The organism is Nocardia sp. bgisy118 (assembly GCF_057708605.1).
In genome coordinates this window covers 1-57,671 of the sequence record NZ_JBYISM010000042.1, presented here as the reverse complement: position 1 = coordinate 57,671, position 57,671 = coordinate 1, and the positions used below count along the sequence as shown (strand labels likewise).

49 protein-coding genes and 1 pseudogene (1 of these 50 running past the window's edge) are annotated in these 57,671 nt (G+C 64.6%); 29 read left to right on the top strand and 21 right to left on the bottom strand.

The features are described from left to right. The 5 genes from AC3EO7_RS35300 to AC3EO7_RS35280 all read left to right on the top strand — a co-directional run. Positions 1-799 carry the 3' portion of a hypothetical protein gene (locus AC3EO7_RS35300; RefSeq protein WP_435593568.1) on the top strand. 773 nt of this gene lie to the left of the window's left edge, so 799 of the gene's 1,572 nt are visible here — the last part of the coding sequence; its start codon lies off the left edge, out of view; it ends in the stop codon at positions 797-799. A 103-nt stretch (positions 800-902) separates the two neighbouring features. After that, positions 903-1,274, top strand: a complete 372-nt coding sequence (locus AC3EO7_RS35295) for a hypothetical protein (protein WP_435593567.1) — start codon at positions 903-905, stop codon at positions 1,272-1,274. A gap of 308 nt (positions 1,275-1,582) precedes the next feature. Further along, entirely contained in the window at positions 1,583-7,576 is a 5,994-nt protein-coding gene (gene mobF, locus AC3EO7_RS35290) for a MobF family relaxase (RefSeq protein WP_435593566.1), read from the top strand. A 1,948-nt stretch (positions 7,577-9,524) separates the two neighbouring features. Further along, the gene (locus AC3EO7_RS35285; RefSeq protein ID WP_435593565.1) at positions 9,525-12,521 is read left to right on the top strand and encodes a hypothetical protein; all 2,997 of its coding nucleotides are present in this window, start codon (positions 9,525-9,527) and stop codon (positions 12,519-12,521) included. A 148-nt stretch (positions 12,522-12,669) separates the two neighbouring features. Further along, positions 12,670-12,807, top strand: a complete 138-nt coding sequence (locus AC3EO7_RS35280) for a hypothetical protein (RefSeq protein WP_435593564.1) — start codon at positions 12,670-12,672, stop codon at positions 12,805-12,807. Positions 12,808-13,010: 203 nt separating this feature from the next. On the opposite strand, the gene AC3EO7_RS35275 is transcribed toward AC3EO7_RS35280, so the two are convergent. Both AC3EO7_RS35275 and AC3EO7_RS35270 read right to left on the bottom strand, forming a co-directional pair. Then, entirely contained in the window at positions 13,011-13,640 is a 630-nt protein-coding gene (locus AC3EO7_RS35275; RefSeq protein ID WP_435593563.1) for a DUF3558 family protein, read from the bottom strand. A gap of 201 nt (positions 13,641-13,841) precedes the next feature. Continuing rightward, entirely contained in the window at positions 13,842-13,988 is a 147-nt protein-coding gene (locus AC3EO7_RS35270) for a hypothetical protein (protein WP_435593562.1), read from the bottom strand. Between the two features lie 321 nt (positions 13,989-14,309). Between AC3EO7_RS35270 and AC3EO7_RS35265 the strand changes: the two genes are divergently transcribed. After that, a complete protein-coding gene (locus AC3EO7_RS35265; protein WP_435593561.1) occupies positions 14,310-15,473 on the top strand; it encodes a UDP-N-acetylglucosamine--N-acetylmuramyl-(pentapeptide) pyrophosphoryl-undecaprenol N-acetylglucosamine transferase in 1,164 nt (387 codons plus the stop codon). A 6-nt stretch (positions 15,474-15,479) separates the two neighbouring features. Here the strand turns inward: AC3EO7_RS35265 and AC3EO7_RS35260 are convergent, their stop codons facing one another. The 3 genes from AC3EO7_RS35260 to AC3EO7_RS35250 are packed head-to-tail and all read right to left on the bottom strand — an operon-like array spanning position 15,480 to position 17,336. After that, positions 15,480-16,613 carry a DegT/DnrJ/EryC1/StrS family aminotransferase gene (locus AC3EO7_RS35260; protein WP_435593560.1) on the bottom strand — a complete coding sequence of 378 codons (1,134 nt, stop codon included), beginning with the start codon at positions 16,611-16,613 and terminating at the stop codon, positions 15,480-15,482. Further along, positions 16,597-16,971, bottom strand: coding sequence for a hypothetical protein (locus AC3EO7_RS35255; RefSeq protein ID WP_435593559.1), 375 nt, complete (start codon positions 16,969-16,971; stop codon positions 16,597-16,599). Before AC3EO7_RS35255 ends, AC3EO7_RS35260 begins: the two co-directional genes overlap by 17 nt. 23 nt (positions 16,972-16,994) lie before the next feature. After that, positions 16,995-17,336: a hypothetical protein gene (locus AC3EO7_RS35250; RefSeq protein ID WP_435593558.1), complete on the bottom strand. Its 342-nt coding sequence runs from the start codon at positions 17,334-17,336 to the stop codon at positions 16,995-16,997. Positions 17,337-17,379: 43 nt separating this feature from the next. Here AC3EO7_RS35250 and AC3EO7_RS35245 point away from each other — a divergent pair, with 43 nt between their 5' ends. Both AC3EO7_RS35245 and AC3EO7_RS35240 read left to right on the top strand, forming a co-directional pair. Beyond that, positions 17,380-17,994, top strand: coding sequence for a 3'-5' exonuclease (locus AC3EO7_RS35245; RefSeq protein WP_435593557.1), 615 nt, complete (start codon positions 17,380-17,382; stop codon positions 17,992-17,994). Further along, on the top strand, positions 17,991-18,371 hold the full coding sequence (locus tag AC3EO7_RS35240) for a DEAD/DEAH box helicase family protein (protein WP_435593556.1): 381 nt from the start codon (positions 17,991-17,993) through the stop codon (positions 18,369-18,371). Before AC3EO7_RS35245 ends, AC3EO7_RS35240 begins: the two co-directional genes overlap by 4 nt. 519 nt (positions 18,372-18,890) lie before the next feature. On the opposite strand, the gene AC3EO7_RS35235 is transcribed toward AC3EO7_RS35240, so the two are convergent. The 3 genes from AC3EO7_RS35235 to AC3EO7_RS35225 are packed head-to-tail and all read right to left on the bottom strand — an operon-like array spanning position 18,891 to position 21,119. Beyond that, the gene (locus tag AC3EO7_RS35235; RefSeq protein ID WP_435593555.1) at positions 18,891-19,319 is read right to left on the bottom strand and encodes a hypothetical protein; all 429 of its coding nucleotides are present in this window, start codon (positions 19,317-19,319) and stop codon (positions 18,891-18,893) included. A gap of 60 nt (positions 19,320-19,379) precedes the next feature. After that, positions 19,380-20,195 (bottom strand): SAM-dependent methyltransferase, encoded by an 816-nt coding sequence (locus AC3EO7_RS35230; protein WP_435593554.1) that lies wholly within the window; start codon positions 20,193-20,195, stop codon positions 19,380-19,382. A 30-nt stretch (positions 20,196-20,225) separates the two neighbouring features. Beyond that, positions 20,226-21,119, bottom strand: coding sequence for a helix-turn-helix domain-containing protein (locus AC3EO7_RS35225; RefSeq protein WP_435593553.1), 894 nt, complete (start codon positions 21,117-21,119; stop codon positions 20,226-20,228). Positions 21,120-21,440: 321 nt separating this feature from the next. Here AC3EO7_RS35225 and AC3EO7_RS35220 point away from each other — a divergent pair, with 321 nt between their 5' ends. The 17 genes and pseudogenes from AC3EO7_RS35220 to AC3EO7_RS35140 all read left to right on the top strand — a co-directional run bounded on the left by AC3EO7_RS35220 (position 21,441) and on the right by AC3EO7_RS35140 (position 33,288). Then, entirely contained in the window at positions 21,441-22,931 is a 1,491-nt protein-coding gene (locus AC3EO7_RS35220) for an NsdA family TPR-like regulatory protein (RefSeq protein WP_435593552.1), read from the top strand. A gap of 4 nt (positions 22,932-22,935) precedes the next feature. Beyond that, positions 22,936-23,832 carry an aminoglycoside phosphotransferase family protein gene (locus AC3EO7_RS35215; protein ID WP_488186317.1) on the top strand — a complete coding sequence of 299 codons (897 nt, stop codon included), beginning with the start codon at positions 22,936-22,938 and terminating at the stop codon, positions 23,830-23,832. A gap of 217 nt (positions 23,833-24,049) precedes the next feature. Then, on the top strand, positions 24,050-24,319 hold the full coding sequence (locus tag AC3EO7_RS35210; protein ID WP_435593551.1) for a hypothetical protein: 270 nt from the start codon (positions 24,050-24,052) through the stop codon (positions 24,317-24,319). 13 nt (positions 24,320-24,332) lie between these two features. After that, entirely contained in the window at positions 24,333-25,250 is a 918-nt protein-coding gene (locus AC3EO7_RS35205) for a hypothetical protein (RefSeq protein WP_435593550.1), read from the top strand. Then, the gene (locus AC3EO7_RS35200) at positions 25,250-25,801 is read left to right on the top strand and encodes a hypothetical protein (protein ID WP_435593549.1); all 552 of its coding nucleotides are present in this window, start codon (positions 25,250-25,252) and stop codon (positions 25,799-25,801) included. The genes AC3EO7_RS35205 and AC3EO7_RS35200 overlap by 1 nt, the downstream gene beginning before the upstream one ends. A gap of 26 nt (positions 25,802-25,827) precedes the next feature. Next, the gene (locus tag AC3EO7_RS35195; protein WP_435593548.1) at positions 25,828-26,328 is read left to right on the top strand and encodes a hypothetical protein; all 501 of its coding nucleotides are present in this window, start codon (positions 25,828-25,830) and stop codon (positions 26,326-26,328) included. A gap of 32 nt (positions 26,329-26,360) precedes the next feature. Next, positions 26,361-26,867, top strand: a complete 507-nt coding sequence (locus AC3EO7_RS35190; protein ID WP_435593547.1) for a hypothetical protein — start codon at positions 26,361-26,363, stop codon at positions 26,865-26,867. Beyond that, positions 26,864-27,241, top strand: a complete 378-nt coding sequence (locus AC3EO7_RS35185; protein WP_435593546.1) for a hypothetical protein — start codon at positions 26,864-26,866, stop codon at positions 27,239-27,241. Before AC3EO7_RS35190 ends, AC3EO7_RS35185 begins: the two co-directional genes overlap by 4 nt. Before the next feature lie 408 nt (positions 27,242-27,649). Continuing rightward, complete coding sequence (locus AC3EO7_RS35180; RefSeq protein ID WP_435593545.1) at positions 27,650-28,054, top strand: hypothetical protein; 405 nt, start codon at positions 27,650-27,652, stop codon at positions 28,052-28,054. A 68-nt stretch (positions 28,055-28,122) separates the two neighbouring features. Further along, positions 28,123-28,323, top strand: a pseudogene (locus AC3EO7_RS35175) (cold-shock protein); the annotation flags it as partial. 990 nt (positions 28,324-29,313) lie between these two features. Next, entirely contained in the window at positions 29,314-29,460 is a 147-nt protein-coding gene (locus AC3EO7_RS35170; RefSeq protein WP_435593544.1) for a hypothetical protein, read from the top strand. A gap of 80 nt (positions 29,461-29,540) precedes the next feature. After that, positions 29,541-29,750 (top strand): cold-shock protein, encoded by a 210-nt coding sequence (locus tag AC3EO7_RS35165; protein ID WP_435593543.1) that lies wholly within the window; start codon positions 29,541-29,543, stop codon positions 29,748-29,750. Continuing rightward, positions 29,747-30,370, top strand: a complete 624-nt coding sequence (locus tag AC3EO7_RS35160; RefSeq protein WP_435593542.1) for a TetR/AcrR family transcriptional regulator — start codon at positions 29,747-29,749, stop codon at positions 30,368-30,370. Before AC3EO7_RS35165 ends, AC3EO7_RS35160 begins: the two co-directional genes overlap by 4 nt. 108 nt (positions 30,371-30,478) lie before the next feature. Next, the gene (locus tag AC3EO7_RS35155) at positions 30,479-30,685 is read left to right on the top strand and encodes a hypothetical protein (protein ID WP_435593541.1); all 207 of its coding nucleotides are present in this window, start codon (positions 30,479-30,481) and stop codon (positions 30,683-30,685) included. After that, positions 30,685-31,500, top strand: coding sequence for an SAM-dependent methyltransferase (locus AC3EO7_RS35150; protein ID WP_435593540.1), 816 nt, complete (start codon positions 30,685-30,687; stop codon positions 31,498-31,500). Before AC3EO7_RS35155 ends, AC3EO7_RS35150 begins: the two co-directional genes overlap by 1 nt. A gap of 319 nt (positions 31,501-31,819) precedes the next feature. Beyond that, the gene (locus AC3EO7_RS35145; protein ID WP_435593539.1) at positions 31,820-32,320 is read left to right on the top strand and encodes an HIT domain-containing protein; all 501 of its coding nucleotides are present in this window, start codon (positions 31,820-31,822) and stop codon (positions 32,318-32,320) included. A 239-nt stretch (positions 32,321-32,559) separates the two neighbouring features. Next, positions 32,560-33,288, top strand: coding sequence for an NYN domain-containing protein (locus AC3EO7_RS35140; protein ID WP_435593538.1), 729 nt, complete (start codon positions 32,560-32,562; stop codon positions 33,286-33,288). Positions 33,289-34,302: 1,014 nt separating this feature from the next. Here the strand turns inward: AC3EO7_RS35140 and AC3EO7_RS35135 are convergent. Next, on the bottom strand, positions 34,303-35,223 hold the full coding sequence (locus tag AC3EO7_RS35135) for an amino acid--tRNA ligase-related protein (protein WP_435593537.1): 921 nt from the start codon (positions 35,221-35,223) through the stop codon (positions 34,303-34,305). 181 nt (positions 35,224-35,404) lie between these two features. Beyond that, a complete protein-coding gene (locus AC3EO7_RS35130) occupies positions 35,405-36,586 on the bottom strand; it encodes a pyridoxal phosphate-dependent aminotransferase (protein WP_435593536.1) in 1,182 nt (393 codons plus the stop codon). 203 nt (positions 36,587-36,789) lie between these two features. On the opposite strand from AC3EO7_RS35130, the gene aspS reads away from it, so the two are divergent. Continuing rightward, a complete protein-coding gene (gene aspS / locus AC3EO7_RS35125) occupies positions 36,790-38,553 on the top strand; it encodes an aspartate--tRNA ligase (protein ID WP_435593535.1) in 1,764 nt (587 codons plus the stop codon). Between the two features lie 39 nt (positions 38,554-38,592). Here the strand turns inward: aspS and AC3EO7_RS35120 are convergent, their stop codons facing one another. From AC3EO7_RS35120 to AC3EO7_RS35080, 9 genes are all read right to left on the bottom strand, one after another. After that, positions 38,593-39,384, bottom strand: coding sequence for a sugar phosphate isomerase/epimerase family protein (locus tag AC3EO7_RS35120; protein ID WP_488186316.1), 792 nt, complete (start codon positions 39,382-39,384; stop codon positions 38,593-38,595). Positions 39,385-39,450: 66 nt separating this feature from the next. Beyond that, entirely contained in the window at positions 39,451-40,632 is a 1,182-nt protein-coding gene (locus AC3EO7_RS35115) for an acyltransferase (RefSeq protein ID WP_435593533.1), read from the bottom strand. Then, entirely contained in the window at positions 40,629-41,972 is a 1,344-nt protein-coding gene (locus tag AC3EO7_RS35110) for a nucleotide sugar dehydrogenase (protein WP_435593532.1), read from the bottom strand. The genes AC3EO7_RS35115 and AC3EO7_RS35110 overlap by 4 nt, the downstream gene beginning before the upstream one ends. 7 nt (positions 41,973-41,979) lie before the next feature. Then, positions 41,980-42,666 (bottom strand): PIG-L deacetylase family protein, encoded by a 687-nt coding sequence (locus tag AC3EO7_RS35105; protein WP_435593531.1) that lies wholly within the window; start codon positions 42,664-42,666, stop codon positions 41,980-41,982. Next, complete coding sequence (locus tag AC3EO7_RS35100; RefSeq protein WP_435593530.1) at positions 42,663-45,590, bottom strand: FAD-dependent oxidoreductase; 2,928 nt, start codon at positions 45,588-45,590, stop codon at positions 42,663-42,665. The genes AC3EO7_RS35105 and AC3EO7_RS35100 overlap by 4 nt, the downstream gene beginning before the upstream one ends. Further along, positions 45,583-46,260, bottom strand: coding sequence for an HAD family hydrolase (locus tag AC3EO7_RS35095; RefSeq protein WP_435593529.1), 678 nt, complete (start codon positions 46,258-46,260; stop codon positions 45,583-45,585). Before AC3EO7_RS35095 ends, AC3EO7_RS35100 begins: the two co-directional genes overlap by 8 nt. Then, positions 46,257-47,786 carry a class I adenylate-forming enzyme family protein gene (locus tag AC3EO7_RS35090; protein ID WP_435593528.1) on the bottom strand — a complete coding sequence of 510 codons (1,530 nt, stop codon included), beginning with the start codon at positions 47,784-47,786 and terminating at the stop codon, positions 46,257-46,259. The genes AC3EO7_RS35095 and AC3EO7_RS35090 overlap by 4 nt, the downstream gene beginning before the upstream one ends. 782 nt (positions 47,787-48,568) lie before the next feature. Then, a complete protein-coding gene (locus tag AC3EO7_RS35085) occupies positions 48,569-49,003 on the bottom strand; it encodes an NUDIX hydrolase (RefSeq protein ID WP_435593527.1) in 435 nt (144 codons plus the stop codon). Between the two features lie 131 nt (positions 49,004-49,134). Further along, complete coding sequence (locus AC3EO7_RS35080) at positions 49,135-49,752, bottom strand: HD domain-containing protein (protein WP_435593526.1); 618 nt, start codon at positions 49,750-49,752, stop codon at positions 49,135-49,137. 395 nt (positions 49,753-50,147) lie between these two features. Here AC3EO7_RS35080 and AC3EO7_RS35075 point away from each other — a divergent pair, with 395 nt between their 5' ends. Beyond that, entirely contained in the window at positions 50,148-53,288 is a 3,141-nt protein-coding gene (locus AC3EO7_RS35075; protein ID WP_435593525.1) for an orotidine 5'-phosphate decarboxylase / HUMPS family protein, read from the top strand. Continuing rightward, on the top strand, positions 53,285-53,767 hold the full coding sequence (locus AC3EO7_RS35070) for a GNAT family N-acetyltransferase (RefSeq protein ID WP_435593524.1): 483 nt from the start codon (positions 53,285-53,287) through the stop codon (positions 53,765-53,767). Before AC3EO7_RS35075 ends, AC3EO7_RS35070 begins: the two co-directional genes overlap by 4 nt. Positions 53,768-54,038: 271 nt before the next feature. On the opposite strand, the gene AC3EO7_RS35065 is transcribed toward AC3EO7_RS35070, so the two are convergent. Together AC3EO7_RS35065 and AC3EO7_RS35060 are read right to left on the bottom strand one after the other, a co-directional pair. Next, a complete protein-coding gene (locus AC3EO7_RS35065) occupies positions 54,039-55,157 on the bottom strand; it encodes an endonuclease domain-containing protein (RefSeq protein ID WP_435593523.1) in 1,119 nt (372 codons plus the stop codon). A 930-nt stretch (positions 55,158-56,087) separates the two neighbouring features. Beyond that, entirely contained in the window at positions 56,088-56,366 is a 279-nt protein-coding gene (locus tag AC3EO7_RS35060) for an NUDIX hydrolase N-terminal domain-containing protein (protein WP_435593522.1), read from the bottom strand. 533 nt (positions 56,367-56,899) lie between these two features. Here AC3EO7_RS35060 and AC3EO7_RS35055 point away from each other — a divergent pair. Next, positions 56,900-57,640, top strand: a complete 741-nt coding sequence (locus AC3EO7_RS35055; RefSeq protein ID WP_435593521.1) for a GNAT family N-acetyltransferase — start codon at positions 56,900-56,902, stop codon at positions 57,638-57,640. Positions 57,641-57,671: the final 31 nt, after the last annotated feature.

Here is a 57,671-nt window from a genome sequence, read left to right as displayed (position 1 = left end):
GCGGGGCCAGACCCGCCAGGGCCAGCACTCCGCCCTCGATCAGGCCGCCCGCGCGTTCCTGCGCGAGCGTGAGGCCGACGCCGGGATCATCGATGACCGCCGCGCACGCCGCCGCCCCACGACCACCCTGCCGAGGATCAGCACGGCCGACCAGACGCGCTTCGCGAGCAAGCGGACCGGGCTCCCGGTCCCCAGCGACTACGACCAGTTCCTGCCCTACACCGAGCTCGACGTCACCGAGAAGACCTGGCAGGGCTCGGGTCTGGACTACGACCTCGCGGCCATGACGCCCTACCTCGGGTGGCCGTGCATCGGCTGCTGGATCGACCGCCCCGCCACCGACCGGCGCGCCGTCCATACTCGGGACGGACGCCGCGTCAGCGACGACGGCCTGTGCGATGTGTGCCGCGCCGACGGTCACCCCGGCATCCCGCCGCTGCCCACTCCGTGGGGGGTGCAGGAGTTCGTCTCGTCTCGCTGCGCCTACATCGCCGCCATCCATCCCCGACAGGTGCGCGCGATCCTCGACCGAGTCCGCGCCGCCGCCGCGACCACCGGACCGACCTGGCGGATCATCACCCGCTGGATGGCGATGAACCTCGAGCAGCCCATCGAACGACTGGCGCCGCGGCGCGCTGCGCGCCGTCGGCGGCCCGCCGCGCTCGGAGCGGGGCAGCGGATCGGGCGCTGCGACGCCTGCGCCCGCCCCGGGATCGTGCACGCCGACAACTACTGCACCCAGTGCCGCATCGATCTCGGCGTCGTCACGGTGCGCGACCGCGCTACCAGCGCAGCCTGACCCACTCGCTTCACCTTCCAGCTCCGGTCCGCCGCGGTGACTCGCTCCCGCGGCGGACCGGCCCACCACGAATTCCCCAGGAGTCCGCATGCACCGTCCCCCGATGCTTCACGCACGCTTGGCTCTTCGCGTCGCCCGGCGATGGCTGACACCTGGGCCCAGGCTGACCGTCACCGTCTTGCTCAACCAGGACCCCGACGCGCTGTTCTCCGGCTACCTCCCGAGCGCGCGACTGGTCCTGGCCTACCGCTACACCCTGCCCGCCGTGACCGCCGGAGAAGATCGGATGCTGCTCGAGCGAGTCTTCGCCGCGTTCAACGACCAGCCCGTCCACCCCGAAGATCAGCTCCACGCGGACGCCTGGGCAGCCGAGCGACTGCGATCGTTGTCGGTCGGCGACGTCGTCGCTCTCGATGACCGCTACTACGCCTGCGCGTCGGTGGGCTGGATGTCGATCCCCGCTCCCGGCGTCTGACCGATCCCGACGAGGGCCGGACCGGGACCACGCAACACGGTCCCGGTCTCTCACCATCACCCTCACCCCCGAATCCCCCTTCGCATCCACGCATTCCCAGCCGCCGCATCCCTCATCGCACCTCCACATCCCAGCCCCTCCACCATCCCTCAGCCACCCTTCCCTCCCCTCTCGCCCTCTTTTTCACAAGCACACCTCTGGCATCTAGGGTAACGATTCGGTAACGACCAGCGGTTTTGTTGGATTGTCCGATATTTCGGTACGCCGCAGCCCTGGAAATATTTGCCGCGGGCGCGCTGGATGGGTTTATGACCGCGACGATTCATAAAGTCGTCGCAGGCAACGGCTTTCAGTACTACCTGCGAAACGTCGCCGCGAATGACACTACCTCCCGCGGCCGCTCAAGCCTGTCGGACTACTACTCCGTGCACGGTGAGTCACCTGGACGCTGGCACGGCAGCGGATTGAGCGCACTCGGCATCGATATCGGTGCGGAAGTAACTGAAGCGCAGATGAAGTCGCTGTTCGGATTGGGTCGCCATCCGAACGCCGAGATGATCGAAGCCGAAGTCTACGACCGGCAGATCCACCTGGGCGCCAAGCACAAAGACGCCGCCCGCGCCGCCGACAAAGCGTCACGCTTAGGGAACCCGTTTCGCGTGTATGCCGAGGTTTCCGAATTCCGGAAACGCTGCGAACAAGCCTTCCGTAAACACAATTCTGCTCACGGCCGCGACCCGACCGCAGCAATTCCCGACGTCGAACGCGCACAGATTCGCACGCATGCCGCGTTCGATATGTTCACCGACGCCTACGGGCGCGCGCCGCTGGATGCGCGGGAGTTGTCGGGGTGGATCGCGAAGAACTCGCGCCCACCCACCACCGCGGTCGCGGGTTTCGACATCACCTTCTCCCCCGTCAAGTCCGTCTCCGCGCTCTGGGCGATCGCACCACGGGCGGTGGCGGAGAAGATCGAGGCCGCCCACCACGCTGCGATCAGCGATGCGTTGCACTGGCTCGAGCAGCACGGCATCTACACCCGTTTGGGCCGCAACGGAATTCGGCAGGTCGATGTCGAGGGCATTGTCGCGGCCTGCTTCCTCCACCGCGAATCGCGCTCTGGGGACCCAGATCTGCACACTCACGTGGTCATCGCCAATCGGGTCCGCACTCTTGACGGCCGCTGGCGCACCCTCGACAGCGCCGCCCTCTACCAGCTCGTGGTGACGGTCTCGGAGATCTACAACTCGAGATTGGAACACCATCTCGAGACGACCGTCGGGGTGGAGTTCGCCGCGCGTCCCGGCACCGATCCTGCCAAGCGTCCGATCCGCGAAATCCTCGGCATCCCTGTGGCATTGATCGAGCGCTGGTCACAGCGCGAGGCCGCACTCACAGCGCGGCTAGGTGAGCTGGCCGCGGACTTCCAAACCCGGTTCGGGCGCGAGCCGGTGCCGATCGAGATGTACAACCTGGCCCAACAAGCGACGCTGGAAACCCGCCCCGCCAGACACGCCTCGCGGTCACGGGCCGAACAACGCACGGCATGGCGCACCGAAGCCGTCGACCTGCTCGGCGGCCGCAACGCGCTGGCAGAGATCGTCTCTCATGCGTTGAACCCGGCGCGCGCGGCGCGGGCGGCGGTGTCGTCGGAGTGGATCAGCGGCGTCGCGCAACGGGTGCTCGAGGTGGTCTCCGAGCAACGCTCGACCTGGCGCCACAGCAACATCCGCGCCGAAACCGAACGGCAAGTGCGCGGCCACATCACCCCGGGCGACTGGCAATGGGTCACCGAAGCGGTCACTACCGAAGCCCTCTCACCCGCCCACTCGATCGAACGCGGTGACCCCGACCTCGCCGAGCAACCCGAGCTGCGTGTCGTCCCGCAGCCGCTGGCTCGCCGCGACGGCACCAGCGTCCACACCCGCGCCAATTCCCAGCTCTACACCTCCGCCGCCGTGCTGTCGGTGGAGCAGCAGCTCATCGAGCTCTCCGTACAACCCGGTGGACGCCAACTCTCACCGCACCTGGTCACCGAGGCGGTGCACGAATACAACACCACCAACCCGGATCGCCCACTCAACGCCGGACAGACCAGCGTGATCGAGGGATTCGCCGCATCGGGGTTGCGCGTGCATACCGCCAACGCGCCAGCGGGTTCGGGCAAGACGACCGCGATGCGGGTACTCACCGACGCCTGGCACGCCAGCGGCGGCAAGGTCCTCGGTGTCGCGCCCACCGCCGCGGCCGCAGCCGTACTCGGGCGGTCGATCGGCGCGCGCGTGGAGACGGCGGACAAGGTGCTGACTGCTTTGAATCTTCACAGGCCGCGCCCGGACAACCCGGCGTTGGCACGAGAACAACCGCCGTCGCTGCCGCAGTGGGTGCTCGACATCGCCCCCGACACGCTGGTGATCGTCGACGAGCACGTCAAACTCGGCAACCTCAAACGGCTGCGACTGCTGCAATTCCTCACCCAGCGCGGGGCGACGATCCGCTGCATCGGCGACGATCACCAGCTTCCGGCGATCGAAGCCGGCGGCGCCGACGCCGACATGGCCGCCGCCGCACCCGAACACGCGATGACCCTCACCCACGTCGTGCGCTTCGCTTCCACCGGCGAAGCGACCGCCAGTTTGGGGCTACGTGAGGGCGATCCGGCCGCGCTAGGTTGGTACCTGGACAACGGCCGCGTGCACGCCGGACACCACGGCGCCACCCACGACGACACCTACACCGCACGGATGGCTGACCACCTCGCTGGGCGCGACACCATCATGCTCGCCCCGACTCACACGATCGTGACCGCGCTCAACGCCCGCGCCCGCGCCGACCGGCTCGCCCGCGAAGGTGGCAAAACGGGCCCGGAAGTGGTCCTCGCCGACGGGCTTCGCGCGTCGGTCGGTGACACGATCCGCACCCGCCACAACGACGCACGACTGCGCCTCGGCGCCCACGATTGGGTGCGCAACGGCTACGCCTGGACCGTCACCGCCGTCAACGACGACGGCAGTCTGACCGCCACACACGTGCGGTCCGGCGGTGAAACCGCTGCGAGTGTGCGGCTTCCCGCATCGTATGTGCGCGCGCATGTGCGCCTCGGCTACGCAACGACGATCGATTCCGCGCAAGGCATCACCGCCGACACCTGCCATGTCGCGCTCACCGGATACGAATCCCGCCAACAGCTCTACGTCGCACTCACCCGCGGTGCGCACGCCAACCACGCCTACGTCCCGACCGCACTGGACGGCTCAGAAGCCTCGTTCTGGAGCGAACCCGCAGTCTTTCCCCACACCGCCGTCGAGGTCTTGCTGCGCATTCTCGAACGCGACGGTGCACAGAAATCCGCGCACACCGAACTCCGCGACGCGCTCGACCCGCACCGCCGCATCGGCCGCGCCCTCGATATCTACCTCGATTCGATCGGTGCCGCCGCCGAAAACGCCCTCGGCCCACACGAACTCGACCGCATCGACACCGCCGCCGACAACATCCACACCAACCTCACCGACTCCCCCGCCTACCCCGTCCTGCGCCAACATCTGGCGATCATCGCGATGACCGGACGCGACCCCGTCACCGCGTTGCAGACCGCTGCAGCGGCGCGCGAACTCGACACCGCCGACGACCCCGCAGCCGTCCTCGACTGGCGACTGGATCCAACCGGCGCGCACTCCACCAGCTCTGGACCGCTGCCGTTCGCGCACGGACTACCCCGCGCGCTGGCAGATGATCCGCTCGCCGAGCGGCTGCGCGCCCGCCACCGCATCGTCGCCGACCTCGCTGGCCAGATTGCCGACGACACCGCCACCTGGACACCAGCGACCGCACCACACTGGGCACGGTCATTGTTCGGTGTCGACCCCGCCTTGGTGGCCGAGCTGGCGGTATGGCGCGCCAGCATGCACATCCCGCAACGCGACCTACGCCCGACCGGACCCACCCGCTACGCCGTCCTGGAACGCGACTACCAACAGGCCCTCGATGACCGCCTCACCGACGCGCTCGGGGATGTGAATCTGTCAGTGAACAAATGGGCATCCGTCGTCGAACAGCTCGACACCCGCATCACCACCGACCCGTACTGGCCCACCCTGGCCGACAAAATCGAACTCGCCGACCGCGCCGGAATCGACATCACCCGCCTCCTCACCGACGCCGCTGCCCGACATCCGCTGCCGGATGAAATGCCCGCCGCCGCGTTGTGGTCACGCCTCGAGCTCGAACCCTCCGCCCTCGACAACACCCTCGCCAGCCGCGACCTGCGCCCGGACTGGCTGCCCGAGTTGCACAGCGTTCTCGGCGCCACCACCGCTGAACGCGTGGTCGCAGATCCCGCGTGGCCGCGGGTCGTCGCCGCGATCGACCGCGCCACCGGCACCGGCACCGCTTGGACAGCACACGAGCTACTCGCCACCGCCTACGAACTGCTGATCGGCGCCCAACCCGACGACGCCCCCAGCCTCCGCCCTGACCAGCTGGTGCCCGCTCTCGCCTGGCGCATCGACGCCCTGCAACGCCACATCCCCGCCCGCACCGCACCACACCAGACACAGCCACGCGCCGCACAACCCACCACACCTCACCGCGAACCTGCCCCGGAGACCACTGTGGACACCGACCACCACAACAGCTTTGCCACCGAACCCACCCCGGCAACCGACCCAACGCCACCCAACGCGCCCGACATTCTGCCTGCCGACCTCCAAGCGGTCGCCGAACTGCTACGCACCGGGCAACTTGCCGATACAGGTACCGCGCTTCGCAACCTCACCACATCGATCACCGCCGAACAGCAAGCCATCATCACCGCAGTCGCTCAAACCCTGCACCGCAACAGCTTTCCCGTCGCTCGCGCCCGGCTGCGGTGGGCTGCCGAACGCTTCCCCCAACACGCGACTCTCATCCACGCCTGCACCCCCGACACCGACCCGCACCTCTACCGACCACCCGACAGCGAATCGCGACAACCCGCCTACCGGCGCGACCGCCGTCACGAAGCCGCCCGCGACCACCGCGAATACCGCGACCCGACCCGTCGGCGAGCACCCCGCCCCCGCGCCGAGATGGCCGGTGAAGACCTCGCCAACAACTACTTCGACCTGCACGACAACACCAACACCCCGACACCGACGGATCAGCCGCTGCACGACGGCATCTGGACGCCCCACCAAGACGAAACGAACACCGACACCGACTCACCCACCTACGCCCTCGACTACGACCTCGCTGCCCTACCCGACACCCGCGGACTGACCTGCGTCACCTGCGACCTCGAACGCCGACGCGCCGACGCCACCCCCACACCACCACGCCGCAGCGACGATGGACTATGCGGCCCATGCCGAGACGACGGCGAAACCGGCATCCCCGACCACGACCCCACCCAACACATTCAATCCCGCTGCGCCCATCTCACCGCAACCAAACCACCCTCCGCCGCCCGCGCCGTCCTCCGCCGCGACTGGCGCGCCACCCCAAACCCGGACCACCGCAGCGTGATCGAAACCTGGGTACGCGAGCACCTCACCGAAAACACCACCGCAGACCCGACCCAAACCTCACCCGTCGACCAGGCCGCGGGCAGCCCACTGATCCTGCTGACCGACGAACAACTCGCTCGAGCCATCGACCATCTCGAACTGCGTTTGGCACTCACTGACACCGAAACCGCGTTCTTCAATCCCCCCACGCCCCCACCCGATACACCAGATCCCGACGAACTCGCCCGACACCACCGCGCCGCCCAAGACGCCATCCGCCACGCCCACCAAGCCGACCAACAACTACACGACGCGATACGAGCCACCCACGCGACCGCTACCGAACTAGACCAAGCCCGCACCGAATTCGACGCCACGCCCGGCTATCGACGGAATCAACGCCGCCAGTTGCAGACCCAGATCAGCGAGCTCCTCGCCGAACACAACACCCTCGAACAAAAGCGCGACACCGCTCGAACCACTGCCCGCCGCGCCCGCCGTGAAGCCGTCATGCTCGCCGGACCCGAATCCCGATGGCAACACATCCTCACCAGCAACCCCGAACCCCCACCGCACCCAACACCGAACCAACCCCACCACTCAGCCGAGGCAGAAACCACAGCACGCGTCGCCGACATCAACGACGAACTCGACCAACTGCGGGCCGAACAACGACGCCGCCACACACTCACGCCCGATCAACTCCTCCACGAACAACAGCTCCGCGCAACCACGGCCGACCACATCACCTCGAACGCGCACAAACTCGACACCGACCCCGCGACCCTCGAACCCGAAGACAGCATCGGCCCCTGAGCGCAACAGACAACCACAGAGTTGCCGTGCTGGGCCGCACTCTTCTGCCCGAACTAAGCCAGCGTTTGCCGCCAGAACTCAAGGCATTCTCCGCGATGGGCGACCTTGCCAAAGCCGAGCGCTACCTACACATGAGCGCGATGCTCTGGAACCCCAACACACACACCGGATTCACGCAGGCGTGCGCTCGGCCCGATGCATCCCGATGTACCTCTTGCTCGCACCGAGGTCATGCAGTGGCACCCAGATTCAGCGGTGTTCGAGGGGATGCTGGAGGGTCGGACGCGGCAGCAGCGTGATCGAACCTGGCGACCAGTCAACGGCGTCAGCTGCCCGCCATGGCTACCAGTTCCGGGAAGCGCACTCGCCTCGATAGTGCTCGGTCAGCGCCGCTCGGCTGGAATTCATCGGCGACCTCAACATCGACCCAGCCCCGCTCGCAGCAGACTCGCCTCTGGGGTGAATGATCGAACCGAAGGGAGGTCCGCTTTGCCTGACCGGGATTTCGGCGGCGGTAAGTCCCACTTGCTCATCGCAATTGGTGCAGAGGCGGGCTACGCGGGACTTTCGCGTCACACCACCTGAGCTGATCAACGAAGCCATCGAGGCCGCCGACTGAAGTACTTGTCCAAAACGACCGCCGCTGCGGCCAAGCTCGGCTGCTTGCCCCCGATGCACACTGGCTCGATGACGGGATGGTCTGTCGTCTGGCCTTGTATTCGGGTGACACGTCTGGGTGGGCGTGTGCGAATGTTGAAGATATGAATCGGGCATGGGTGGCGTTGGCGGTGACCTTCGTGGTGGTGGCAGGGTTGGGCGGCTGGTTTGCTGTGGCCAGGTGGGACCAGGTAAACAAGGTCGCCACGGTCGCCTCGGCGTTGGGGGCGCTCGCTGCGGTAGGCGTGGCGGTCTGGGCTGCTCTGCGCGCTTCGTCAGGTGGGCAGAGGCGTTCAGGAAGGATCCGCGTAGCTGGCACGGGAAAGGCGAAGGCGACCGGGGCAGGTAGCAGCGCGGTTTCCGGTGTGCACGGCAAGCCTGGTGGCGCAGAACGGATCAGGGTGGGAGGTACTGGCGACGCCAACGCCAGTCGTGGCGGCAGCGCTGTTTCCGGTGTCGAGCTCAACTGACTCGACTGCTGGGAGTGACGTGTCGAGGGCAGCGACGCGGAAATAACATGGCACAAGCAGATTCCGATCTGAGCAGCGGGCCAAAGTCAAACGGCTAGCAGGGAAGTAGCGGGGTGGACGGGGCCGAGGTATCCAGGACAGGGAATGCGACCGCGACTGCGCCGGGTGCAGTCGCAATCAGCGGTGCGGGCACGATACAGCTGACCGCGACGCCTCCGGCGCGCTCGTACTACCCCGAACAGGTCAGGCAGATCGCACCGGTCCACCTTCTCGATCGGGACGCCCAGCTGGCGGAACTGACTGCGTTTTGCATCGATTCTGATGAGAACGCGCCGGTGTATGGGTGGTGGCGCGCGCCGAAATGGTCGGGCAAGACTGCGCTTATGGCAACCTTCGCCCTCAGACCGCTACCGGGGGTGCGGGTGGTGTCATTCTTTGTCACTGCCCGTTGGTACGCACACGACACTCGCGAAGCTTTCGTTGACATAATAAGCGACCAGTTGGCCGAGATCCTGGGTGAACCCAGCCCGGCCACCACCTCGCCCCCGCACACACGTGACAGCTACTTGCTGGGACTACTCACTCGCGCCGCGCAGACCTGTCAGCTGCGGGGCGAACGGCTGGTATTGCTGGTAGACGGATTGGACGAGGACCGCAGCACCCCCCACGATCGGCCAGGACTCGGTACAAGTATCGCCGCTGCATTGCCTGCACGGCCACCAGCAGGGATGCGGATCCTGGTTTCTGGTCGACCGAACCCGCAACTCCCCCTGGATGTTCCCGCCGGCCACCCACTCCGCGAATCAACCACCCTACGGTCCTTGGTCGCGTCGCCGCACGCCAAGGTGGCCGAAGACCGGATGTTGTTGGAGTTAGACCGTCTTCTTCATGGCCGCCCCGACGAGCAGAATCTCCTCGGACTTCTGACCGCCGCCCGCGGCGGCCTCACCGCTACCGACCTTGCCGAGCTGACCGACCAATCCCCCACTCACGTGCGCCGCGCGCTACGTGGGGTGGCCGCCCGGACCTTCGATACTCGCCGAGGGCATTGGCGACAGGACAGCCAGGTCTATCTGCTCGGACACGAGGACCTCCATGCCACTGCCGCCGCAGAACTGGGCGACCATCAGCTCGGGGCCTGTCGGCAACGCCTACATGACTGGGCCGAACGCTACCGGGATCTCGGCTGGCCGCCCCAGACGCCGGAGTACCTGCTGCGTGCTTACCATCGGCTGCTCGCTGACACCGACGACCTTCCCCGCATGATCGCTGTGGCCACCGATCATGCTCGCCACGAACGCATGCTCGGCGTGTCCGGAGGCGATACCACAGCGCTGTCGGAAATCATGACCACACAGGATCATCTCCTTCGCCGCCAACCGGCCGACCTGCTGGCAATGCTGCGGCTCGCCATTCATCGTGACCATCTACTCACCCGCAACAGCGGTATCCCGGAAAGTCTGCCTGCCCACTGGGTCCGGCGCGGTCATCTCGACAGGGCCATCATGCTCGCCAACTCGATCACCGACCCGGTGGACCGGTGTGCTGCGATGTGCCGAGTTGCCGAGACGGTGGCAGCCAGGGACAGTCCAGCGCACGCACGCCCCCTGATCGATCAAACCGAAACGGCTGCTCGCAACATTATCGACCCGTCCACCCAGGCCCGAGCTCTACTCCGCATCGGGAAAACTTTCGCGTCGATAGGGGACTTGGAGAGAGCGGAAGCCATTGCCTCGGACCTCGGTTTGGACGAATTCCGTGCACAAGCACTAGCGCACCTAGCCGTAGTCATGACGCGAACTGGTTACAGCGAGCGGGCTCGCAGGTTAATGGACAATGCAGAGACCATCGCTGTCCGCGCGATCACTCTTTCCGAAGACCCAGACACGTTGACTCTGCTCTGTGACTCGTTGATGCAGGTCTTCTACGCATTTGTTCAAGTCGGTGATCTGAAGCGGGCAACGACCATCATTCGCGCCATGGTTCGCGCCACATTCGATGCGCGGGATTTCTGGGAAGAGGACCAGCTAGCGGCGGCAGCTGCCGAAGCGGGCTGTTGGAAATGGGCTGACAAGTTTGCTCAGGTGACGTCGTATCCCGCAAAACGTGTCAATCTGCTCGTCCACTTGGCCATGGCTGAGGCTCGCACCGGCGTTGACGAACATGCCGGCCAACTGCTCGACCACGCCGAGGGTATCGCTCGTGCCATCACAGACTTCGCGACACGGACAGCTGCGATCGCGGATGTCGCAGCCGGGGTCGCACGAACCGGCGACGTACTACAGTCACGTTCGCTGATTGCAGACGTCGAGAACATGAGCCAGGCGATAACCGATTCGCATCAGCAGATGATGGTATTACAAAAGACCGCCGCCGCGGTCACGGAGACAGGGGATCTGGCGCGAGCAGAGGCAGTCGCCCGCAGCATCGCTTCCCGCAACCACCGGGCGTGGGCATTGACGCCGGTAGCGATAGCATTTGCACGAACTGGAGACGTGGAACGCGCCGAAGCAACCATTCGCGACTTTGTCGACGTGGGTGTAGAACCTCACCCACTTACGGTCGTTGCAAAGGCCATCGCAGAGGCAGGCGACCTGACGCGCGCGGAAGCTCTCGCTCGCCGCATCCATGCCCCGTATCAGCGAGAGCGCGCCCTCTTTAAGGTAGCCGTAGCACTTGCACAGGTCGGCGATCTGGAAAGAGCCGAACCCATCGCACGAAACGACCTCCGCCAGGGATTTCAGGTACGGGCATTATCGGAGCTTTTTGTACGGTTTGCTCGAGTTGCCGACCTGGAGCGCGCCGAAGCCATCTCGCGCAGTATGACCACCCCGCGCGATCAAGCGCAGCTGCTGGGCCGAGTAGCCGGGGGGTACGCGCGGGCCGGCGACACGGAACGAGCAGCCAGGTTATTCGATCTAGCCGAAACCTCCGCACAAACTATCGCCGATACAGCGCAGCGGGTGGAGGCGTTCGTCCAGCTTGCGAAGGTGGCCGCCAAGACGGGTGATCACGCGCGGGCCCGTCTACTGATCGAGCACGCCACAGCCATCGAACCCAAGATCAGAACCATTGGAGGTGAGCCGATCGGGATGAGTGCCGTGGAAGTGCTTGTTCAGACGGGGGACCTGGATTCGGCCGAGGCCGTTGCACGAAACACTACGCACCGTGGGCTAGCGGCCCTGCCGCGGTTAGTCAACGCCTTCATACAGGCGGGTCATGTTGTACGCGCGAATTCATTGATCGACCACGCCGAGAGCCTGGCGCGCAACCAGCGCCAGCCGGACGAGCGGGCATCGGCGCTCAGCATGGTGGCTTGGGCACTCGTCCAGGTCGACGACGTCGAACGAGCGCGCTCTGTGATCAACGATGTCGAGGCCGTCGCCTACGACACTCCGGAGGCTGAGGGTCGACAATCAGCCAACGCTCAACTCGCCGACAATCTCGTGCATATTGGCGACGTGGACTTGGCCAGGACGATGGCAAACCCTGGAGCCCACTGGTTTTTCGATGCGATGATCGGCGTCGCATCGATCGCAGCCGCGAAGCACGAACAACAGGAGGCTGCCACGGCCATCGCCCCCAGGATCACTGACCCGCAGCAACGAGCCTCCGCAATGCATGTACTCGCACGCTCAAAGTCTCCGGCTGGTGACGAGGCAAATCGTGGCGGTATCGATCCTCGGTGGTCGTGGATCGCCGAGCGCTTACGGGCAACCGCGTGGGACGACAACCTGGCAACACTAATCAAGCTGGTCCCAGACGCAGCCGCAGTCGCACTCAACGAAATCGACGACCTCGGTTGGCGCCGTTCTTGAGATGAATTGGCCAGGAATAGCGTACGAATGGGATACCGCCCTGTACCGGTCGTGCTCTACATCCGGCCCTGGGACTACCTGCGTGGCATCGCCGTCGAACCCGGCCTCCATCAAGTTATCTCGACATCCAGGGGCACAGCGGTGCTGTGTGATCCTGCGCGATGACCACCGGATCGTCACCGACCCCGGCAACGACAACCTCGCGCCCGCGGTCGGAGTCGACCTGCGTCCGTCCTCCACGATCGCGTCCGTACCCGCGGCGTGGCGCACCCAACGCCGCGATTAGGGCTAGCTTTGAAACCGCGACCGCGATCCCCGCAGTGTTGGTGATCGTGGTCGTCGTGTCCGTGCTGTCCTCCCGTCGCGGCCCATTGCGAAGCCGCTGGCTGCGAACGCCACTGACTCGACCACGCCCGCGACACTGGATCCACCGACCGCGCCGCGAGAATTCGCGGCCCGCCCACCGGTAGTGTGGCCGGTGACTGATGGTCAGGCAGTTGCGGGCAGGCTGGGCACGACCTGTTCCACCAGATTTCGTACGAGCACACAAACATCGGTGCTGCCAGGATTCACCGTTGGCGTCGCATTGCCGCCGGGATTCGCTCGCGCCTTCGGGTCATAGACTTCGATTGCGAGACTGCCGCCCTTCATATCGACATTCGCCACACACGCCACGTTGAAGAGGTAGAGGCTCGGACGTCTCGAGACCGCCCGCCGTCCAGCGATGGTGAACTCCTGCGCATCTGGAAGTTTGCTGTCGAGGCTGTGGTACCACAGGGCGATGTCGACAGTTTCTACCGTCGTGGTGATCTTCACCCAATAGCTGTCCGTTCGAAACCACCGACAGCCCCGGTACTTCATCCACCGATCCTTGACCCCATCTACAGCCAAGAGTGCCTTGCCTTCGACGGGTTCCTTGCTGTGCAACTGCCCTGCGTCCAGCACACGCTGCGGCACGTCTTGACACGGGTTGTAGCCCTGCGGCACCTCGGCTGCAAATGACACCACGGGCATACTTGGCTTGGTGTCGCTCGCAGAGGAACCGCATCCCACCATGGCAAGTAGCCCGACCAGGAAACCTGTCATCACTAGCGCGCCCACGCTCGATCGCACGGCCACCCCACTTTTCTACGCAATACCGCAGTCGTCCGGGCGAATAGAGTCAATCCGAATCCACTTGCTGTCGGAGGCAACTGGCCACCGGTGACGACAATATCCACAACGACCGCATACACGCCATCACCGACTACCCGGGCCATCCCGACCGCCGTCCCGCCGATCTCGGCTACCACGCTGTACAGCGACGCGGCCAACGCGGATTCACACGCGGCGGCTGCCGGAAGCGTTCCAGCCGACCGAGGCCCGCAGCGCCCGGTACTCGACCACCGTCGGCACGCGTCCAACAATCCGCACCGGCTCCCCCACCTCGGCGCGTGGAAGGTTGGGATCCTCGCCCAGCATCGCCACTGCTGTTGCTTCTGGATAATTATCCTTGCGATGCAGCCATTTTCGGTCGATCACCGCCTGGAGGTCGGTGCCGCGGTGGTGCGCCAACAGCAGGGCATGGCAGATCTCGTCATCGACCGCATCCTCGAGCTCGGCAGGTGATTTACCGCGCGGGCGACCTTGCCCGGACGCGGCCAGAAACCCGCATATCCTGCGCTGGCCCCAGCGGCCAACGCCCCGCTCAGCGGCGTTCGACGCCGGACGGGGCGCTCATCGGATTGATGTGGTTCGATTCCAGCCCGTCGCGTCCAATGACATGGCGATGCCCCTACGATCACGGGCGTGACTGACAAGCTTCGGGTCGTGCTCACCGGCGGCGGAACCGGTGGTCATGTGTTTCCTGCCCTGGCAGTAGCACGCCAGCTGCGTGAGCTGGCGGGTCCTGTCGAGTTGTTGTGGATCGGTCAGGCTGGGTCGCTCGAGCAGCGAACCGCCGAAGCTGAATGTATTGCGTTTGCTTCGGTGCAGGTGGGCAAGCTTCGCCGTGAACGCAATCCGCTGGCCATGCTCAACCGCGCCAACCTCACCGATCTCGGTCGTGTCCCGGTGGGTGCGGTGCAGGCCGTACGGGCGGTGGCTGGGTTCAAACCCGATGTGGTGCTGGCCACCGGCGGGTTCGTAACGCTGCCGGTGGGCCTGGCCGCACGGCTACTGCGCGTCCCGCTGGTCGTGCACGAACAGACGGTCGGCCTTGGGCTGGCGAACCGAGTATTGGCCAAGGGCGCGACTAGGATCGCGTTGACCGCCGAAGCCAGCACCGCGCTCCTGAGCCCGCGTCTACGCGCTCGCGCGATCGTCACCGGAAACCCCGTGCGCGCATCGATCCTCGGCGGGGACCCCGCACGGGCGCGAACACAGCTCGGGACCGGGTTCGATCCGTGCTTGCCGACGGTCTATGTCACCGGCGGCGCCCAAGGCTCGCAGGAGATCAACAGCGTGGTCGCCGAGTTGCTGCGGTGGATGTTGGCCAGCGCCAACGTGATTCATCAGGCCGGGCCCTCCAACGTAGAGGCACTGGAGGTGGCCGCTGCTGGCCTGCCCGCCGAGCTGACCGCCCGCTATCACCTGTGCGGGTTCGTCTCGGGTGATCTGGTGGCCGATGTACTGGCGTTGGCCGATGTGGTGATCAGCCGCAGCGGCGCGGGAACCCTCGCCGAGCTGACCGCGGTCGGCCGGGCTGCGGTGCTGTTGCCGTTGGCGTCCTCGGCCGGGGGCGAGCAGGCCAAGGCGGCCAGGCTGCTGTCGGAGGCGGGTGCAGCGGTCGCGGTGAGCGAGGGGATCACGGCGGAGTCCGTGCGCGCTGCGGTAGAGCCGCTGCTGGCTGATCCCGCTCGGCGGGAGACGATTGCGGCGCGGGCGCGCAAGCTTGGTCGCCCGGACGCCGCGGTGGCGCTGACCGATGTGGTGGTCCAGGCCGCAGGAGCGGCTCCTGCGGCGAGGCGCTGATTTCGGTCAGGACAAGATCGCAGTCAGGGTCGAGGTGACGGTGGTGACGTCGTGTTCGGTCATCGCGGGATGAAACGGCAGCGACAGCAGCTCACTGGCGGTGGCTTCGGTCGCCGGTAGTGGCCGGTGCCGGGTCCAGCGCCGAAACGCCGGTTGAGTGTGGTTGGGCGGGTAGTGCACACCGACACCGATCCCGGCTTCCTTCATCCGGGCGAACACTACGTCCCGGTCCGGCACCCGGACCACGGCGTTGAACGGGATCGTGTAGTCGATATCGACGTCGATCAGCTCGACGTTGTCGATGTCGGCGAGCGCGCGGGCGTAGGCGCGCCACAGGGACACCCGGCGCGCGGCGACGATGTGGTGATGGCGCAGCTGAACTCGCCCGACCGCGGCGTGCACAGCGGACAGATGGTACGGCAGCCCGGCTCCGTCGACCTGGTAGTCGGTGCTGCTGATCCGTTCGGCCTGTTGGGCACGGATACCGAGTAACCGCAGGGTGCGCAGCCGTTCGGCTTCGCGTCGGTCACGCGGGACGATGGCGCCGCCTTCGATGCTGGTGATGGTCTTGATGGGGCCGAAGCTGAAACAGGTCAGTGCCCCGGTCGTTCCGACGAGCCTGCCGTCGCGGTGGCGTGACCCGAAAGCGTGTGCGGCGTCTTCGACGACCGCGATTCGGTGTTCTGCCAGTTCTGGGGCGATGGCACTCAAATCGACGGCGCGGCCTCCGTAGTGCACTGGCAGCACGGCCCTGGTGTCGTCGGTGATCGCCGCGGCGACGGTGTCGGCGGTGACACATTGGGTGTGCGGGTCGACGTCGGCGAACCTGGGGACCGCGCCGACGGCGCGGATGGCGTGTACGGTGGCGCAGAACGTTTGGGCGGGCACCACCACATCATCACCACGTCCGATCCCGACCGCGATCAACGCAAGATGGAGGGCGGCGGTGCAGCGGGACACGGCCACCACGTCGGGCACGCCGAGGAAGGCGGCCAGTTCGGCCTCGAACTTCTCGGTTTCGGCGTGGTGGCCGTACTGACCAGCTATCAACGCCGCGGTCATCGCCTCGATCTCCGGGCCGTGCAGGAACGGGGCGGCGTTGCGGGCGTAGGCGGGCCCGGTGTCATTGTGCGACAGCATGATTGGCTCCATTGGTCACGGCGAGGGTGTCGATATACTTGGTGAGGGTCACACCCGGGCGGTAGGTGAGCCGGGAATGGTCGACCGCTCCAGTGAGCAGACCGGCGAGCAGCTGTCCGATCAGGTCGGCGCCCGCGGCTTCGGCGGCCAGGAACGCCCCGGCCGGGCGGGCATTGACCTCGGTGATCAGCACCCGGTCGGGCGTGTGATCGGTGCGAAAGCCTTGGACGCAGACCAGGCCGGTCGCCTCGACCGCGGTCAGAGTCGCGCGGACCGCAGACTCGGTGTGGCGGTCGGTGATGGTGCGGGTGACGAACGCGAGCCCGCCCTTGGTCAGCAACCGTTCGCGCAGAATCACCGAGGTTCCGCCGTCGCGCCCGATCAGGCAGTCCGGCGGTAGACGGTTCGAGTCGCCTCTGTTTCGCAAGACATCCCTGCGGGGTGACCTTCGCGCACAGTGTCGCCGACTACAACGGGCACTACGGCGTGCGAGAGCTGTGCGATATCTGCCCGGTCGCCCAAATCCAGCGATGCGCCGACGATTGGCTCCACCCAGACGCCGCGTCGACCGCGACGTGGGTACAGCGCCTCGGCGGCCACATGCTGGAGATCACCGAACGCGCCGTGATCGTGGAGAGTCTCCCCGAAGGCCGACGCAACTTCCTCCAGCACAATCTCGGGTACCAGGTCAACGACATCACGCGCCCGCACCACATCGGTCAAGACGCGCGGACATCGGATGGGCTCACTCCCAGGAGGCGGCACGATGATCGTTCCAAATGCACTGCACGGCAAGAACCTCGCCGTCGTCGACGTCGAAGGCAACGGACAAACCCCGCCCGAAATCATCGAAATCTCGATCCTCGCGGTCTCGCGCGAGGCCGTGGTCGTCGACGAGATGCGGTCATGGCTGATCCGCCCCACACGGCCGATCACCCCCATCGTGACCCGCAAGGTCCACGGCATCACCAACGCCGACGTGGCCGAGTGCCCCAGCTGGTCGGAGATCTCCGAGGAGATCGAGACCGCGCTGACGGATCGGGTCCTCGTGGCGCACAACGCCAATCTCGAACGGCGGGTGATCGCTGAGCACCTGCCGAGCTGGACACCGCCGCTAGTGCTCGACACGCTGCGGCTGGCCAAAGCGGTGTGGCCGGGCCTCCGGGGCTACTCGCTGGAAAAGCTGGTTACCCATGCGGAACTGGACACCAGCGCGGTCGCCAACCAGGGCCATCACCGCGCCGGGTGGGACACCTGGGCAGCCTGGCAGTTGCTGGCGCGGCTGATCGAGGAAGGCGAATTCGCCTGGGATGACCTTGTCGCAGCCGCGGCGCCTGCTGAGTTCGTGCCGCCGCGAGAGCCGCAAGGCCGGTTGTGGTGAGCACTGATTTCCCCCGCCCCGTCACCATCGCGGTGACGGGGACACATTCGACCGACAAGAGCACCTTCCTCCAGCGACTCGCTGACCGCCTGCACCGTGACCGCATCGAGGTGGCAGTCGTCGCCGACCTCGGCGCAGAAGCCATGGAGCGAGGGTTGCTGATCCTCGCAAACCACACCTGGGTATCGACCCTGTGGACCATCTCGCGCAGGATGCCGCTCGAGGTGCAGGCGTGGATGCAGGCCGACGTGATCCTCATCGACCGACCGGTTTCGGATGCGCTCGGCTACTATGAAGCGGCATTGGAATATCGAGGCCAGCAGCCGAATCCGGCTAGCATCTACCATCTCAAGGAGCTAGGCGGTGTCTCGAAGTAGGTGTCGGGTCGTAGCCATTCGTTGATGGCGGCGATCTGAATGACGGCCAGGTAGCGGGTGGCGAGCTTTTCGTATCGGGTGGCGACTGCGCGGTGTTGGCAGTTAAGGATCACAGGTCGGGCCACCTGATCAGAGTCCGGTGGGCATCCGTCTGAATGGTCTCGAGTTCGGTGCCCTTGAGCGATCCGATCACCCACAGCGAATCATCGAGCTGGTACTGATCCAGGCGAGGATCGTCTCCCTCACGATCTGGACGTTGTGGACGCACACCAGTGAGCTGCCGAGTCGGGCGGGCGGGGCACACCGCCATATCGACGACGGCAAGAGCTGCCGAGTCGCGCGGCTCTGACGGTGCGCGAACAGTTCCATCCGGAGCCGATCAACCGGCAGCGGCCGATTCTGCGGCGGATACTGCTGGCCGCCTAACTCGGACGCCCCTCGCCAGGTGGATGTGGACTGGCGACGATCATCTGCCAGGTGAGCGGGGTGGAGGGAATCTCAGAACTACGGGGCCGCCCCTCATGCAACGTTTCTGAGGCTCCGCCCCGTCGGCTGCGATAGTTGAAAGACCGATAGGTCGAACTCATGATTGCGGATTCCGGCCAGGAATGCGCTGTACTCGGCGTGATCGAAGCAGAGCTCGACAGCGTGCTCAGGTGCCGGTACTGCTGCAGTGAACACGTGAGTATTCGGCTCGCGCACTGCGATTCTCAGGCATTGGCCAGTCGCGTCCCCGGCGCGCACAGCGGCCTGGTAGGCGTCGAATTCGTCGTGGTCGAAGGTAAGGCACTGTGTTGTCGGAACGAGTGTGTCCGCGGTGGCCGACGGATCGGCGAGTTTATCGTCCCAGATCCAGGTCGACGTACTATCGCGGTAGACCCTGACACATGCCTGCTGCGGGGAACTGGCGGCGGCTTTGCGGAATTGCTTCATAGTGAGCGTCAGCATGGTGTCTCTCCTTACTTCGCGCCCGATGCGGAGCATCAGTCAAGGGCCGCGTGTAGCCCATTACAGCAGGTAGCCGAGGGCGGCAAAATTGCAGGGCCGGGAGGGATCTTCCTTGTCGGTTGGCTGGTCGGGCCGCCAGTCGATGGCGTATGCCACCCCGGGTTCGACCAGCGACCAGCCTGCGAAGAACTCTTCGAACTGCTCTCGCGTTCGCAGGGTCACCGGGTCCAATGCGTCGACGAAAAGCGCTGCGGCGGCGGATACTTGGCGTTTGATGTCCGGACCTGCGTCTTCGAGTGAGACATGCGTGATTGCGATATGGCTGCCAGGGGCCAACGCGTCTCGAAGGTGGGCGACCAATTCGGTGGGGTGGTCTGCGTCGGGGATCCAGGGCAGGACCGATACTAGTAGCACACCTACCGGCTGCGAGAAGTCGATAAGCCGCAGTGTGTCGGCGTGTTCGAGAATTCGGGCAGGATCGCGCAGGTCACCTGCCACCATCGCAGTGGTGTCGAGCGCGTCTTGCTGGATCAACAAGTCGCGTGCTCGGATGATGGCCTCTTCGTCGCTGTCGACGTAGACAACACGCACGCCGCGGGGGGCGACTTCGTGAGTATTCCCGCCGGTTGGAAGTCCTGAACCGATGTCGAGGAATTGGCGGATCCCCGCATCGGCCATGTGTCGGACGGCGCGGGTGAGGAATGCGCGGTTGTGACGCGCCCAGGTGGGATAGAAGGGGATTTCGGCGTAGAGACGTTCGATGAATGGCCGGTCGGATTCGAAGATGACTTCGCCTGTGACCATGTAGTGGTAAATGCGCGCAGAGCTCGGCTTCCTGGTGTCGAGTCCACGTGGTTGGAAGTGATCGTCGGTCATGGGGCCCCCTTGGCGTATAGCGGTTTTGGGCTATTGGCGGATCGTGGGTCGGCTCCGCAGGCTGCGGGCGATGTGTTCCATGAACTGGCGCGAGTCGGCGGCGCTGAGTGCGGTGGCGCAGAGGCGAGCGAAGATATTCTCGCGGATGGCGATGGCTGCTTTGTCGTCGATGTAGCGGAGATCGCCTTGAGCCTCGACCACCGCCATCTCGAGGTCGCCTGCCGCGCCGGGCGAGGGTACGCGGATCAGGATGTAGCGGTCTTCCATCCCTGCACCGGGTGCTTGGTGGGTGAACGGCATGACTTGCAGGATGATGTTGGGCCGCTTGGATATTTCGATCAGATGACTGATTTGGTTGAGCATGACGGCGTCGCCGCCGTAGTTTCGGCGCAGACACGATTCCGAGAGCACAGCATGGAACTGTGGCGGGTTGGGCTTGAACAGGTTCTGCTGCCTGGCACGACGTGCTTCGACGTAGTCCTCGACAGTGACTGCGTCGGGGTCACTGGTGTCGAGTTGCAAAGGTTCGTGCAACGCGCGGATGTAGCTGGGGTGCTGGAGCAGGCCGGGGACGATTTCGGCGCCCGTTTCACGCAGCCGGTCAGCTTGGTCTTCTAGGTCGACGAGCAGACGTAGCTCGTCGATGTAGGCGCGTCGGTGCCCGGTGGTCCAGAAGCCGCGCTTGTGGTTGTCGCGATGCAGCTCGAGCAGCGTGTCGATGTAGGCCGGATCGGTCACATTGAGGCCGTTCGCCAACTGCCGAAGAGCATCCGGCGAGAGGTTGCCGGTCCCAGCGATCGCCGAGGCGATCCTCGATTGGCTGACTCCGATCAGCTTGCCCGCTTCGGCCTGGGTCTTGCGGGCGCGGCGGATCATGGCGTCGATCTCGCGCCCGAGCAGCACTTTACGTGCGGTCCTCGCCATAGCTGTCCACCGTATCGGTTCGAAGTCCAACCATTCCGGTATCCCAAACCTGATTATCAGGTTAGATTATCAACTTAAGTTATCACACCGACGGTTGCACCGACGGGCATAGTCCAGCCGAGGGAGGGAGCCAGGCCGATGAACCACCGACGAAGCATGCGCTCGAACCGTCGCTCCGCGCTCACAGCAGCCCAGGCCGCGAGCCGCAGCTGCCGCGCTCGGCACACCAATTCACTGCCGCTCGTCGCCGCGAACCACGACGCGGCATCAGGCCGCACCGACAAGCTCTGAAACAGGTAGCGAACCAGGAATGGGGCAGCGATGACCGCCAAAGCAGCTGAACTTGCCCACGTGACCTCGCGCACGGCTGGTGCGGCGAGCCGAGTCGGCAGCGTGGCAGTCGACTGGGGTATGCGCCTGCGCCGGTATCGCGACAGCCACCTGAACGTCGGCCGTCGGCAGTTCGCGGAACTGCTCAATGAGGCTGGCCGTAAACGCGGAGTCAACGTTGCCTGCGACGAGCGGCACATCGCTCGCTGGGAGCACGGCGAGGTACGCAGACCTACCGAGGTCTACCTCCAACTGTTGTCCGATGTCGGCGCGCCCACACCGGACGCATCAACACCGACCCAGGGCATGTTCGATGCCCTGCCGGATGCCCGGTCGATGTCATATGCGCCAAATGCGTCTGCCGCTACCGTTGATGGCGTGGGAGGTCTGACTCTTCTCGAAGCACTCGCCACGGCAGTAGTCGGATCACCTGAGGTACTGGTGCCTTGGTTGCCGCAGCTCGACGGCCCCGTACCGGTGCCATTTCCGGGCAACGTCGGCGACACCGACCTGGAATTCGTCCGCAGTATGACGACGGGACTTCGCCAACTTGACCAACGACACGGCGGGTTCGCAGTCGTCGATCCCGCAGTGGGTCTGCTCAAGTCCGCGACCGGACTGCTCGCGGGTTGTCACGACGAAGCAACCGAGCGGGCTATGAAGGTTGCGGTCGCCGACCTCGCACGATTGGTCGGCTGGGCGAGCCACGACGTCGGCGATCAAGATCGCGCTCGGCGATACACAGCGTTGGCGCTGGTGTTCGCGCGGAAGGCCAACGCGCCGAGTCTGGTTGCGTCCACTTTGTATGTGCTCGGGCGCATCAGCCTGTTCGAGCGGGAACCCGACGTCGCGCTGCGACTGTTCCAACTCGGCCAGATGCCAGCTCAGGATGCGTCCAACTGCGGCGAGTCGGCGAGGCTGTACGCCAATGAAGCGTGGGCGCACGCGATGATGGGCAATGAGCAGAAGATGAACACCGCACTCGCCCGTGCCGAAGACGAAATCGGCCGCGTTGGAGGCGAAGTCGATCCTTGGACGCAGGTGTTCTTCACTCCTGGGGAGTTCACCGGCATGCGATCGGTGGTCTACAACGAGATCGCATTGGCAGCTCATTCGAGTCCGAAAGCTGAGCGGTACACCATCGCGGCTATCGAGGGTGCGCAAGAGTCGCTGCGCGCGGGAAGCAGCAGCCGCCCCGCGCGTAGCCGCATGTTCGACGAGACCACCATCGCCACAGGCGCATTCCGCCTACATGACACCGATACCGCAGTGGCTTCGGCAGCTCGTGCGCTGCAGATGGCGGCGCAAGTACGAAGTGCGCGGGCTGTCGACCGCCTCGGCCGGATGGTGGATGCTGCAGCGCCATCGCTACGGCAGCCGGATGTCAAAGGCGTCTGCCATCAGGTACTGCAACTGGCGCACGACATACCCGCAATCAGCGATCCGACGCGCCTGCGATTAGCAGCGCTCGACCTAGGATGATGGGGTGGCGACCGATCTTTCGCCCCGTCTCGCGGCCGAACTGCAGTCAGTCGTCGCTCGCGCCTGCGAGCGAATGAGCCTGGACCCGACTGGCTCCGAACTCATCAAATACACCGTCAACGCGGTCTATCGCCTGCGCTCGGCGCCTGTGATCGTCCGAATCGGTTCGGGCCGTGTGGGTGCGGTCCGCGGGAGTCGGACCGTGACGGTCGCGCGGTGGCTGGCCGCTCACGGCGGACCGGTCACAACGCTGCTCGACGGGACCGAGCCGATCGAGATCGACGGGCACTTCACTGTCACCTTCTGGCACGAGCTGACCAGCAACTTGCCGTGGACGGCAGCCGATTTGGCCAGCCCTCTTCGAGAACTCCATCGAATCGCTCCGGATACTTCGCTTCCAGCGTGGGATCCGTTCACCAACGCAGCCCACCGGCTCGACGAGGCCGATGCGGTCGTGCCGCACAGCGACCTCGATTGGTTGCGTGATCAGTGGTCCGAAGCCGAAACCCGATACAAAGCGTGTGAATCCTCACTTCCGATGGGACTGATTCACGGCGACCCCCATACCGGCAACCTGTTGCGAGACGCCGCCGGGAAGGTTGTGCTCTGCGACCTCGATGAAGCCGGCATCGGACCTCTCGCCTGGGACCTTGTTCCCCAAGCAGTCGGAGCCGTCCGGTTCAACCGCGCGGGCTTCTACAGCGACTTCGTCCGCGCCTACGGCACCGACGTCCGCACCCAACCCTGCTGGCCCGTGCTGGCCCGCATTCGCGAACTCATCATGGTCACCAGCGTGCTGCCCGATCTTGGTCACCGCCCCGGTGTCGCAGCCCAGCATGCCCACAGGCTTGCGTCTCTGCGGTCGGGCGACACCACAGCCACCTGGGCTCTCTACTCCTAGCTGTTGCTAGAGGAAGCTCATAGCCTGATCACGGCCCGAACAATCGCTGGTTCTCCGCAGCTGGATTCCATCAGCGCGTGCGTGCCAGGACCTGGCAGACGTAGATGTCCGGTGGACTGTCCGGTTGCGTAACCGCTGCCGGACACATCAGCGCACAGACTATCTGCCCTAGCCAATGCCATTGTGACGCGGCGTATCTCGGCGATTGACTCGATACATGACCGCAGGTGAAGCTGCCGCCGGGCCCGATCACGGAGGGGCCTGGAAATACTGCCCGCCCAACGGGATACCGCAATCGCCGCTTGCTCCCCCTGAGCAGCGCGACCGCAGCGATGTGCCCGCACCCGCGGCCATCGGTTCGGCCACCTCGGAACCAACCCTGGCTCCCGCAGGTGCTCGGGCAGTACTGACCGAGCCGACCACGGTGCCTTCGGAGTTGTGGGTGCAGGCCGCCGCCCTTTTGTCGGCCGAGCTCGACGAGGACTGAAGGGATCGCCAACATGTGGTTCGGATACGCCCGCTGGGAGTTGCTGTCTGGCCAAGAGCACGCGGCCATGTACCGAGCAGCGATGAACGAATTCGCCGCGCACTACGGCTTCGACGGGCCAGGACAGGTGATCCTGGAACCCTCCGCGCCCGAGCAGCTGCTGCAACACATGCTTCAGGAGATCGATCACCGTGATCCCGCGGTGGCGGTGATGTGGCGGCTACATCAGGTTGCCCAGTCCTGGGGCGTGGATTTGGACCGGGTCTTCGACGCCAAATCACCTCGCACACAATGGCTGTGGCAGGTCATGGACGCGATCGAGGGCTCCGCTGGCGGTCACCTGATCGTGCCGTCGCGGGCGCATTTGAGCGACCTGGGTCCGTCCGGGCGTGCGGTCATCGCGCGGCTCACGCGGATGCCGCAAGCTCACCTGTATTTCCTCGAACCTGCTGACGTGGACCTTTTCGGACCGGTCGCCGAGGCCGAGGCGCACAAGGTGGCTGGCCTTCGGCACGATGGCGAACACGTCCTGGTGGAGTCGCGGGTGGGTGCGATCCCGACCGTGACGCGCCTGGAAGTCGTCGAAGAGCTGACGCGCCGTGGATGGCCGGAGCTGATGGAACCCGTCGACAGGCTGTATCTGGCTCTGGTCGAGGACGCGACCGCCGCGGCCGAAGCAGCTGGTGTTCTCGCGTTCGGGGTTGGCGGTGGAGACGGTGTCATTCGTCTGCTGCAGCGCGAGGACGGGCTGCTGGTGGTCGAGCTCGAAGAGTCCCGCCACCGTGTCGACGAGCCCAGCGCGAAGTTGTGGGCGCGATGCGCGCACGCGCACCGCTACATCGCGCACGGCCGGACGTTCACCCGATGCACGCTGTCTTCGCAGTGCGCGCCGCCGCGGGTCGCGCGGTCGGCCGACAGTGGTGTTCGGTGATGAGCGGCGCCGTGCAGGGGGCATGGATGGGGCCGCGGCTGGCCGGTCGCGGCAGGAACGGCCCTGCGAATGCGACTGCGTTGTTGTCGCCGGAGCAGCTGCAGGCCGCGATCGCCGGGCATCTCGACAGCCCCAGCGGCGGCTCGCCGCTGATCGGTTGGGCCCGCGAGCTCGGCGACCTGCACGCGACGTTGCTGACCAGCTGTCTGGATCCGCGGCGGCGGCCCACCGATTTCGACGAGGCCGTGCTGCGCCGACGGATCCGCGGAGTGGTCGGTGAGATCGATTCGTGGGCGGTGTTCGTGCTGCCCCGCGCTACTGCGGGCGCTCGGAAGCACACGCACAGCCTCGGGGAGGTCGTCAGCCACCTCGCCGAAGCGTATGTCGATGCGTGGTGGACGGTGCTGCACACCGGCGACGAACAGCTGCGCCATGAAGCGTGGTTTCACCTCGGCCAGCTCCACGAGGGCTACGCCTGCCTGCTCGATGACCTGTTTAACCGCCGCGTCGAGCTGCCGCTGGGCTGGCGCGGCATCACCCCAACCCCCTGACTACCGGTAGAGGAGTATCGCGCACAGTGGATTCTGATGCCCTGCACCTGAGTGGGCTTCCCCAGGCCAAAGACTGGATCCTCCAGTTCGCCACCCACCAGCCGCTCCAACGCAGCCTCGGCGACGCCATCAAAGCCCTGTGGTGGTGGGCGCTGAACGTGGTTGTCGCCCGGCCACGACCGCAGCCGCGCGCGCATTTGCCGGTTTGGTTCTTCATGCTCGCCGCGCACCTGGTCGATGACCACGCGCGCCGCGCCGCCACCGACGACCCGAACCAACAGGCACCCATCGACCGGCGCATCGCGCTGGCGGTTCGTCGCATCGACATCGAATCCGCCGCGATCGTTCCCGCGCCTGCCACGGAGGTCGGGTTGGGTGGCCTGGTCTCGCAGATGGCGCGATGCTGGATCGCCTATGCCGCCTGCCCCGGCGACCAGACCGCCTTGACCGCGACGCTCGCGGCGCAGCGCGCCTATAGCGACCGCGTCGAGCAGCTGGCCCAGCTGCTGTCGGGAGGGACCTGGTGACTCCACCGGATTGGTTTGACCAGCTTCCGAGCGTGCGCACGCTGTGGCGTGCGCTGCGCACGCCGGTGTTCGACCCCAGCCACTACACCCACCCGCAGGTGGTGGCCGCCGCGGTCGGGCTGCTCGATGCCCACTACCGCCACAACGCGGCCCTGGGCCAGCTGACACGAATGTCACAGGCCAGCACAGAGTTTGGGGAAGGCGAGTGGCGGGTGGTCACCGACTTCTTCGCCGACGCCAGCCGCGACATCCGCGCCCTGATCGCCTGCGTCGATATTGTCGTGCACCACCGGGTGCTCGCCCTCGGAATCGACTGCTCGCAGGCAGCAGTACACCCGTGCGGGATCGGGACCGTGCTCTCGCGCCACATCCGCCGTTGGGCTTCGGCGACCGCGGACAACGGTGAGATGGTGCCTTCCTCGACCGCACTGGGGATCTTGGTTGACCAAGCCCGCGTCTACAACCGGCTCGTCGAGCGGGTGATCACAGGTCAGGTGCGCCTGCCCGTGCCCGCTCACCAGGCTCGGACACTGCCATGAGAGGCCTGTTGTCGCGAAAGCCGCCGCCACCTCCGTCACCGCCGATCGCCCTCGGCTACATCAACACCCGGATCCTGTCGACGGCGAACATCGCGCTGATCGGTGCCCGGATGCGTCACCGCGCCGAAGGGTGGGGATATGGCTGGGGCGGAACCTATCTCGATCACCGCCCCAGCAGCGACACCGTCGACGCACTGATCCGCCGCGCCGCCCGCGACCCCGACATCTGGGCGATCGTCATCCCCGACAATGCCCACCTGCCCGCCGGGCGAGCTCTGCTGTGCACCGGCCGCACCCTGGTGCGCGTCGTAGACGTCGGCAGCGCCGACGGCACCGACCTGTGCCCACCCACTGCAATTCCTGCCCATCCATGACACACCCACATCGTGTCGCATGCCCGTCCCCGACTCTTCGAGGAGCTTTCTGTGACCGTTGCCCTTTCGACCTGCTCGCCGATGGTCACTGACACCGCGTCGACGGTGGGTGATGGTGCGCAACTTGATCGGAATCGGTGTGGATCGAACACGATGCCCGCCTCTACTGCGACCCGCACGGACCCTCCGCGGAGGTTTCGGCCAGCGTCGACTATCCCCGCTTCCACGCCTGGTTCGCCGCGAGCGGCTCCCGAACGCGGCACGACTACACACCCTGCACGGTGCCCCCCAGCGCGTCGAAGCGTCGAACCTTCTCCTTTGACAACGGGACCGGTGATGTTCGAAAACTGCCACAGCACTGCCGATGTCGCTGACCTCTACCGCCGCCTCGGGTTCACTATCACCTGCATGGGCGGCCGCGTCGCGCTCATCGCCGCCCCCGCACTCGGTGGGATCGCTATGCCCAGCCATCTCGTCCGAGGCGTGCGCAGATGGCTGGAAGTCGACGGCGCACCGACCACGCTCCTGGTCGTCGGTCGATCTGAGTCCGGACCAGCACCCCAGGTGTTCCTCGTCGGCCCAGCTTTGCGCCGTCGATTCACCACACAAGCACTGGCCTTGCTCGATGACGCGGGCGTGCGGGTCCTCGATAGCGGCCAACGGGTTTGGTTGCCGATGACCGATTCCGGGCTCGGCTGGCAATGGGTCGGCGGTATCCAACCGTTCCTCGGCATCCGATTGCCGTCGGCGACCAGTGTGCTCACCGCCGCGTACGACCAACTCCTGGCAACGCGGCGCGGCACTCTTCTCTGACACCGCGTCGCCTGCCGCCATCGTCAATTCTCCAGTAGCTCAACCGATTTGCCCGAGGAGGTCCTTAGTTGGAGCAAGGAACTGTGAAGTGGTTCGACAACGTCAAAGGGTTCGGATACATCATCCCCGACATCGGTGGGCGTGATCTGTTCGTGCACTACTCCCACATCGACGGCCAAGGATGGCGCACCCTCACCGAGGGCCAACGCGTCCAATACACGCCCGGCGAACACCGCCAGGGCCCCGTGGCACAAAACGTCCAGAAGATCGGATCCGCCGTGACCACCAACCGCAGCACCAACTCTGCCGCCTCGGATCGCGGCGAGTACCAGCGGCTACTCGTCGCCACCGCCAGCCTGGTGCTCACCCGTGGATACGCCGGGACGTCGGTCGGGCGGATCTGCGTGCGAGCAAACACCACCCCAGCTAGGTTCGGTCGTCACCTCGGTCGCAAATACGACGCCGCCCACGAGGTCGCTGCCCATCTCACCCGCCACGCCGTGTGCCGTATCGACCAATTCACACCCCGCGACGGCGAACACCTGCTCGCGACGCTGACCATCTGGACGCGGCTGCTGATCACCCGGCCGGACTGGGTCTGGCTCGAACTCGACCTCACCGAGGTCGACACGCTCAGCCGCAGTGAAGTCTTCGCCCGCGTCGAGCGCCTGCGCCAAGCCGTCACCAAGCTGCTCGCCCGCAGCCCCGGGCCGGTCGCCTCCGAACGCAGCGGCAGCGAACTGGAACAGCTGGTGTCGCTGCTGTTCACCATCGCGTTGGGCATGGCCATCCAGCACTCCCACGGCACCACGTTCACTTCCGCGACGCTGCGCGCGCACCTCGCGCTGGCCCTCAGCACCAACCACCCCTAGCGAACGTCGCCCTCCACACCGAGACAACGTCCACCGCTCGACCAACAACCATGACCGCCCCACCATGAGCTTCACCGATCACGCCGACGACCACACCCCGACCATGTCGTGCCCCGGCACGCCCACACGCCATCAGGCCGCGGCCCCCGGGCACCCGCGTCGTTTCCGACCAGGTAGCGCCTGTCTCCCACCAACTCACCGTGGCTGCTAGCACCCCGTGGCAACCGCCGGATGCGTCGAGAAGCGGACCGCCCCAGCGAGGTCCACCCGCATCGACGACCGCACCGTCCACGCCTGGCCAGCCGAACTCCTACCCGTCACCGCCTAGCTAACCAGATCCAAAGCCCCTGAACGCAACCCGAACCCCCGAACAGAATGGCCATCACCATGTCGTTGCGCTTCGCCGTGACCGTCCTTGCCTACTCGGCATTCGCCGTCCTGATCTTCGAGCTGATCAGCACGATCACGCGCCGCCGCGCGCTGGCGGACACCGCCAACGTCCTCACCGGCTACGGCACCGACCACCGCCACTGAGCCAGCCACCGCCACCGGAACAACGCCGACCAACTCTCTCTCCCCACAGCCCGAATCCCCTTCAATTTCAAGGAAAAGCCATGGAAACGGAAACCGGCACAGTCAAATGGTTCGATGAGGCCAAGGGCTTCGGATTCATCGCCAGCGACACCGGCGGCGGTGACATCTTCGTCCACCACTCCGAAATCCAGACCGAGGGCTGGCGTTCCCTCCAGCCAGAACAACGCGTCCAGTTCGTCCGAGGCGAAGGCCCGAAAGGACCCGCCGCACAGCAGGTTGTGCCGCTGTGAACCTCGATCAGCACCCCACCGACTGCGCGCTGGGCGCCGCGGACACCAACGCTCACCGGCCCGTCACCGCGACCCGCGACCGTCTGCTGCGGGCAGCAACTGAGTTGCTGTTGACCCGCGGCTACGCCGACACCAACATCGACAGGATCTGCCGAGCTGCCGGGACCAGCTACAGCACCTTCACCAACCACTTCGGCCGCAAACGCCACATCGCTCACGAAGTCGCCGACACCCTCGCCACCCGCGCGACCCACCGCATCCTGCAGACCATTCCCCGCGACACCGACCACCTCATCACCACCCTGGCGATCTGGGCGAGCATCCTGGCGACCAGACCCGGATGGGTGTCGCTGGAACTCGCCCTCGCCACCCTCGACGACACCAGCCGCACCGAGGTCAGCGACCGAGTCGCAGTCATCGGCAACGCGGTCACCGAACTGCTCACCGCCACTATCTCTTTCGAATCTTCCGGGCCGAAGATCGATGTCGACTTGGTGGTGTCGTTCCTGTTCACCGTCGTCGTCGGCATGACCGTGCAACACAACAACGGCATCGACACAACGATCTCCGGCATCAGACCCCAGATCGAGCTCATTCTCCGCGCCGCCCAACTCCCCTGACACCACAACGACCTGCGATGCGACAGCTTCCGCGCACCGGTAGCTCGTCTTGCCAGCCTCCCGATCGGCGTGACGACGCCACCGCGACCACCCACCAGGAACACCATCATGGACACCACCACCGAACCCGACCTCACCGCCCACCAACGCGAGCATCCACACGGCACCGACGATGTGCTGAGCGAGACGGAGGCCCTCACGATCCCGACCAGCGCTGATCTCGAGCTGCTGCACGCCACACTGTCCGGCCTGCGCGCCGAACTCGACCGTGCGGCCACCCGGCCTTGCTCGAGTAGCGGACGAGCAGGCACGTAATGCCCTACAGCGATACCGACCCGCTACTGGTCCGCACCGACATCCCGCATTCGGCACGGATCTGGAACTACTGGATGGGCGGCAAGGACCACTACCCCATGGACCAGCTCACCGGTGAGGAATGCCACGAGATCTACCCCGACATCACCACCCTCGCCGTCCAATCACGCCAATTCCTCACCCGCGCCGTCGACTACCTCACCCGCACCGCCGGCATCCGGCAATTCCTCGACATCGGCGCCGGACTGTCCGCCTCGCACAACACCCACGAAATCGCCCAACACATCACCCCCGACGCGCGGATCGCCTACGTCGACAACGACCCCCTCGTCCTCACCCACGCCCGAGCGCTGATGAATAGCATCACCCCCGAAGGAGTTGTCAGCATCGTCGACGTCGACTACCACGACACCGAACAGATGCTCGCCGACGCAGCCAACATCCTCGACTTCAGCAAGCCGATCGCGGCGCTGTTCATGGGAGTCCTCGGCTACGCACGCAGCTACGCCGACGCCACGAAGATCGTGCACACCACCACTGCTGCTCTGCCGGCGGGCAGCTATCTGGGCCTCTGGGACGGCACCGACGATCACCCCGACCACACCCGAATGTGGGACCTCTACAACAACACCGGCGCGGTCAACTACACACCCCGCACCCGCGAGCAGATCTGTGGCCTCTTCAACGATTTGGAACTCGAAGAACCGGGCGTCGTGGCGATCAACCAGTGGCGGCCCCTGGTCGCCGACCTCGGCCGCGCACCCCAACCGCTGCCCGCCTACGGCGCCATCGCCCGCATCTTCCCAAACCCGTAGAGATGAAAAAGAGACGCGCACATGCCGGACCGGCGACCACCCGCCAAGCGCATCACGACCCTGCTCGCCCGTCTGGGCCGTTGGCTGATGGCCGACGCCCCCCGCTACCACGGCCCGAACGGCCAGCTCGTCGATGACGACGAGGTACACCGCCACACCCTGCCGCCTTGGCTGTGGCCCGACTCGCCCCGATAGCGACAACGCCAGCGCCACCGGGTCGAAACACCTACCGGAACCCATGAGCGACGGCCACGCTGCACTCAGTCCTCCCTCCCATCGCCAATTCCCGTGGCATACGCCACGAAAGGAGACATCAACCGTGCCGGACGTTGTCGTCGGAGCTTCCCCGGAGCAGCCATCTGATCCTGCCCGTTCGTGCCTCTTCTGTCGTCACGCCGATCCAGACCTGAACACCGTCCTGGCCCGCAGCCGCTGCTGGTATGCCCGCTGGGACAATGTCCCCGCCCAACCCGGCCACCTCGAGCTCGTCCCCTTCCGCCACATTCCGTCGTTCTTCGACCTCACCAGCCCGGAAATGCACGACCTGCGCGCCGTCGCGCGATCCGCGCGCCAACTCCTGCACGACCGATTCCGACCCGACGGCTACACCATCGGAATCAACGACGGCGAAGCCGCCGGACGCAGCATCGCCCACCTCCACATCCACATCATCCCCCGCTGGCACGGCGACCTCCCCAACCCCCGCGGCGGCATCCGCCGCCTGTTCCCCCACTGCGACGACGCGCTCGACCAAGCCGCCGCAGCAACAACCACGGCTCGGCACGAGGTGTCGGACGCTTCGATGGACCGGCGCGGGTGAGCTCGTCGAAGCGGAGCGCGCAACCTCCCCAGTGCAAGGTACCGGTCATGACCGGACGCGGGCGGTACTGTGCGGCAATGGATTCCGACGTCCGCCGAGCATCGACTCTTCGCGACAGTGTGCGGACAGTCGCCGGACGCCTGCTCGTCATGATGGGTCGGCGGTTACTGAGCGATCCGGTTCCCGGACGGGATGTCGGCACCGCGCAGATCAGTTCTGCGCTGCACGATCGTGGCGAGGTGGCGGTGTTCATCGACGCCGACAACGCGTCCCCATCGCGGATCGGCGCCGTGCTCGCAGCCGTCGACCGCTACGGCACCGCCCATCTCAAACGCGCCTACGGAGACTGGAGCCAACCACACCTGAGCGGATGGCGCGCGCCGCTGCTGGCCTACTCGATCCGGCCCATACACAATCCGAGCTGGACGACCGGCAAGAACGCCACCGACCTCGCCATGGCCGTGGACGCGATCGATCTGCTCCACACCGGTGACTACGCCGCCTTCGTCCTGGTGACCAGCGACGCCGACTTCACCGGCCTGGTGATGCGTCTCCGCGAATCCGGCTGCCGTGTGTACGGGTTCGGCGAGGCCAAAACACCGAAACCCTTCGTCACCGCATGCGATGGGTTCACCGATGTCAACACACTCACACCATTCACCAGCAACCCCACGCCAGCTGTCTCCGAACCGCTGACTGCGACCACACCAGACCCAGCTTCCCTCGACCCCACCGTGATCGCCACGCTACGCGCCGCGGTCGACCATGCCGCTGACGGCGACGGGTGGGCGCACCTTGGCGAGGTAGGAAACGTTCTCAAAATTCAGCACGGCATCGCTCCCAAGGCGTACGGCCGCAGGAAGTTCGGCAACTTCGTCAAAGCCAGCGGCCTATTCGATGCCCAAACCCGCAGCCCTGGCAACAGCAAATCCAAGGTCACCTACATCCGCAACAAAACCCGCACGTAGCGTCCGACCACTGGCGCAACGCCGCACCGGCTCGACGGATCAGATCAATCGAACACGGTGGGCAGTTCGGGTTCGACCCAATGCTGATGCATCAGCGGCCCAGACGAAGTACCTGGCCTGTTCAGCTTCAGCCCAGCCAAGCAGATGTGTCGGTGGTTGCGGTCATCGTTGAAGCGCAACGCTTTTCCTGGTGCCGCCGGATGTGCGGTGTCCGAGTCTGGGGGCTGGTTCATACCGAAGTCCAAGAGCCGCAAGCCGACCAAGAAGCAGTCGCACCGCGTGCCCCGCGCGAGGAAACCCCGGGTCTCCGGTCGCGGCTTCGACGGCGGCGGCGATCTCATCACGCGGCCCCGGTCCCGGCCGCGTATTGCCGCTGTCGAGAGCCGTGGGGCGCGATCCTCGATGCCTTCTTCAGGTCGCTGGAGGGCAGGCACGTAAGGCTGGCCACACCCGATTCCGGTGGAACACGCCGGTCGCTACCCGATCCCGACGCCGCTGCAAGCGACGAATGAGCGTCTGTATCGGAAACTCCCGCCAGGTTGACGATGGTGCGTAAATCGGCATGCGTAACAGTCTTAGGGCCGTGGACTTTCGCATTGATCTCGAACAGCCGATAGACCACGCCCCCTGACCGGTGCCGTCCACGCCGTCCAGAACCTGGCTGACAGCCGTGTATTGATTCACGAGGGCATCGGCTACATCGCGTCACCCACCAGGACAACGGCACTGCCGCCTGTAACAGGTGATCGGCTTCGATCACCAACCGGCCACCCGAAAACCGCGGGCCGTCCCCGTTCTCATGTTCGACACGACCGGCCCAGGGCACATCGAACATGGGAACGCTGGCGGCGGTCCCATGTTCGCGGCGATGCGGGTGATAGCGATGCGGGCGGCGCATTATACGGCGGCCAGCGTCATCGTGATCAACGCAGTACTCGTGATGGTCTTGGTGTCCCTAACGACGGCGGGGTTGCCGGAACGCAACGGTGCAGGGCCTCGTTGACGCGGAGAGACTCACGCTCCGAAACCATTAGGGAAGGCAGTGGCATCGGCGATTGACTCGACTCCGAGTAGCTGCATGGTTAGGCGATCCAGGCCCAATCCGAAGCCCCCGTGCGGGGGACAGTTCTCCAGGATGGCTAGCAAGTCTCCGAACGCGGCAGGGTCAAGTCCGGCGGCATGGAGCAGCTCCGATTGCGCTGCCGGGTCGTGTATTCGGAGCGCACCGCTGGCGATCTCGTAGCCATTGACAACAAGGTCGAAGGAGTGGCTGCGCAGTGTTGTGAGATTCTCCTTCGTGACCGACGTTGATTGAGGGCGTGCCATGGGATGTCGTTCCAGCTCCACAGTGCCGTGACTGCTACGGGCGACCGGAAAGTCGACCACCCACAGACAGGAGACCTCCTCACCTTCGCCCCGGAGATCCGGCCGATCCGACCCGTACTCCCGCATCGCCGTCATGGCGTCAAGGCGCGGAAACGGGAAAGAGGGTACTGGAATGCCGAGTGTCGATAGCACGCCTTGCAGCACATGCTCCACGACAGCCATGATCTCGATGGAACTTTCGGTACGCATCTCCACATCGAGCTGAACGAACTCCCGCAGATAGTCTGTCCGCCCGGGCTCGCGATGTTCGTCGCGGAAGCAGTGTGCGAACTGAAAGTAACGCTCCAGACCTGCGGCGATCAATGCCTGCTTGTACAGCTGGGGCGACTGTGCCAGCCACAGCCGGTGTCCGCTGGCTGTCTCGGCGCGAAGGTGTCCAGCGGCGTACTCGTCGATCCGAGCTCCGAGGACTGGCGTATCGACCTCCAGGAAGCCAGCCTCCGTCAAGGCAGATCGAGCGGCGCGCCGGATGCGGTCGCGAATCACTAGATTGCCTCTGACACGTTGGCTCCGGAGGTGGGCAAGATCGGCAAGCAGAGGGGTTGACATCAAGCGCTCCTCAACCAAGAGGTGTTGCACACAATTCATGGTCCGCGAAGTCGGCGCGGATCATTGCGGTCGATGTGCAGACATAGCTCCTGTCAACGAAAACTGAAGCCAGGAGCGACGTTTCGACACGAAGATCAGTGTACAGGCGAATGGTCCCGAGTACCGGAGCATCTGCCTGTGGTCACTGCGTCAGGCGCTCGAGGCGGCCAACCGCCTCGTCGAGGACATCCTTGCGCTTGCAGAAAGCGAACCGCACAAATGGCTCTCCGGCCTTCGGTTGGTCGTAGAAGACCGCGTTGGGGATGGCGACTACGCCAGCGCGTTCGGGGAGTGACCAGCAGAAGGCGGTGCCGTCTACTTCGCCGAGGGGACGTATGTCTGTGGTTACGAAGTATGTACCGGCGGGATCGAAGACCTGGAAGCCAGCTCTGCGCAGTCCTGTTGTCAGCACATCGCGCTTGGCCGACATGTCCGCGCGGAAGTCGGCGAAGTAGGAGTCCGGTAGCGCCAGAGCCTCCGCGACGGCGTACTGGAATGGCCCCGAACATACGAATGTCAGGAACTGCTTGGCCGATCGCACGGCATCGATGAGTTCTGGTGTCGCTGTAGCCCAGCCGACCTTCCAGCCGGTGAACGAGAAAGTCTTCCCAGCGGAGCCGATGGTCACTGTCCGCTCGCGCATCCCCGGCAACGCAGCGAGCGGCACATGCTCGGCTCCGTCGAAGACCAGGTGCTCGTAGACCTCGTCAGTCACAACCAGCAGGTCCCGCGCCACTGCAAGCTCCGCTATCGCCTGGAGCTCCTCTCGAGTGAGGACGGTTCCGGTCGGATTGTGCGGGGTGTTGACAAGTAATAGCCGTGTGCGGTTGGTGACCGCGGTCTGCAACTCATCGAGATCGAGGCGGAACGATCCCCCGTTGGGGCGCAACGCCACCGGCACGCGCTGTCCTCCTGCCATGGCTATGCAGGCTGCGTAGGAGTCGTAGTAGGGCTCGAGGGCGATCACCTCGTCTCCCGGCTCCAGAAGGCCCAGGAGCGAGGCCGCGAGAGCCTCGGTCGCACCGGCGGTCACCAAGACCTCGCGATCGGGGTCGAACGATAGCGCGTACCAGCGCTGCTGATGAGCGGCGATCGCCGTCCGCAGCTCCGGAACACCGAGCCCCGGCGGGTACTGGTTTCCACGCCCGTCACGTAGCGCACGTACCGCCGCTTCTCGAACGGTCTCGGGTCCGTCGGTGTCGGGGAATCCCTGACCCAGATTGATCGCTCCAGTTCGTTCGGCGAGCGCAGACATCTCGGCGAAGATCGTCGTGCCGAATTCAGCGAGTCGGCGATTGCGGCGAGGATGTGCGCTGAAAGTCATGGCTGTTATCCTCTGCCCGTATCCAGGCGGTACTCAACCCCCAAGGGGTCACGGCACAAGCTCCTCGGCCGAGCGCGAGAACCACTGCGCCTGCGGGCCGTTACGTATCGTTGCACTCCGTCGAGGGCACCGTAGGCGTGCCGTAGGCTTAGGGACTGTTGCACGCCCATGTGAGCCACGACCTTAGAAAATGTGGAAGGAACATGCACACATACCGTACCCACACCTGTGTAGAGCTGGGCCTCGCTGACGTCAACCACGACGTACGCCTGTCGGGATGGCTACACAATCGGCGAGACCTCGGTGGCGTGCTTTTCGTAGACCTTCGCGACAACTACGGCGTGGTTCAGCTTGTTGCACGGCCGAACTCCGAGGTCTTCGAGCAGCTGAGTCATCTGCAGAAAGAGACGGTTATCCGGGTCGACGGTCGGGTGCTGCGTCGCGCGGAGGAGAACATCAACCCGGAGATCCAGACCGGCGAGATCGAAGTCGAGGTAACGGCTTTGGAAGTTCTCGGCAAGTGCGATCCACTTCCCTTCCAGGTATCTCCCGAAGATCGCGTAGGCGAAGAGACACGGCTGCGGTATCGTTTTCTGGACCTCCGCCGTGAACGAATGCACCGCAATATCCTGCTCCGTTCAGCGGTCATCGCCTATCTTCGGCGGAAGATGACCGATCTGGGTTTCATCGATATCCAGACTCCCATCCTCTCCGCCACGAGCCCCGAGGGAGCCCGCGACTTCCTCGTGCCGTCACGGCTACACCCGGGCAAGTTCTATGCCCTCCCACAAGCTCCGCAGCAATTCAAACAGCTGTTGATGATCAGCGGTTTCGATCGATACTTCCAGATCGCACCATGCTTCCGCGACGAAGACGCCCGTGCCGATCGCTCTCCGGGTGAGTTCTACCAACTCGATATCGAGATGAGTTTCGTTGAGCAGGAAGATGTTTTCGGCATCGTCGAGAACGTACTGCTCGACATGTTCACGGAATTCGCGCCAGGTCGGAACATCGTCGCGCCTTTTCCTCGAATTCCATACCGGGATTCGATGGCCCGTTATGGTTCGGATAAACCTGATCTGCGCTCGCCGTATGAACTCATCGATGTTTCCCACCTGTTTCAGGGCAGCGACTTCAGGGCTTTCGCGAACAAGCATGTCCGAGCACTGCCGGTACACGACGTTGCCGACAAGCCTCGTTCGTTCTACGACCAGTTGGGTGAATACGCAGTCGAGTTGGGGGCAACTGGGCTCGCCTGGGTCAAGGTCGGCGAAGACGGCACACTGAGCGGACCGATCGCCAAGTTCCTCACAACCGATGTCGCTACGAAGCTGATCGATCTCGTCGATGGAAAGCCCGGTACGGCGATCTTCTTCGGCGCCGGGAACGAGGCGGATGTCGCCAAGATCATGGGCGAGATCCGAGTAGAGGCAGCCAAGCGCACCAGTGTCTTCGAGGAGAATGTTTTCCGATTCGCCTGGGTAGTCGATTTCCCCATGTACGAAAAGGCGGACGACGGTTCGATCGAGTTCAGTCACAACCCGTTCTCTATGCCGCAGGGCGGGCTGGAAACGTTGCGGACCCGCGATCCTCTCGACATTCTCGCCTGGCAGTACGACATCGTGTGTAACGGCATCGAGTTGTCCTCTGGTGCGGTGCGAAATCACGATCCGGAGATCATGTACGAGGCATTCCGAATCGCGGGTTACTCGAAGGAACACGTCGACGAGCAGTTCGGCGGCATGGTGCGAGCTCTGCATTTCGGAGCCCCGCCGCATGCTGGAATCGCCCCCGGGGTAGACCGGATGGTCATGCTGCTGGCAGATGAGCCGAACATTCGTGAGACGATCGCGTTCCCGTTGAATCAGAACGCTCAGGACCTCCTCATGGGTGCACCTACCGACGTGGAGCCGCAGCGGTTGCGAGAACTCAACATCGATGCGCGTGCCCAGCCGAAGACTGGGTAGATCCCGTTCGGTTCGGATGCCCAAGAAGGGGCTGACTCTTCACGAAGCCAGCCCCTTCCGGACGGCCGCCAAAGAGTCGGCCACCTGATCCACGGCAGTTGCCTCTATCTCCAGCACATGCGGCACCGCGACCTGCAATGCGATATAGATATCCGCATCCTCGACGGCGGCAGTCGGGCTACTCGCGCCCAGGCCGTACCGTCCGTCGTCACGAAAACTGACCTGTGTGTGATGAACATCCGGAATCAGCTCCGATGTCAGGAAGTCGACCGGCCGAAATCCGGCCTTCCAGGCGGACTTGAAGTCGACGACGAATCCCAGATCCGATATCAGGTCCCGGTGGGCGTGGAAATCATCGGGAGCGCGGACCAGGCCGTAACTGACGTTCTCCAGGCAGTATCGGACGCTGTGCGCTGTCGCCTCGGAGACAAGATCACGCATGATGTCGATGTATCGACGGGACGGCATACCGTCGGAATCCACAGCATGGTGCCGGGGCGGTCCGTGGCTGACGTAGGCATCGGCGCCGGTTGCCGCACAGATCTCGAGGTACTGCACGAATCTCCGCTGCGCCCAGGCACGCTGCCGTGAGTAGTTACTGAACAGCAGATGTTCCCAGCCGAATACGTAGGGATGGACCGATATCACGTCGAGTCCGGTGGTTCGGCAACGGTCGGCGAGAACAGTGACCATTTCGGGGTGGAGCTCGGGTTCCCCCTGAATGTAGATCTCGACCGTGTCGGAACCTAGGTGGGCCGCCAGGTTGACGGCGTCCTCCGTCACGATATCGAGACCGTAGTAGCACCCTGTCGACAGTCCTACTGGATTCATTACTCCTCTGACCTAGGGTCCCGTTGCTGGACGTCGTCGCTGATTGGTAGCGAGCGGTAAAGGACGCTACCCGATGGCGGTACCTGGATTGATCAGACGGGCGAACGGTGCGCTCGGCAGACCTCGAAAGGTCTCCTCGTCTCCGCACGGCAGGGCGTGCCGTCGCAGGAAGTCTCGGAGGTCGTGGGCGATGAGTGACAGTGAGCCGAGAAGGTGGCCGGTGCGCAGCTGGAACACCACCGTCCCCTCGTCGGTTCGCGGAGCCTCGAGCCGATCGTCGAGACTAAGGAGAACGAGCTCATCAAAGTCCTTCTCCCCCAAAAAATCCGACGGTTCATACTCGGCGTCGCGGACCTGTACCCGGGTAGTTCTGACGGAAATCTCGCCCGGTCCGGTTCTGTGGTACTCGACGCCTTTCCATGTGAGCTCGTCGCACCACGAATCGAGCAGGTCCATGACGAGCTCCCGAAGTTCGCGATCGTCGAGGCGTCGGGCGACTATCGGCCTCAAAGGTCTGGCCGGCACGCCCCCGGCGAGTACGTCTGCAGGCAGATCACGTGCGGCGACAGCCCCTGCGGCGAGAATTGTGTTCGCGCCGATCGTGACACCCGGGAGCACCGAAACGTGAAAGCCCAGCCAGACATTCGGCTCGATTCGGACGCCTTCGAAGGTCGCCTGGAAGCCGTCGGACAGCCGGTGGCCGAAATGGAAACCGTGCGTCCACACCGATAGATAGCACCCGGAACCGACCTGATCGCCGAGTTCGATCGGCAGGTTGGCGTTGAGGATGTTGTGGGGACCCAGCGCAACGCGGTCTCCAATGCGGACATGGGCTGAGGAGGCAGTGGTGCCGCCATATCCGACCGACGAATCGTGGCCGAAGTAGAAGAGCTTGCCAGCTCGAAAGCTGCGACACACGATCGAGACCCGGCCCTCGATCCTGCTCGCAGCACCGAGCACAAAGGAATCCGCTGCCAGTACGGACACGCTGGGCAGCAACTCGCACCGGTCGCCGATCTCGACACGGGCCGAGCGGATGTCGGTGGCCGTACCTATTCGCGCGCCGTCGCCGAGGTGGAGTTGGTCCGCCACAAGGGTCACATCGTCCTCGAGACGAACGTCGTTGCCGACGTGGACGTCGGCGCCCAGCCAGGCCCGAACGCCGGCACCCACTTCTGCGCCAGCCGCAGCCAATAGTTTTGCACCGCGGGTTCCATCATCGGCGGGACTATGTTGTGCTCCAGTCATATGTCAGCATCCTCCTCAGTGTCGAGCCATCGTTTGTTCCCCGCCCGCTTGTAGATGACGTGGTCAGCCCAGGCCACGTCTGCAAGCACCCCATGGTTGTCGAGCACGATGAGGGTTTCCTCGCGTGGATAGTTGATGTTGTTCACGTATTCGGGACCCGTGAATTCGGAATGATCTGGAATCACGAGAACAGATCGGGCGGATCGAAGGGCACCGGGCAGATCGTCCGTCGTCAAGCCTGGCCCGAGCAATCCATCGATCTCGGCGTTGTCATACAGCGGGTCGTGGACTACCACCGGTACACTCCGGTCGCGAAGGCTTCGCGCGATCGATTTCGCTGGGCTCAAGATGTCGACCTTTATACCGCCCTTGTAAGCGACTCCAAGAATGACGACGGGCGGTCGCGCTCGGACGGCATCGGCGACCAGAAGTCGCATCTGATCATCCGTCTCGACGGTCCTGCGCAGTAGCCCGAGATACTCCGGATGTTCAGCTCCCCGAATGAGATAGCGGCTCGCCAGCGGAATACAGTAGCCACCCGTGCCGAAGCTGGGGTGATACGTACCGATATTCCACTTGGTGCCGGCCAACCGGAGCACCTCGACCATGTCTACGTCTGGGTAGGCCAACGTCAACTCGTTAGCCAGTGTGATGTCCATGTGCCGGAACGCATTCTCAACGCACTTGACCAACTCACATGTATGGTGTGTCCGAGCCTGATGCAGGATGTTGTTGACGAGCCCCAGGACAGCCCGCGTCGCCGCGGCGGATCTGGCCTCGACTCCGCCGTAGACGCGATCGAGCTCGCGCAGGCTGTAGCCCTCGGCGAGAAACCAGTCCCGGCGGGGAGCGAGACCGACGAGCAAGTCGCGGCCAACCTTGAGGCCATGCTCGGCCAAGATCGGCAGCAGCAGCTCGTCAGTGGTTCCAGGGGTCAGGGTGGATTCGATTATCACCAGCGGGCAGGTTCCGCGTAGATCCCCCTTAGTGAGCGATGCGGCGATATCAGCGATCACCGATGACAGCGCACCGTCGAACGGCTCGCCTTCTCTTTCGGTCGGTACCGCGATCATGTGCACGCAACAGTCCGCGGCCAGCACATCGGTAGCCTCGGACGAAACTGCGATCCGGCTGTTGATGCCGGTCAGGGACCGTACACGTTGTTCGGCGGGGTCGAAGCCCACGACCTGGACACCGACGTCGGCGAAGGCAGTCGCGGTGGAAAGCCCGATATAGCCGAGACCCCAGACGGCCAGCCGACCGCGACCATCGCTCAAGCGGGTGCGGTGGCAGTCCGACCCGGACTCTGGTTCCCTGGTTCGGGGTACCGACATGCTCATGAAACTCCTAGAGATCAGTGAGAAGGCGTGCGAGGCCACGCGCCCCGCGGGTGCCGGCGACCACACGCACCAGTCGCAAGCCCTCGCACGCTTCAACACCGCATTGGGTGCCCAACGCGCGGTTGCGCAGGGCAACCCCGGCAGTGTCGAGCGGACGGTAACCCTGGCCTTCGTAGGAGTACGCCGCCAGAGCCGTTGTCTTCCGGTCGATGTACTCCGACATGGGAACGAACACGGTGGAGGTGAATTGGCCGTATGACGGAGCGCGATGCTCGTTGGGGCCGAACTGGAGCAGTGCCACATCTGGCCAGGTCCGCGCCGAAGCCGCGATCGCGTACGCCACTCGGCGATGGTCGCCGTGTGAGTCACCGTCCCAATGACTGATCACAAGGTCGGGCCGGACTTCGCGTACCAGCTTGTCGAACAGTCCAACCAGGTGGTATTCAGGTATGTTCTCGACCTGCCGCTCGTCTCCGGGGACCACCCAGAGCAATTCATAGCCCAGGATCACAGCGGCGTCCTGCGCTGCCTGTCGCCGTCGTGCCGCCAGTTCGGGTGATCCTTCCGACACCGAGCAGCAGGCCACGGTCACTCGTAGGCCGGCCTTGACCCATGCCGCTATACCACCCCCGAGGGCGAGCTCGGCATCGTCGGGATGTGCCGCAACCACCAGAATGTCGATCGAATCGCTCACGTGGATCCCTTTCGCGCGGTAGCCAGCGTTTCGCTGAATGATTCCAGGAATCCAACCATCTCGTCTCGTGAAGATCCTGCCGTCTTCTCGACCGCAGCCACTAAGCCACCGCATCGGTCGCTGAATACCGGTGGCCTGATGCCGGCGAGCGATGCATCGGTGAACGAAGCCTTCACCCAAGCGGACTGGAACATGTTGGCTCCGTCGAGGATCGCGCGTTCCAGGCAGGACTGACTGAACCTGCTGTAGGCGGCGTTGACATTGGTCAGGTCCGCATCAGACAGATCGGCAGCGACATACGCCTGCACCAGTACGGCATTCTGCATTCGTGCACCGCGCAGGCTCATCGCATTCGGTGGATCGCCGGTGAGCATCGATCGGTATAGGTTCGCCTGTGACAGATCGGCACGGCCGAGATTCACGTCGCGCGCGGTGAGGCATCGAGCCGCAATCCCAGTGAGATCGCACTCGAACAGGTCGGACTCCACGATGTTGAGATTCTCAGCACGGAGGCCAATCAGTTTGCCGCCACGCAGAGTACAGCCCGTCAGTTTCGCGTCGATGAGCGACGCCCCCGCCATCACGACCCCTGGCATCGATACCGATCGCCACATCGATCTGCCCAGATCTGCGCCGGTGAAGTCCGCGTCGGTCACAGCAACATCAACCAGGTCAGCATCCGGAGCGGCGAGATCCGCGCACGACCAGTGCGCACCACGGATGGTATCCAGCCGTAGGTGGGGAAACTGTCCGCCCGTGAGCACCAACCCATCTGTGTCCGTGGGGCGGGTGATTGTCAACCCGTGTCCGGTGGCCCGCGCCAGCGAAGTGGTACGCAGGCCGACCTTCACCATCATGGCCTGGTCCAGCAGCGCGCCAGCCATCGTTGCCTGGTGCAATAGACATTCGTTGATGAGGGCACCCTGCAGGTTCGCCCGATCGAGCGATGCCTCTGAGAGATCGCACTGGTAGAAGGCCGAACCTGCGAGCTGGCTTCCCGTCAGGACGCATCGCCGCATACTGCATCCATGAAAGAGCGTGCCGGTGGCGTCACGCAGATCCGACAGCTTTGCGGCATCGAACACGCAGGTCTGCGCCGCCAAAGCATGAACGTAGGCCCCGGTCAGATCTGCTCCGGTGAGGTCGGTGCGCTCCATACCGGGGCACACCATCACCGCTTCCCGCATATTGGTTCGCACGAGCTTAGTGCCGTGCAGGAGTGCGCGATTCAGCGTTGCACGGCGCAGATCGACATCCGTGAGGTCGAGCCCGGCTAGGTTCTCCTCGTTGAGGTCGATCCCACGGCCGGTGGTCTCGATGGCATGACTCGTCGCGGAAGACAACTCGGCCAGCAATCGATCTCGATCTTGGCCGACCGGGGTTCTTCCGATGAGCTGGACGAGGTCAACATAATCTGGCACAGGTAGCACGCTCTCTGTTCGATGCGAATTGTTGTCGGTGCTATTGATGGTCAGTTGAGGTCGGCTGTGTGCCGTCCGCAGCAGATCGTCCTTAGTCGGGCCAGCCATGGGATGGGATCCGTGACGGTCGTTGCGGGAGTAATGCAATTCCGATGCCCGGGTCAGCATTTCGTGGTCCGACATCAGGATCAACGGATCGTCCAGCAGGTGGATGCGCCGCTGTGCCGCTCGGTAGAGCCCGACGTCCTCGCTGCCGAGTTGATATACGACTTTTCGGCAGAAGAGCGCGCTGTGAACATCGGTGACGTCGATGTCTTCGCCGGATGCTTCTCGGTTGCGATCGCGGTCTTCCATCGCTGCAGCTGTGTAGAACGGTTCGACGAAGGTGGCGAGCTCTGCGGTGAGCGCCAGGGTCACAGCCCGGCTCGGTTCCGTTCCCGAGCGCACTATCGTGTCGGCGACGACACCGGCTTGGTGCAGAGCGATCGAAACGCCCCAGCCCTGCGTAGGATTGGTCTGGCAGAGCGCGTCGCCGATGGCCACCAAACCCGTCACCGTACTATCCGCGCAATGTGCGGCGAAGACATTGCCGCGCCCCGCGTAGGAGCAGACGCCGGAGATCGGGCGCGCTACGTCGGGTCCGATCCAGTCGGTCAATCCGGGTAGTGCTGCGGCGACTCGGCTCCATCGTTGCGCATCCTGCAGTATTCGCATTTCACGCTCACTGCTGCGAGTGTTGAGGGTGACTACGAAGCTGGCGGAGTCCTCCTCCAGGACCGAATAGCGGAGGAAACCGAGGTCACCAGACGGTCCGAAGCGGAACTCCTCCGGTTCCGGGCCTCCGTGCGATATGCGGCGGAAGTGCCGCGCATAGTACGACGTGCCGGAATGCTCGGAGCGGACGACAGGTGTTCGGGCTCCGAGGTCCGGCAGGAAATGCCGCAAGGCCGCGCGGTGTCCGGTTGCGTCTACAACCCATGGAGCATTGATTCGGCAACCGTCGCCGAGCACGACTCCACCAATGCGACGGCCGCCTGAATCCGAGAGCAGGTCGGCCACCGAGCATCCCGTGCGGAGCTCGATGTCCGGTTCGCGCGCGACAGCCTTCCGAAGCACCCATTCGAACAGCGGGCGGCTACATCGGAGCGCGACGAGATCGGCGTCTTCGGACTGCCGATCTGCTGCCGGAATCGCTGAGTCGAACCGTCGTACACTCGCGCCGACGTCCAAAAGAACGGTCAGGATGTCTGGAGCGCGCTTCCTGATAGTTCGGTAGCCAAGACCGTGAAAGGCGTGGCCGTTGCGAAAGTGTGGGACGCCCGGGCGGTTCCAGTTGGCCAAGGCATCGGCGGGGTCTGCCGGTGGCGGGACGGCGTCTTTTTCGACGATCAGTACCTCCACACCGGCGCGGGCGAGGAAGAGCGCGGTCGTCAGACCGGAAACTCCTGCTCCGACGACTACCGTGCCGAAGCGCCTGGAGCCCTCCGGGCGCACGCTACTCACCGCGGGCTCCCATCAGCATGTCGACGACTTCGTTTATTCCTGCGACATGCTGGTGGTCACAACGTACGCAGTTGCCCAGTGGAGCAACATGAATCGGTTGGATTCCACACGCCCGTGCACCATCGATATCGCAACGGAGGCTGTCGCCCACCATGACCACCTCATCGGGACTGGCACGCGCGAGCATCAGCGCTGATTCGAACATTCGGGCATGCGGCTTCCGCACACCCACATGACTGGAGTCGCAGATGCCGATAAGCGAAACACCAGGACCTTGCCCGATTTGGGCTAATCGGGCCTCTCGGAGCTGTTGTTCGACTGTGCCGTCGGAGTCAGATACCACCACCATACGAAGGTCGGCAACAGCGAGACGCTGTAGCGCTTCAGCAGCCCGCGGGACAACCGAACGCCACGGCCCGCTGAAGGCACCCGATTCCGCCGCGACCGCGCACAAGTCTTCCCGGACTCCGACCAACCGCGCATAGTGCCGCCGGTAGTCGGCCATGAATCCCGATTCATCGAACGCTGCGACAGCTCGGTAGTGCACTGCGGCATCGTCGTGGCCGGAGGGTACAGCACCCCACTGGGCCAATCGGGCGGCGATTACATTGGCTTGAGGAAGCAGCAGCACGCCGCCGACGTCGAGCAGCAGCGCTACCGGTCGACTCATCGGTTCACGCTCAGGCGTTCGCGGACGAGTTCCGATACCGCAAGACGGTCGGTCTTGCCAGTAACCCCGGTCGGCAGCACGTCGATCACATGCACCACATCGGGCAGCTTGTACGACTCTATCCTCGCCCGCCCCCAGTCCCTTATTTGATTGGGGTCAACGATCCGACCTGGGTGCGGTGTGACCACCAAATGGATTCGCTCACCGAGTATCGTGTCGGCGACGCCGGTCGCGATCACTCCTGAGCAGTCCGGATGGGCCGAGAAAACATTCTCGACCTCGAGCGGCGAGATCTTCATTCCGCCGCGCACTATGAGGTTCTTCGCCCGACCTGCGAGTTCGAACATGCCGTCTCGGCGCCTCCGTGCGAGATCTCCTGTCTTGAGCCAGTTTCCGACTATGGCCTCTATCGTCGCTGCTTGATCGCCGAGGTAACCAGTCATCAGATGCGGGGTGCGCAGCCACAGCTCGCCGACAACGTCGAAAGGTGCTTCGGCGGTCTGCCCATCCATCGGAACGACGCGTGCTTCGACACCGGGTGACGGATGACCGATCGTTCCAGCCAGCGCGTCGTACTCGTCGGGCGGAACGATGAAATCCGAAGTTGCGCTTTCGCTTAGCCCGAATACATCGGCCAGTCCGCTGCGGGGAAGCAGCGATCGGAACTGCTGTCCGAGACCTGCGGCGAGTGGTTCACCGCCAGCGATCCACAACCCTGGCGAACCCGACGCACGCATGGCGGCGAGCAGCCGCTCGCATCCCGGATCGGTGAGCCTGCTTGCAATCATGCGCATCATGGTCGGCACCACCGCTATGCGGTCGTAGTAGGCATCAGCGAGACGACGGAGTACCAAATCGGTCTCGTAGCGTCGAACGAGCTCCAACTGTCCGCCCGAACCAAGGGTCAGCAGGCTCGTCCATTGGCCGAAGCTGAAGTGGAGATGCAGAACCTGCAGCATCGTTGCCGCCTCAGCGAAGTACAGCACGGAGTCGATCGCGCAGAGTTTCGTTGCAAACGCTCGGTGCGAGATAACAACGCCTTTAGGTTTGCCGGTCGAGCCCGAGGTGAAAACGATTAGCGCCTGATCACGGTCCAATTCCTGAGGACGGCTGGCTGGGCCTGCGTCGGAGCTTTGGAGGGTGTGGACAACATCGCGGGAAGCGGTGACGAGCCCGGTCCACGCCGATGGAACAGGGCCGACAAGATACCGCGCTGCGCACCGCTGCATGATGTCGGAAACGACTGCGACCGGATGTCGGCGATATACGGGTACAACCACGCAATCGGCCTGCCATATCGCAAGCTGGCACACCAGATCGGACGGATGATTATCCACCGCAACGAGTACCGCTTCCCCTGGGGTCAGCCCTGCTGTTCGCAACATCGCGGTCAGCCGCGCCACCTCGTCTGCAGTTTCCCGGCCGGACAGTGCCGTCCCCGAACCTATGAGAGCGAGGTCTTTGCCGCGAGCGGCGAGACCGCCGAGCACCAGCTCGTCGAGCCGATGTGAACGTCGGTGGATCATCTGAGCCCTCCCTTCGCGCACGTCGAAGCCTGTGCTCTACACCCCTGTGTGGCATCGACTTCGTGCGCTAATTCTACTGCACCACAACGCTATTGGACGGCCATCGGGCAAGTTGCTGAACGCCTAAACGCGCCAAGGTACTGCACCTCTAGCCCGGAGAACTAATGCTGGTTCACCGCCCCCGAGCGCTCTGACTCAAGCTCGACGGCACGCCGATAGCGACGAAGCCCATGATCGGCATGTGTGACTCAGCGCGCTGCCCGCAGGCCACCCACCACCAGGTCCACCGCGACGTCTGGGCCGAACACGCCCACGCACCAGGATCTTCCGGGGCCAGCTCGGCAAGACTCGCACCACCGAACGCGAACGGCTCACCGCCGACTACACCCGCGCCCAGCGCATCACCGCCGTCGCCACCGCCACAACACCCAAGACAGGCGACGAGGCGAACCATGAGAACCACTGTCGCCCAACATCTCCATGAAGTTGAGCCGCTCACCACAGCGATCTGTGGGAGGACGCCCGGCCCGAGAAGCCGCAGCCGGACGCCCGCAGTGCTGCCGGAGATGCGTTCGACGACATCGAGCGCATCGGGTCGCTCTCGGCACGCAGCCAGCTGCGACGCGCCGTTCCCATCCTCCAGCGATGGCATGGCCATGATCACGTGCCCCACCGTGCTGAACACGCCTTCCGCGACCGGTTTGCGTCATCGTCAAGTACGGACTGCCGTTGTCCCCGTTCACAGGGCTCACTCCCAACCGGAATCGGTGGCTTGGTCTGGCTCAGTCGGCGAGGCGGCCGAGCAGAGCGCCCTGTCCCGATTGCAGGACGTGGGCGGCTTCGAGCGGAATCCAGAAGCATTCGAACCGTGTCGGCTCCCCCTCGCCGTCGTGGTCTTCCTGGCTTGCCCACCGGTCCGGCGCGTCCTGACACAACTCCAGCTCGAAAAAGTGCCGTTGCTGGATCTCGAACCGATAGGGGCTGATGTCGTACTCGGCTTCTCCGAGCTTGCGTACGACCTTGAAGTCCGACAGCCCGGTCTCCTCCCGCGCTTCGCGCAGCGCCGCATCCTCGGGCGTTTCACCGGCGCGAACGCTCCCGGCGGGCACCTGGATCCCGACTTCCTCCCACGAGTAGTCGGTGTGCCGGAACACCAACAGCTTGCCGTCGCGAACGACGTAGACCAGTACCTTCTCCTTGACGACCTTCTCGGACATCAGGCGCAATCCTTCCTACGAATCATGGAATCAAGGTGGCGCGGAATGAACGAGCTGCCAGACCGAGCGCAGCCCCCGACGGCACGTACGGCCGTCTCCAGCCAGGCAGTCTAGTAGCGGACCCAACGTGTTCACCCTGGCGCCGCGCCGCCACTGCTGCCGTCAAATGGACTGCGTTCCAGGCCTTTTCGCGATTGCGCGGCCACTGGACCGGCGTGTTGCGGCCTGCTGGCCTCGGCGCGAGTGATCAGGGCGTCCAGCAGATCCGCGAGGCTGTCAGGCACAGTATCTGCGGCACTGGAATGGAAACGACGACACTCGCTCACCAGCGCGGACAACTCCGGATGGTCATCCCAGTACGACGCCTCATCACCGCTGGTGGCCGCTCGATCGAGAACCACAGTCAGGGTCACCGACTTCTCCGCGGCCGCAATCACGTTGGTCATCGTCCCGGCCGTGCCCAGCATGGTCATCAGGCATGCGACATCGCGCGAAGAGCATCCGGTTGCCAGCTCGTCGAGGTCGCCGCCATCGGCCGGCGGATCGATCTCACCGGCTCGGTGCAGCAGGGCCGCGGCGATCCACTCCGGCTCCGCCCCGGGGGCGTGATCGCCGATCGTATTGGCCACAGCGACCGCGTGCGCGAGGGCGGTAGTCCCGGTCACCTGGTTGTGGCCTGCGTACCTAGCACGCGCCATTCGCAGCGCCGCAACGACAAGCGGGTTGTGATGCATCGGCAGCATAGGCATTGCGTTCCAGCACCTTTCGGGCATGCGAGCGGTCTGAGGAGTGCAGCGCTGGCAGCCTCTACCTGCTGCGGGGATGCGGTGTCGAACCGCCCGACCGTCCGCCCGCAAGAACGGGCCGGCGAAGATCACCGCCGCAGCCGGCAGACGAGCAATCGCATTCACCATGAGCGGAACTCCCTTCGATCCAGGTCGCACCCCAGCGCTATTCACACCATCCAGGGGTCTGCGCTCTTCACGGATTGATGTGCCCGCTGGTCGGAGCGAACACATTCACGCTGTCATGGGCGAAGCGCCGCGAACATGCGCCGTCGTCCTAGTTCTGCCCTAGTTCTGTGGTCGAACGGCTACCGTAGGTGCGCGAGAACGACGAATACGGATGGGGGATGATTCGGCGTATGGGTTCGGTGGTGGCTCGGTGGACAGGGCGGGAGGCACGGGCCCTGCGCGAGGCCAAACGGATGAGCGTCCGGGAGTTCGCAGCCCACCTCGGAGTCAATGACGCCGCCGTATCGAACTGGGAGCGTCGGGGCGCCGACGCAAGACTGCGATACGAGACCCAGCAGATCCTCGACATGGACCTCACCCGGTCCGGGCCCGAAGTGGGCGATCGATTCGAACTCCTCTTGCGAACCGAGACCGGCGACGAGCCGACGACGCCTGTGGAGGCACACGTTGAGCGACCACCGGCGCGAACGTACCTCGGTGATCGCTCCGGGCAGCGGACAACAGTCCTTCTCGATGCAGTCGGATCGGACCTCACAGAAGCGAACTATCGGCCGGATGCAGCCGCCGTCGAGCGTTTCGAACAGTTCCTTGATTCCCCGGCCAGGGCCTTCGTACTAGCCGGACGCGCCGGGAGCGGGAAGACCCGATTCACCCAGCACGTGGCACACAAAATGTCGACCCGGGCCGATTTCCAATTGCACACCTGCTCAACGTGGACTCCGGCGGGCACAGACCTCGCTACCGAGATACTCCGATACGCCTCGTTGAGCAGCGGAGACGACGCCTTGCTGAGTCTTGAACAGGCGTCTGGCCCGCTCGACCATCCATGTGTCGTCGTCATCGACGGAGTCGACTCCGACAATCAGCTCGTCATTGTCGGCCGCCAGGTTGACAGCATTCTGCGACAGGCGAATTCGAAGAATCTGCGCTTCGTCATCGTCGCCCGCACGCCTCCGGAACTCGACCTTTCGGCCTACCCGGTCCTGGCAGCAGCTACCTTTGGCCCCCCGGGTACCGCAGGCGCGGTGTCGTACTCACTGACTGCGTGGACCCCGGCCGAGGCCCGGCAGGTGTGGGAACAACTGCGCCACGACGATCATGTGCCGTTCACGGCCCTACCGGAATCGGTGCAATCGCTCGCGAGAACCCCCCTGTACATGCAGATGCTCCGTAGTGCAGGAGATTCCGCCGAGGAAAGCCCTGAAATCAACGGGGCGTTTCATCTGGTCGATCATTGCGTACGAACACTTCTCGCCCGCGGCGGACACCCTGTCGAGGTTGTCATCGAACAACTGACGCAGAGCGCGTGCGAACTCATGCCCGACGTCATACCCGAGTCGCTGACCGATGCGGTATTGGTGCCGAACGCCCCCTCTCGCATAGATCTCCGACGAGCTGCAGCGCTGGTCGTCGAGCAGGCGCCCGGCGGAGGAATTCGGTTCAGCCATGACGTATTCCGCGAGTATTTCCTGGCGACCCGGATCGTCGACGAAATGACCGCGCGTGGCCGATCCCCGGCGACGGTCACCGCCTTCAACGAACTCGCCGCTCACGCCACCCGGTCCGCGGTGGTACAAGGCGTATTCGATTTCGTCGTCTGCGCTCTGACCACATCTGCGCCCAACCTCGTTGAAATGATCACTGTGGCACCATCGACCGCTCTGGATGCCGCGCTGCCTATGTTGATCGAATCAGCCGCGACACAGGGCATATCCATCTCCGATGATGTTCTCCGCGCCTGTGCACACCGCTGCACCCAGGCCCCGGCACGCCAGCTCGCCCGTGCACTCCTTGCCACACCGAATCTTCCTGCAGCACTTGCTGATCTGCATGCCCAATGGGTGATCAACCAACTGCAGATCCACGGCTCGCAGATGTGGGAAGACATCGCCCGCCATATCGAACACGCTCTCGATATTCGGATCAGCACCCGCATACTCGACGGCATCAACCTCGACCATGTGGGGGAAGCCGCCTTCCTCGCCCGCCACTTCGACCTGTTCACCACAGCCGGCAACGACGCCGGAGACCTCCTCGAACAGCTTCTGACGCACCTGGATTGGCGAGTACGCGCCGCACTCGCCGAAGCGCTACACGGACACCGCACCATCACCCCAGTGCACATCGGCCGGATCGTCGACCGTCTCGTTCGCGACGACGACTACAAGGTCCGAGCAGCCCTCGCCCGTGTAGTCGGAACGGTCGACACTGCCTCAGCGCTGACTTGCCTGCGAACTCTGCTCACCGACCGCAACTGGCACGTCCGCGAACGCGCCCTGCAGGGAGTCCTGTCCGGAACACGAACGCCGCTGCCGGATCCCACCCTTACCAGCACCGCTATCGCCACTGCTGCCAGCGGGACGGACTGGGCTACGCCCCCAGCGTCGGCAATGAAGCTCCTGACACGAATTCGTCTGCTGGGCAACGACAGCAGCCTCGAGGCGTCGGCAGCGGTGGACGATGCCCTCTTCGGGTTGCTCAGGGAAATGCGGACCGGCTGGATCGCGCTTCCGTCCGATCTCGAACGATCCCTCGTCGCTCGAGGCGAATCATCCACGCACTGGCTCACCACCCGTGAGGCCCACGCGACTCGACGACGGTATGCCCTTCAGTCGGACACAGAAAGCGTCCGCGAACAGTACCGGCGGCGGCGCGGCCGCAGGTCTCTCCAGGTCGCTCTCGACGTGCATTCGCTCGACCGTGCTATCACGATCGCCCGAGCCGCCGTCGACGCCGGAACCGATTTCATCGAGGTCGGCGACCCTTTGATCAAACGATCTGGCGTCGAAGCGATCGCCGCGATCAAGCGCGCCGCACCCGATACGACGGTCGTGGCCGAAATGATGTCCGCCGACTGGGGCCGCGACCAAGTCGAACTCGCCGCCGAAGCCGGCGCGGACGTCGTGCTCCTCATCGGCCCAGCATCCACCGCCAGCGTCGCCGCCGCAGTGACGGCCGCACGCCGCCTCGGCGTCGCACTCGTCCTCGACACACCTCGTGACCACGTCAATGCCGCGTGGCTGCGCGAGATGGAACGCACTGGAATCGACGGCTTCGTCGTCACCACCAACATCGACCTCGGCGTAGGCAGCGACCACCCGCTCGCGACGGCCAGAACGATCCGCAGCTGCAGCCAGCTCCCCGTCGCAGTGTCCGGCGGATTCAGCACAGCCGACGACGAACTCACCGACAGCAACCACTGGGACATCGCCATCATCGGCCGCAGCATCGCCGACGCCGTCGCCCCCTCCGACCTCGCACACCAGTTGACCAGCATTGTCCGAAAAATCCATGCACAGGAGCGCCCATGATCATCACCCCTCTGCAGGTCCAGCACATCAACGACATCCACGACCTCATGGAGCTCGGCGAGCCCTACATCCACGCCCGCGGCCTGTCCGACTACTGGCTCTACGCCGAGCTGTTCTCCTCGACGTGCCCCGTCATGACCGACGAGGACAACAACATCACCGGCGCCGTGATCGCGTTCCGAAGCCAGGACAACCCAGCGGATGTCTATGTTCAGGACGTCATGATCCATCCTGAGCACCGGCAACGCGGCATCGCCCGAGCGCTCCTGAACAGCATCCGCACCCAAGCCGAAAAATGGGACTGCACGCGGATATACCTGACCTCAGAGCCGGAAAACCGCGCAGCACACGCCACATGGACCACCCTTGGATTCGTCAACGTACCCGGCGACCACCAGTTCGACGGTGTCTCGGTCATCACCGACTACAAAGGACCCGGCCGCAGCCGGGCCGTCTACGAATTGCTCTTGAGCCAATAAAACCGGGCTGCATGGTGATTCGCAGCCGACACACAGCCACGTGATGCGGGTAGAGGACCCACTAGTGGGATGATGGCCTTTCCACTGTCCAAACAACGGTCTCGGCAGCGAGTATCGACTTGTTGGACCGATATGGGGAGATCACCGGTCTGACACATGACTTGGCGCCGGGAGCTGGCCAGGATCCCTTGCCCCGGTCCAAGTTCCGAGGCTGCCGCGCGCGGACAGCTGCAGGCCAATATGGCGCTGCCGACCGCAGATCCGCTGCTGGTCATGTGGACGACTGATTCTGGTAGCGCCAGCCGAACGGCAGCGCGGGGGGATTCGCCTCATAGGCAAGGACGACGTCGTCACCCGCAGTGGCACCGGACGGCTCACGCACGGTATTGCACGAAACGCAAAGCAGTCCACGGACAAGGCCGGTGGCGTGGTCATGGTCGACGTGGTCAGGCTCGGGTCGTCGTGCGGGGGTGCTGGCGAATGTCTCACGCCAGTAGAAGGTCCGGATCGAACACAGTGCACATATGCCGTGCTGCCGGCGCATGAGCACGTCCCAAACGACTGCACGGGGCGGGGTAGAGCCGGGCGGCCATCGCTCCGCCACTGTTGCATCAATTTCATCGACACCACCGGACGACGTGGCGTGGTGCACCCACACCCACGGCTCGGCGATCCCACCCTCATGATCCCCACACGACGGGGCTGTCTGCAGTACATACGGATTCACGAGTTTTGCCCAGGTCGTCACGGCGGCCGTAGGCGTCGGATCTCCGGTCCACGATTCGCGCAGTGAAGGCATCGACAGATCACCGGCAAGATGTCGGCCCGCATAGCAGCGGCCGCCGCCGGGGTGCGGTGCAGCAAGCCCGTAGCTGCAGCCCACTACGCTCGGTTCGGTGGAATGTTTGCGGGGGTACAAACTCACACCTGCCTCGAGGCACAGCCGGATGAACTGTGCCTCGTTGTTGGCCGCCACCGCGGCTTGGCGTACACGCCGGTAGATGGTGTGCCGTTCGGTCTCCGGCCAACCCAGCCGCTTCGCCATCTCGATTTCACCCCTGCTGCTGCCCCGGCAAGGACGATTCGGGTCGAGTGGGATGACATCCACGGGCCGCTGTCCCCGACTGCGAGCAAGAAAGCTGGCGATCACCCGGCGGGCCAGAGCTACGGCCTCAAGCCCGGGGTTGTCTGGGAACGGGATTGTCGCTACCAGTGCCTCAGCGATATACCCCATCAGATCGAACCCGGAATCGACCTCCTGTAAGGCGATGAGAAATTCCGGGGGCGGTGCCAACGTGCCGAACACATCGGCCATCACCCGGGCCCACATATCGGCAGTCGCCCTGTCGCCTTCTTCGAATGCGATTGCGGTGCCTGCGATCAGCTCCACGGCCAGCAGAACCTCCGCAGAACAGTCGGCGCAAAGTAGTGGATCGGCCGGTCCACGGTGAACACACGCCCGGCGGGCTGCCTCGTCGACCAGCGCCGCCAGTAGGTCATCGACACACTCGATATAGGCCGGAGAACATCCATCACACGTACACGCCCACTGAGATGCCGTACGCCACCATCCCGAACCGCCGCCGATGACAGCAACCCTCCGCATATCCCGCGATCCACTAGTCATTCCGCCACCGTCGCATACACCACCGACACGCACACGCGACAGTGGTTGGCCGGGGTAGGGATTCGCTGCCGCACTGGACGGTGCAGCCCATCGGGAATTCGCGCCGGTTCATCCCCCTGTCGAAACATACTGCCGCGCAAGCCATCAGAGGCAACCGGCAACGACCGCCAGCATCCAGATCGACGAACCCCACCCAGCACTAATCGCTACCGGTAACGGCGACGACAGCACCCAGGACCCGGACCCCGAACGGCAATCGGGCGGAACGATTCGTGTCGGCTAGTGGCAGAAGCCCCGCACTTGTGCCAGAACGTGCCGAAGCGCCGCACCTGCCCGACGGATCAGATCAATCGAATACGTTGGGTAGGTCGGGATCGACCCAATGCTGACGCATCAGCCTGATCTGGCTCTCCAAGATACGGGTCGTCGACAGCACAGGCAGCTGGTCAGTGGGGAACCAGCCGATATCAAGCGTTTCCAGCGGGTCTGGGGTACCGGAGTCGTCGACGACGTCGCACAGGTAGTACAGCTTGAGGACGCTGAACAGGAGCTGCGGCTGGTGCCCTTGGGTGTCGCGGGCCAGCGCCGCGACGAGCTTGCGGCGCGCACGACAAGGCCCGCTTCTTCTCGCGCTTCATTCTCGACGGCTTGGGCGGTGGATTCGCCTGCGTCGCACCACCCCCCAGGTGGCGACTACCGCCCATCTTGGCTGTCCTGGATCAGCAGGATGCGGCCCTGATCATCGAACACACCCGCTCGGACATCGACCTTCGGCGTGCTGTAGCCATTTTCGGCCGCGAGGCTCGCCGCCAGCTGCTGCGGTGACCGGCCGCTGACAGTCGCCAGCAGCTCCGCGGCGAGCTTCTGGGTTTCGGTGTAGCGCTGGTGATCGAATTCGTCGCGGCCATAGGTGAGACCGTTCTGAGCGATGTCAGCGAGGCGTTGGCCGATGCGCAGGATGTTGGCTTCCACCGAGTTGCCGGTGGTGTCCTCCAGGAGTGCCGCTGTGGGATCAAGGGTGCGGAGTGAGCCGGTAGGCTGTGGTGTCGCGAACAGTGAAACCCAGTTGCAGGCAGCCGCTGAGCACTACCGCAGGCCAGTGCCATCCGGATGCCAGTACAGGCTGCCGTCCGTTGATGCGGTCCGAACCGATGCCGCCTGGCCCTCGCCCCGATCCTCGATCCGACCTACGCCGACATCCTTGCCGCCCGCTTGAGACGATAATGCGTTGCGCTGCTGACCCTCGCTGGCCAGGCTCGGGCGATGAGCGTATACAGGGTGGCTGCCGACGATTGGCAGCTCGTGCGGGCTGTGCGTCTGGAAGCGTTGCGGGAAGCCCGGTTCGGTGTTTTCGGTTCGGGGTTCGAGGTCGCCTCGGCGTGGAGTGAAGGGCAGTGGCGGGGCTGGATGGACCGGCAGGCTCTGTTCGTCGCCCAGCACGACGATGCGCTGGTCGGTTCGGCCGGCGAGCTCCTCGACAACGGGCAGCCCTGGCTGGTGTCGGTGTGGTCCATCCGAGCGCCCGCGGCACCGGCGTCGCGGATGCACTCGTCGGCGCCGTCGTGGACTGGGCGCGCGGAGGCGCGCACCGCCAGCTGCACCTGTGGGTCGTCGAGGACAACGACCTTGCTCGTGCGCTGTACACGCGGTTTGGATTCGCCGAGACCGGCCGCTGTAAACCGGCGTTGGACAATCCTGATGTCACCGAGATCGAGATGTCGCTGCCGCTGGACTCGGGTACCAGAAGCCGGGTTGACGTCCGGCTGCGGTTGCTCGGGCCGGGCGATGAGCAGCAGTTCCTGTCGGTCCGTCGTCGTCTGCACGCCGATGGCTTCACCTTCGCTAAGGACTACAGCGGAGCGTGGGCTGCCTATCTCGATCGGCTCGACAGGGCTCGCCGCGGCATCGACCTCGAGCCCGATGCGGTGCCGAGCACGTTCTTGATGGCCGAGGACACCACCGGGCAGATCATCGGCAGCAGCGACATCCGCCATATGCTCACCGACAAATTGATGCACTGGGGCGGCCATATCGGCTATGTCGTCGTCCCAGACCGACGTAGGCAAGGTGTCGCAACCCAAATTCTGCGCGAAACGCTGCCGCTGGCAAAGGATCTCGGCATCGTCCACGCCAGGATGACCTGCCGCACCGACAACCTGGCCTCGCGCCGGGTTATCACCGCCTGTGGCGGCGAACTTGACACCATCACCAGCGACGGTATCTGCCAGTATTGGCTTCCAACCTGAAGCTGGGTGGGCGGCGGATCACCGGGATGCT

Bases quoted from the DNA above. Each gene is read 5' to 3' on its own strand.
- AC3EO7_RS35070 (WP_435593524.1), top strand. From the start codon at position 53,285: ATGATCATCACCCCTCTGCAGGTCCAGCACATCAACGACATCCACGAC.
- AC3EO7_RS35085 (WP_435593527.1), bottom strand. From the start codon at position 49,003: ATGTCCGAGAAGGTCGTCAAGGAGAAGGTACTGGTCTACGTCGTTCGC.
- AC3EO7_RS35210 (WP_435593551.1), top strand. From the start codon at position 24,050: ATGACCGCAGGTGAAGCTGCCGCCGGGCCCGATCACGGAGGGGCCTGG.
- AC3EO7_RS35120 (WP_488186316.1), bottom strand. From the start codon at position 39,384: ATGAATCCAGTAGGACTGTCGACAGGGTGCTACTACGGTCTCGATATC.
- AC3EO7_RS35225 (WP_435593553.1), bottom strand. From the start codon at position 21,119: ATGGCGAGGACCGCACGTAAAGTGCTGCTCGGGCGCGAGATCGACGCC.
- AC3EO7_RS35150 (WP_435593540.1), top strand. From the start codon at position 30,685: ATGCCCTACAGCGATACCGACCCGCTACTGGTCCGCACCGACATCCCG.
- AC3EO7_RS35090 (WP_435593528.1), bottom strand. From the start codon at position 47,786: ATGATCCACCGACGTTCACATCGGCTCGACGAGCTGGTGCTCGGCGGT.
- AC3EO7_RS35135 (WP_435593537.1), bottom strand. From the start codon at position 35,223: ATGTCAACCCCTCTGCTTGCCGATCTTGCCCACCTCCGGAGCCAACGT.
- AC3EO7_RS35080 (WP_435593526.1), bottom strand. From the start codon at position 49,752: ATGCCTATGCTGCCGATGCATCACAACCCGCTTGTCGTTGCGGCGCTG.
- AC3EO7_RS35245 (WP_435593557.1), top strand. From the start codon at position 17,380: ATGATCGTTCCAAATGCACTGCACGGCAAGAACCTCGCCGTCGTCGAC.
- AC3EO7_RS35180 (WP_435593545.1), top strand. From the start codon at position 27,650: ATGGGCGGCCGCGTCGCGCTCATCGCCGCCCCCGCACTCGGTGGGATC.
- AC3EO7_RS35095 (WP_435593529.1), bottom strand. From the start codon at position 46,260: ATGAGTCGACCGGTAGCGCTGCTGCTCGACGTCGGCGGCGTGCTGCTG.
- mobF (WP_435593566.1), top strand. From the start codon at position 1,583: ATGACCGCGACGATTCATAAAGTCGTCGCAGGCAACGGCTTTCAGTAC.
- AC3EO7_RS35260 (WP_435593560.1), bottom strand. From the start codon at position 16,613: ATGCTGTCGCACAATGACACCGGGCCCGCCTACGCCCGCAACGCCGCC.
- AC3EO7_RS35205 (WP_435593550.1), top strand. From the start codon at position 24,333: ATGTGGTTCGGATACGCCCGCTGGGAGTTGCTGTCTGGCCAAGAGCAC.
- AC3EO7_RS35220 (WP_435593552.1), top strand. From the start codon at position 21,441: ATGACCGCCAAAGCAGCTGAACTTGCCCACGTGACCTCGCGCACGGCT.
- AC3EO7_RS35185 (WP_435593546.1), top strand. From the start codon at position 26,864: ATGAGAGGCCTGTTGTCGCGAAAGCCGCCGCCACCTCCGTCACCGCCG.
- AC3EO7_RS35155 (WP_435593541.1), top strand. From the start codon at position 30,479: ATGGACACCACCACCGAACCCGACCTCACCGCCCACCAACGCGAGCAT.
- AC3EO7_RS35115 (WP_435593533.1), bottom strand. From the start codon at position 40,632: ATGACTGGAGCACAACATAGTCCCGCCGATGATGGAACCCGCGGTGCA.
- AC3EO7_RS35170 (WP_435593544.1), top strand. From the start codon at position 29,314: ATGTCGTTGCGCTTCGCCGTGACCGTCCTTGCCTACTCGGCATTCGCC.
- AC3EO7_RS35295 (WP_435593567.1), top strand. From the start codon at position 903: ATGCTTCACGCACGCTTGGCTCTTCGCGTCGCCCGGCGATGGCTGACA.
- AC3EO7_RS35075 (WP_435593525.1), top strand. From the start codon at position 50,148: ATGGGTTCGGTGGTGGCTCGGTGGACAGGGCGGGAGGCACGGGCCCTG.
- AC3EO7_RS35130 (WP_435593536.1), bottom strand. From the start codon at position 36,586: ATGACTTTCAGCGCACATCCTCGCCGCAATCGCCGACTCGCTGAATTC.
- AC3EO7_RS35235 (WP_435593555.1), bottom strand. From the start codon at position 19,319: ATGCTGACGCTCACTATGAAGCAATTCCGCAAAGCCGCCGCCAGTTCC.
- AC3EO7_RS35165 (WP_435593543.1), top strand. From the start codon at position 29,541: ATGGAAACGGAAACCGGCACAGTCAAATGGTTCGATGAGGCCAAGGGC.
- AC3EO7_RS35200 (WP_435593549.1), top strand. From the start codon at position 25,250: ATGAGCGGCGCCGTGCAGGGGGCATGGATGGGGCCGCGGCTGGCCGGT.
- aspS (WP_435593535.1), top strand. From the start codon at position 36,790: ATGCACACATACCGTACCCACACCTGTGTAGAGCTGGGCCTCGCTGAC.
- AC3EO7_RS35110 (WP_435593532.1), bottom strand. From the start codon at position 41,972: ATGAGCATGTCGGTACCCCGAACCAGGGAACCAGAGTCCGGGTCGGAC.
- AC3EO7_RS35230 (WP_435593554.1), bottom strand. From the start codon at position 20,195: ATGACCGACGATCACTTCCAACCACGTGGACTCGACACCAGGAAGCCG.